The sequence below is a fragment of the Hymenobacter glacieicola genome (assembly GCF_014640315.1).
Taxonomy (GTDB): Bacteria; Bacteroidota; Bacteroidia; order Cytophagales; family Hymenobacteraceae; genus Hymenobacter; species Hymenobacter glacieicola.
This window is the reverse complement of record NZ_BMGS01000001.1, coordinates 631226-688726: the sequence shown is the minus strand read 5'-3', so window position 1 is coordinate 688726 and position 57501 is coordinate 631226. Positions and strand designations below refer to the sequence as shown.

The window sequence follows — 57501 nt, the reverse complement described above, 5'->3', positions numbered from 1 at the left end:
TTGACTTTCCAGAAGGGCTTGTACTTGTTGTAGCTGAAGTTGACGTACTGGCTGATGTTGTTGTTGCCGAACAGGATGCCCAAATCGTTCGGGTTGTACTTATCGGACTCAATGCCCTGCCCTACCTGCCAGGTAAAGTTGCCGCTGATTTTGCTGATGCCAATCTGGTACTTGTAGCCGTCCTGGTCGTCAATAGCTTGCTCGGAATTAAACACGTTGCCGCGCCGCCGCGAGTACACCAGCCGCCCGTCAATGGCGTAGGCGTTTTTCTTGTTGGCAAAGCGAAACAGCCCGCCCGTCACGTTGGCATCGTAGGTGCTACCCCAGCGCGTGACGTTGGTGTTGATGAGCGAAACGTAGGAGTTGTTTTTCAGGCTCTGGTCCAGCACCATGATGTTGTAGTTGCTGAATGGCTGCGTGAGCACCTCCCGCTGCTGCCCGTTCGCGGAGTCGCGCACGGTGGCGTATACGTCGTTGCTCAGGGCATTGAATACCCCAATACCCAACCCCTGCTTGGTGCGGCCCGAGACTTTGGTGGCGTTGAGCAGGCGCGTGACGCCAGGGTTGCTGACAATGGCCTCGCCCGGCCGGCGCTGCCCATCCGGGCCCATTTCGCCCGGGCGCAACTGCCCGCCCACGCTGCCAAACCCAATGGGCGTAGCCCCCACGCGGCGGGAATAGAACAGGTTGCCCTTGTTGAACAGCTCCGTGCCTTCGGTGAAAAACTGCCGGTTTTCCTGAAACTGCACCTCAAAAGGCGACAAGTTGAGCACCTGGTTGTCGCTCTGCACTTGCCCGAAGTCGGGCACCAAGGTAGCGTCCAGCGTGAAGCTTTCGTTGATGCCCCACTTCACGTCGGCTCCGCCGTTGAAGCTGGTACTGGTGTTGCGGGTTCCCTGCTCGTTGTAGGGGTAGTGGTTGACGTAAGCTGAGACGTAGGGCGTAAGCGAGAGGCGCAGCGGGGGCTTGATGTCGCGCAGGCCCCGCAGCTCGCCCCACTGGTTCACGAAGCCATCCACGGCGGGCTTCACCTCGTTCCAGAAGAAATCCTGGTTGTCGCGCTTGCGGCGGCGCATAAAATTCAGGCCCCAGAGCTGCTCCTGGGCGTTGCTGAAGCGAATGGCCGAGTAGGGAATGCGCATTTCGGTCACCCAATCGGTGCCGCGCATGCTGGTGCGCGCGTCCCACACGGCGTTCCAGTTGAAATCCTCGCCCCCGGCCGGGGAGTAGCGCGAGTCCATCTGCACGCCGCCCGTCGTCACGATAAAGCCGTAGCCGTTGATTTTATCGTGGTAGGTATCCAGAAATACGCCGAAGAAGTCCGTGTTGCCGGCGTCGTCGCGCGGGGAAAGCTCCCGCATGATAGAGTCCTGGGCCACATCGTGCATCACGGCCCCGATGTAGAGGTTGGCGTCATCGTAGAGTATGCGTACTTCCGTTTTCTGCTTTTCCGGCACGCCCGGGTTGGGCCGGTTCTGTATGAAATCCGTGGCAATAGGCGCCTGCTGCCAAATGGCTTCGTCGAGCACGCCGTCGAGCTTAATGGCCTCCGTAATGCGCACGGCCTGCAGCTGGCGCTTGGGGGCCGGCGTGGCCGCAGCCGTGGCTACGGTAGCGGCCGTGGGAGGAGTTGGGGTTTGGGCTTGCGCAACGCCACAGACCAATAGCAGGCAAGCCAGCAGGAACACACGGCAGCAATTCACGGCGCGAAGGCGGGAGTAAAAATAAGACAAGCGGGTAGGGTGACGGGGTGGGCAAAACACCCGACGACCGGCTGGGGGTAAGCGGCGTCAGGACGAAGTAACGGGGCCGGGCAGGCCGGCGGAATGCTGCAATAGATGCGGAGCAGCCCGGAACCGTTGCCTCGTTGTATTCAGAATCGGCTATAAAAAAACCGGCCGCCGTTGCAGCGGCGGCCGGAGGCATTGTTGGTTTACTTATTCACTCACCGAAATTTGAATATTGCTGCGCGTTTTACCCCCGTTGCTGGCGGGCACGTCCAGCAGGCGACGGTACTTTTCGGCCAGCTCAGCCGACTGTTTTTGCCCGTTTACCGTTAGGCCTGATTCGTTGAGCTGCAACTGATAAGCCTTCTCCGTAGCGCCCAGCAGCCCGTCTTTGCGCAGCTCGGCGCGCACCTCATCGGAGTTGGCGCTGGGAGCTTTGGGCGGAGCGGGCGGCAGGGGCGCGTTCGGGGCGGGCGGCGCCGGAACCGACGGAGCCGATGGAGCCAGCGGGGCCCGGGGAGCCCGAGGGGGGCGCGGCGGCGCTACCTGACCCTGAACGGTGGTATTGCTGGAAATCTGGCGGTTGATGCCGAACGTGCTTTTCGGGCCCAGCTTGCGGCCGGTTTGCTTTTCTACCAGCGCCAGGTACTTGTCGCGCAGAGCGGCTGACTGTTTTTTGCCGTTCACTGTGAGGCTCGTGGTATTGAGGCTGAACTGGAAGTTGTTTTCGTCCTTGATCAGGCCGTCTTTGCGCAGCTCGCGACGCAGGGCTTCTTCCGTCTCGTTGCTTTCCCGGCGGCGGCCCTCCGATTCAATCCGGCGCATTTCCGACTCGTGCCGGCGCATGTCGGATTCATGGCGGCGCATCTCCCCGTCCAGGCGGCGCATTTCGGCCTCGTGGCGGCGCATTTCTGCTTCCCGGGCCCGGTCAGCGGCTTCCTCCGCCCGCTGCTCAGCGCCACCGGATAAGGAGCGGCCTTCGGCCAGCTCCTGGCGCAAGTCTTCGCGGGCGTCCTGGCGCTGCTTCTGAATTAGTACCAGCTGCTCGCTCACCTGCCGGCGCTGCTCGGCGCTGAGGTCAGCATCCCGCAGCGTGTGTTGCAAGGAACGCTCGGCGCCCTGTAGCGCCCGCACCCGCGCCTGGGCGTGGTCGTCGGACCAGAAGTCGCGGCTGCGGTCTATTTCCACGCGCCACTGGGGGTTTTCGCGCAACATCCGGCGGGCGTCGGCCGAAATCCGCTCGGCATCACGCCGCAGCCGGATTACCTCCCCCGCGTCGGGTCCGCGGAAGGTGAAGTGTTGCCCCGATTCGCCGTTGGAGCGCAGCTTAAAGGACCGGGTAAAGTTGTCGTCGAAGCGAAAGTTGTTGCTCCAGTTGCCGCCGTGGGCGGGTACCCGAATCACTTCTACCTGGCGGGCAGTGCCTTTGCTTTTTTTCTTGCTGGTAGAGCCGGTATCCACCTGCTCGCCATCGACGGTTAGGTTGGTGATGCGGCCTTTCTTGTCTTTCTCAATAACGACCGTGCCCGGGCGGCCCCGGCGCGGCTCCTGCACCACTACCACCTGCTGGGTGCGCTTACGACGCTTCTTGCCTTTATCGTCGTCATCGTCGTCTTGAGCACTGGCGAAGGCTAGCGGCGCGGCCGGCACCTCCGGAATTTCAACGGCTACGTCCATTTCTTGCGCCACGGCCACCGACGCTTCGGCGGCAACCTCCTCACGCAACGGCATGGGCTTGAGCAACTCCGCCTCCGGAATCACAAACTCACTGGGTACTTCTCTCTTCTTGCGGGTAGTATCGGCGGCGGCATCCAGAAACGGTAGGCGCGCGAGGCTGCCCCCATCCGAGTCAGCGCCGGCAGCCGGGCGCGGATCAGCCAGGGCCACGGCCGAAGTCAGCAGCACCAGACCGCCCAGCACCACGCAAGCCGCCAAGAATCCCTCGGAAAAAGTAGGGGCCGTGCGGCCTTGCACCAGCCGCCGAATCCGGCTCAGCACCGAGCCATCGGGCCCCAGGGCCGACAGGGCTAACTGATTACCTGGCTCGGGTGCTACGCTCAGCTCGGCCAAAGCGGCTAAGGCGCGGGCCACCGTCAGCGGGTTGCCACCTACCAGGGCCGTAGCGGCATCGTCGCAGCAGTTTTCGCGCTCGGTGCGCAGGCAGGCCGTGATAAACCACACCGCTGGGTGGTAAAAGAACAAGATTTCGGCCACGGATTGCAGCAGGTTCATCAGGTAGTCGCGGCGCTGCACGTGGGCCAGCTCGTGGGCCAGAATAGCTTCCAGATACGCCGTGCTCAGGCCCGTAACAGTGCCCAGGGGCAGCAGCACCACGGGCCGCAGGTGGCCCACTACCACCGGCACCCGCACTAAAGCCGACTCCAGCAGCTCCACCGGTTGCTGCAAGCCAGCACGGCTAGCTAGCGCGGCCAGGCGCTCCTGCCACTCCTGGCCCAGGGGCTGCACCCGGTAGCGGCGCAGGCGCTGCACGTAGGCCAGCCCACCCAGCAGGCGGAGCGTCATGGCCAGCAAACCCAGCAGCCACAGCGCCACCAGGGCCGGAATATTCTGGTCGAAATACGTAAGCCAGACCTGCAACCCACGCGGAACCCCGGTGGTCAGAACCACTGCCGACGCCGCGCCCGTGCCACCGACTTCAGCCGCCTGCGGTGCAGTCGTTGCTGCTGATACTAGTCCGTCGGCGCTCAGCGCGGCTTCATCTCCGGCCATGTCGCCCGCAACTGCTGCGTCCGGAGCGGGGGTAGCGGCAGTGTAGTAGCGGCCGAAGGTGACGCCGGCCAGCAGCAGGAGCACCAGCAAGCCCAGGGTGGCCGTGCGGTAGCGCACCTCGGCGCTGTGCTGGCGCAACAGCAGCAGCAGGCCGGCCAGGGCCAGGGCCACCACGGCACCCTGCCACAAGGAGTGTACTAAGGTCCAGCCCAGGGCGCGTACCAGCGCGGGCGGCAGCAGTTGTTCAAGCCAGTTCATCGGGCGTCGTCGGTTGAAGGTGGGGTAGTGTCGTTCTGAATTTCGATGTCGTTGAGCAGGCGCCGGATTTGGGCCAGCTCCTCGCGGGAAGTGCGGCGGTTGCCCAGGGCCTGCATCACCAGCTTCATGGCCGAGCCGCCGAAGGCCGATTCCACGAACTTATCGAGTAGCAAGCCTTGGGTTTCTTCCTCGCGCACGGCGGCGCGGTACACGTGGGTTTTGCTGTCGTCGTCGCGCAGCACCAGGCCCTTGTCGAGCATGAGCTGGAGCAGCTTAAGCGTGGTGGTATAGCCCACGTCGCGCTTCTGGCTCAGCTCATCGTTCACGAACCGGACGGTGCTCGGCCCGTGCTGCCAGAGCACTTGCAGGATTTCCAGCTCCGATTCAGTAGGTTTGGGAAGGGGTGATTTACTCATGGCAATAATGAAAAGCGGTACTAGGAAAAATACCGGGCCCAGGGCCCGCCGGAGCCCGGCAGCGGCTCCTACGCGCAGGAACGTGGCCGGACTGATATTACGAACTAATTCGTAGGCCAAACATATACGAAGCACGTCGTAGATACAAGTTTAATCTACGATTTTTTTCGTATAATATTTCAGCAAAAAGAAAACCAGCCGTTTAGGGCTGGTTTCTTGGCTAAGTGAGCGGCCGGCTAACGGCGGCGCTCCAGCGTGATGCGGGCCCGGTGGCAGATGCCTCCCAAGGGCGGATTAAACTTCGAGACGCTGACCCGCACCCCATCAACGTAGGGAAACTCTTCCAGCACCCGGTCGAGTACCCGGTGGCCCAGGTGCTCCAAGAGCCGAGCCGGGGCGCTCATTTCCTCGGCCACTACCCGGTAGAGCACTTCGTAATTCACGGTTTCCCGCAGCTGGTCCGAAGCGCCGGCCGCGTGCAGGTCCGTGTCGATGTAGAGGTCAACGCCGTACTTGTTGCCAATCTTCTGCTCTTCGTCGTAGTATCCGTGAAAGGCAAAAAACTCCATGCCTTCCAGTGCAATCTGGCCCATGTGGTGAGGTGGTGAGTAGTGAAATGATGTTGAGGGCTACCGGCCTCGGCTCTGCTTGCGCTTCCGGCTCCAAAACACCGAAGCCCGCCCCGAAAGGCAGGCTTCGTGCTAGGCTAACAGGTGGTGCGGTCAGCTTACAGCTCGTCAAAAAACGACTTTTCGCCCAGGGAAGCCGCCGTAGCAAAGCTTGGCTGCCCAGGATGCGTGACGGGAGCGGGCTGGTTGATTTCGGGGTGGCTGGGGCCAATGGGCTGAATGTCGGGCGCGGGCGGCTCCACACGCGGGGCGTCGGGCTCCGGTACGTGGGTAGGGCCGGGCGGGTCGACGTGGGGCGCGGGCGAGATGCCGGGGTTTTCGCCGGGGCTGCCGGGACGCTCAATTTCGGGGCCGGGCTGCTGGGCCGGGGCACCGGGGTCGGGCTGCTGGCCGGGTTTGGGGTTGTAGCCAGTGGTAGCCGGACGCTCAGCCGGCGCTACCGCGCCCCCCAGAGAGGCAGCCGACCCGCCGGTAACGGCAGCAGCGGAAGAAGTAGAAGCAGTGGAAACGTGCATGCGAGAGTCAGGTTGAGGTGAATCGTCCGCGGAGCGGGTACGGTTCACTTTTACGCTCGCAGCGCGCGAAAGGATGGCCGCCGTGCTGGCTTTCGGCCGATTGCGGGCTTTTTCTACCTTATCCAGGGCATCGGAAGCCAGCGTGTGCAGGTCGCGGGTCAGCCCATCGAGCAGGCTTTCCAGCCGCTGGCACTCCTGGCCCAGGCCGCTTACCTCCTTCTGCATTTCGGCCACCGTGCGCTCAGCCTGCTGATAAGCGTCTTCTACCACCGCGCGCGACTTCTGGCGGGCATCGGCCAGCAGCTGCTCGGCCTGGAGCTGGGCTTCGCGGATGCGCAGCTGGGCGTCGCGCTGGGCCTGCTCCGTGATGCTGTTGCCGGTATCCTCGGCCGTTTTCAGGGTGCGGTACAGGCTGGTTTCTACCTCGCGCATTTTCTGCACTTCCTGGGTGGCGTGGTCGAGCTTGAGGCGCAGCTCCCGGTTTTCGTCGCCCATCCGCTCCCACTGCTGGGAAAGCGTCAGCAAAAAGGCCTGTACTTCATCCTTGTCTAATCCCCGAAAGGCTTTTTCAAAGGTTTTCTGCCGAATATCGAGGGCGGTAATTTTCATTTTCAGAAGCTAGGAGTGAGAAGCTGGGAGCTAGAAGAAAGAACGGTAGTAATCAGGCTGGCGCGGAAGAAACCGTTCTAAGTATTCTCTTCCTTCTGCTCTTAGCTCCTAACTTCTAGCTTCTTTCTCCCGACAGCTCCCACACCGCAAGGCTGCGGTCGTCGCTACACGAAACTAGCCTATTCTGCCTTCCCGGCCAAAACAACTTGTTTACGGAGGTGCCGTGGCCCGCGTGCCGGGCCCGGTCGACTACGCGCAGCAGCTCCCAGGAGCGGGCGTCCCAGAGCTTGATGCTCTTGTCCATGCTGCAGGTAGCCAGCACGGCCGCGTCAGGCGAAAAAGCCAGGTGGTTGATGGTAAACAGGTGGGCCACAATGCTGCGGTGCTCCTGGTAGCCGGCCGCTACGTCCCAGATGCGCAGGTGCGCGTCGCGGCCAGCCGTAAGCAGGTAGCACCCGTCGGGCGAGTACGCGGCCGTGAATACGGAGTTAGTGGCCCCCTGAATAACGTGCTTTACGTGCAAGGAATCCACATCCAGCACCCGTACCAGCCAATCGGAGCCGCCCACGGCCAGCTCGCCCCGCTCCTCGTGCAGGACCAGGCACCGCAGGCTTTTCTCGGACAGCCGCACCAGGGCCTCGACTTTAAAGTCGGCGGCGCTTAACACCGCCAGCGTGCCGTCGCCGAGGGCTACGTACAGGCGCTGTCGCCGCGCGGAATAGATCAGGTCGAAGATGGCCGCCGCGGGTAGGGCCGTGGCAAACACCAGCTTTTTCTCGCCTAGGTCAATAACCTGCACACCCTGGAAGTTATGGCCGAGCACCAGCAGATTGCGCGCCGGCAGGTGCAGCAGGGCATACACTGAATTTTCCACCTTCGCCACCAGCTCGCCGTCGCGCGCCGGCGCCGCGCTGCTCCAGGCCGCTACCATTCCATCCGCTCCCGCCGAGTAAAACGTTTCCTGCCCGGTGGTGCCGGCTAGGGCGTACACACAGTCGCGGTGACCGGTAAGGGTAGCGAGTTTCTGAACCTGGGGGCGGGAAGACAAGGGATGACGTGACTAAGTGAAGGAGTGCGCAAAGATACCGCCCGAACCCTACCCAGACGCAGTTTAGCTTAAGCGAGTAGTTCTACCCCGAAGGTGTACCTTCACTTCTTCACTTCTTGATCTTTTTACCGCTTGCCCCTGCATTCCCTCTCCCCCGTTTCCCAGACCTGCGTGCTGGGCCTCTGGCACCTCACCGAAACTGTCCCGGAGCTGTGGCCCCTGCTGCCGGCCCAGGCCCACTACCTGGCCCGCTTTCCTGATGGGCGCGACGAGCTGCGGGCCCGGCAGTGGCTGGCCGGGCGGGTGTTGGCTCACCAGCTGCTACGTGAGCTGAACGACACGCCCGCTACCCTGCACAACAACCCAAACGGCCGCCCTTACTTTCCCGAGCTGCCCGCGGCGGGGGTGTCCCTCTCTCACTCGGGCGAGTGGGTAGCGGCGCTTCTTTCTACCCGCGAGGCAGTTGGCATAGATATTGAGCTGGTACGGCCCAAAGCGCAACAGTTGGCCCGCCGGTTTCTAGCGGAAACGGAGCAGGCCGACGCTGGCGACGATGCCGCAAAATATTGTCTCTACTGGAGTGCCAAGGAGACGCTCTACAAGCTGCATAGCCGCCGGGGCCTGGTGTTTAAAGAGCAATTATTGCTCACCCCGTTTGAGCTGCGGGAGGCAGGTGTGTTGACGGGACACCTGCTCTTCGAAAACTCCCGCAGCCAACACCAGATTCACTACCTGCGCTCAATTCCCGGCTACGTTTTAACTTACGCCATCGGTGAAAATGAGAGTTTGTGAAGGTGTGAAATAGCCAACCGGCTTTTCATGAATTTCACGCTCCCCATTGCACCATCTCACTACTTCACCATTGCCATGTCCCTTCGCCGCCTTTCCATTCTCACCGCCGCCACCCTGCTGTTTTGTACCGTGGCCGTGGGGGTAGCCCGCGCGCAGGGTAGCCGCTCGGTAGCCGATTTCAGCCTCAAGAACAGCACTAACGCCGAGGTAGCCCTGAAAAGCTACGCCGGCAGCAAGGCCGTGGTAGTGGTGTTCGTGAACCCTACCTGCGCTTTCTCTAAGCTGTACCAGAGCCGGCTTAGCTCTCTGAATGCAGAATACAGCGCCAAGGGCGTGCAGTTTCTCTTCGTGAATGCGCCCATCAACCTGGAGGCCAGCGCCGATGCCGGCGACGTTGAAAAGCTTAAAATCAAAACCACCGGTGGCACCGACCTGCCCCTGCTCACCGACGAAGGCCAGAAAGTGAGTACCCTGCTCGGGGCCACCAAAACGCCCGAAGTCGTGCTGCTCCAACCCATCGGCGACGGATTTGCCGTGCGTTACAAGGGGGCCATTGATGACAATCCGCAGGTGGAAGGCTACGTGCGGGAACACTACCTAGCCCAGGCCCTCGATAACGTGCTGGCCGGCCGCGCGGCCGGCGTAGCCGACAAACGCGCCGCCGGCTGCCTAATCAAGAAATTCTAAGCTGTGGCGGCTGTTCAGGCATTCCTCAGCAAGTAAGTTACTTGGCTCAACCCGGTTTTCACTACCAACAACAAGGCCGCTGACATGAACGTCAGCGGCCTTGTTGTTGGTCTGCACTTGCCTTTTTACTCGTCCCCGGATTCGGTGCTGCCATCCGTGTCTGCCGCCTCCGATTCGTTGGCGAGGATGGCTAGCAGCTGAGCTACCTCGGCGGCTTTTGCGGGCTCTTGCAGCTTCTCGAAGCTGAGCTGCAGGTTACGCAGGGCCCGGCGCACAATGTCAATGTGGGAGCAGGGCTCGAAGAACATTTCGTTGGGCGTAAGGTTCAGCTGCCCGATGTAGTGCTCAATATCGGTGCGGGACAACACGAGGCCCCGGTTGTAGCAGTTGATATAGAATGGCTCCAGGGGGCTTTCGGGCCGGTAGGTGAGCACGAACAGGTTGGGCAGGTTCACGCCGAACACGGGCAGCTTCAGCCGCTGGGCTACCAACAAGTAAATTACGCAGAGCGTGAGCGGGTTACCCCGCCGCGTTTCCAGCACCCGGTGCAGCATGGAGTTGGCCGGGGAGTGGAAGTTCTGGGTGTTGGCAGCAAACTTGTGGGCCCGAAACAAGACGTGGTTGAGCGTTTGTACTTGGTCGGCGGGGTGCATTTCGGGCTGCAACAGGGTCCAGACCTCAAAGCGCAACTGCTCAATGGCCCGGTTCAATACCTGAAAATCCGCGTCGGGGTACTGGTAGGAGTTCAGCAGCCACATGCCCTCAAGTAGGTTTTCGCCGCCGGAGTCGCGCCACACGCGTAGGCGCTGCTGCAGGCCTTCGAACTGCAAGTGGTGAATCAGGTCTTCGAGGCGCTGCTGCTGCTGGGTGTCCAGGGTTTCCTCCCACGATTCTTCCAGAAACGGAATGATGCTTTCCCCCAGCGTCTGGATTTTCTCCTGAATCTGCGGGGCGATTTCCGGATCGTCGAGCAGGGAGATGAGGGCTTTGATTTCTTTGTTGGTCATGTAACGAGCAAGTAGGCTAGCTCCGGGTAGCCTGAGAAAGGGGAAAGAGCAAAGAAAAGCAACCGGGGTGGTTTCTGTGTCGTCGGTTACCGGTAACTAACATAGCTAAAGGCCTAGATTGTTCAACGTACTACCCACTGCCTACTAACCAGAATAAGGGCAGTACTTCTTGAAACTTACCATTAGCAAGAACTTTCGGGCTGTCATTCTGAGCGTAGTGAGGAGTAGGAGTTGGCGTTGAACAAGTATCCCAGGTTCCTCACTACGCTCAGAATGACTGCTACCCATTTTCAGCTCTTTAGACGCTGTCCTACGTCGTTATTCACTGATGAACTTCCCAGACAGTCTTTTTGCTTTGGGTTGCAGCCTGATTTGAGGTACAATTATCATGTCGCGCTACCCCTGACTTACCTGGCCTACTTACCGCAACAGGTTTGCTTTGGCTAGTTCCAACACTTCATCGCCCCGGCCGCTCATAATGGCTTTTAGCGTGTAAAGGCTAAAGCCCAACATCTGTTCCTTTTGAATAGTAGGAGGCATGGATAGCTCGGCGCGCTTTACTACCGCATCCAGCACCACCGGACCGGGGTGGGCCAGCATTTCCGCAATGGCGTTGTGTAGGTCGGCGGGGTCGGCCACGCGGATGCCGCGTACGCCGGCCGCTTCCGCCAGGGCCGCGAAGTTGGGGTTTTCCAGCTCGGTGCCGTACTCCAGAATACCGGCCGCCTTCATTTCCAGCTCCACAAAACCCAGGCTGTTGTTGTTGAAGATGACAATCTTGACCGGCGTCTTCAGCTGTCGAAGTGTAAGCAACTCACCCATCAGCATGGCAAAGCCCCCGTCGCCGGCCAAGGCAATTACCTGGCGGCCCGGAAACGCCAGCTGAGCGCCCAGGGCCTGAGGCATGGCGTTGGCCATGCTGCCGTGGTTAAAAGAGCCCACCAACCGGCGCCGTCCGTTCATGTGGAGGTAGCGGGCGGCCCAGATGGTGGGCGTGCCCACGTCGCAGGTGAAAATGGCGTCTTCGGCGGCCTGCTCATTCAGCAGACGCGTTACGTACTGGGGGTGCATGCTGGTGTCGCCGGGCTCCCCGGTGGCCAGCTCATCCAGGTTGTCGCGCGTGCTGCGGTAGTTGACCCGGGCCTTTTCCAGGTGGCGGCGGTCCTGCTTGTGGTTCAGCAAGGGTAGCAACACCCGGAGCGTAGCCGCTACGTCGCCGACCAGCCCGACCTCGACCCGGGCCCGACGGCCAATATGCTCACCGCGTACGTCCACCTGCACGGTGCGGGCTTCCTGGGGCAAAAACTGGGCGTAGGGAAAATCAGTGCCCAGCATAAGCATAGCATCGGCATCCATCAGCGCCTCGTAGCCGGAGGTAAAGCCCAGCAGGCCCGTGAGGCCCACGTCGTAGGGGTTGTTGGGCTCCACGAACTCCTTGCCGCGCAGGGCGTGTACCACCGGGGCGCCCAGGGCCTCGGCCACCTGCAGCAGCTCGGCGTGAGCTTCGGCGCAGCCCGCCCCGGCCATAATGGTCACCTTGTCGCTGAGGTTAAGCAAGTCGGCGGCGGCCCGGATGTCTTCCATGGCCGGTACCAGGGTAGCTTTGCTGCGCAGCACCGGCAGGCGCGGCTCCGAAGCCTCCGTTTTCTGATGGCTGATGTCGCCGGGCACGACGATGACGGCTACCCCGCGCTTGGTAAGCGCCGTTTGCACGGCTATTTCCGTGGTGCGCACCGTTTGGTCGGGGTGGCTGATCAGCTCGCAGTAGTGGCTGCACTCCTTGAAGGTGTTTTCGGGGTGCGTTTCCTGAAAATACTGGGTCCCGATTTCCACGCTCGGAATCTGGGCGGCAATGGCCAGCACGGGCACGCGGCTGCGGTGGCAGTCGTAGAGGCCGTTGAGCAGGTGGGTATTGCCGGGGCCGCAGGAGCCCGCGCACACGGCCAGCGCGCCCGTTACGTGGGCTTCGGCCCCGGCCGCAAAGGCGCCGGCTTCCTCGTTGCGCACATGAATCCACTCAATGCCGTCACGCTTGCGGATTTCTTCGGTGATACCGTTGAGCGAGTCGCCAACTACGCCGTACACCCGCGTTACGCCGGCGGCTTGCAGCGTATCTACTATTATTTCCGAGACGGTTTTCTTCGCCATAATCTTCGGGGTTAAATCCGAAGGCTATACGCAAGGGTGCCGGCAACGGCCGCTGTTTTTCTTGCGGTTCTGGTGCTTTCCATGGTAATACCTGCGCGGTGTTTGGCCCCTCTCCCCTACCTGCTCCCGAAGGACACTACCCTACGAACCCTGCCGCCTACCGGCTGCCGCGGCCGAGGGCGCCTGCCATGGCCAGTTCCCGCAGGGCTTCGGCGGCTTCGTATTCCAGGGCTTTGATGCGCACGGCCAGCAGGGCCTGGGCGGCCGGACCGCTGCGTTGCAGCTCCCGCCGGGCTTCTTCCAGGCGCTGCTCAACCCAGGCCTGCACCCGCTGGCGGTCAGCTGAAGCGGGCAGGTTGGCCGACAAATCAGGTAACATGTGCAGGCGCTGATAGTGCTGCGCGGCTTTTTCCTGCATCCGGACCAGCTCGCGGCGTAACCGGGCGGCTTGCTGCTGGCACTTCTTCTGATGCGCCGCCAGCGGTTCCCAGTCGGCAAGCGGGGAAGGGTAGCTTGCTGCTGCCGGCGCGCCCGGCGCCGTGCCTTTAACCAGCGCCAACGGAGGTAGCAGCTCCCGAGCGGCCAGCGGCAGGCTGCGTTGCCCCGTTTCTGCTAAGGCCACTAGCGCCCGGGAAACGCCCAACAACTCCGACATTTCCAGCTGCGACAGGTCGTAGTGGGCGCGTAACTGCGGCAACGAAGATTCAGGGGTAGGGCTGGCGGACATGCGGATCGGCGTACGTAAACGTTAGCGGGATACGTAGCCGAGCCACGAGCAGATATACCCGAAGCCCAACTTCACTACCTGGATAGAACCTGAGGTAGTTATCAACCTATTATTTCGACACTTCTTTGTCAATCCGAGCGGGAGCGAAGAAGCTGGATTATCTTCTTGTGCGTAATCCAGCTTCTTCGCTCCCGCTCGGAATGACAACATGTAAAGCTCAGCTACTATCGGATTCGTTGCGGGCAGTTCATTTCGTCTTAAACCGCACGGTACAGCCCTGCTGCAACGGGTAGCCGGTCTCTACGACTTGAAGCCGCGCCGGGTGATGACAGACTCGCTTACAGGTAGGCGGTTGCGCGTGGGGTAGCAACCACCGCGGCCAGCTTAGCCGGCTGCGCAAGCAGGTAGAGCAAGCCAAGCAGCTTGGTCGGCCGGGCAGCTTATTTCACGTAGGCGCTTACGGGAACGAGCTTATAGGCCGGATCATTGACAAATAGCTTGGGCAGCGTAGCCGCGTGGCGCTGGCCCATAATTACCAGAATGCGCTGGCCTTTTTCGCGCAGTTGGGTCGTGACGATGTTGGAATATATTTTCAGATCCCGCTCGTGGAAGATGGAAATGTACTCGGCCCCGATGTACTGCTTATTCACGTAGGCCGTGTCTACGTACCGGGCGGGCGGGTTGGTGAACGTGCCGTTTTTCACGCGGGCCGGATTCACAAACATGACCCGGTAGGTGAAATCCAGCACCGTTGGGTCGTTGATAAACAGCAGGAATTCCTTCAGGGTGGCGTTGCCTTCTTTAAACCGGGCCTCAGCCGCTTTGCCTACGCCGGAAAACTTGGCAGCGTCCGTCTGGTAGAGCTCAAAATTCTCCCCGCTCGTCAGGATGCGGTTAGAAACCGACTCGTAGTAATCGGCGGAAAAAATTCGGTTGTGGTGGAGCGTTTTACCCAGCCGATAGCCAAACTGAAACCGCTCGGCCCGGCCGTAGGGAATGTCCTCTAGCTTCACCTTATCGGTTTTGTAGAGGGTATAGAGACTATCGACGCGGGGCTGCTCCTCGGGGGTGGTTTCAATCATGATAATATCCGGCTTGAACTTCGCCAGCTGCCTGGTTAGCTGGGCCACCTCCTGCTGGCGCTGCTCACTGAGCAGATCGGCCTTGGGAAAACCCTTGTAGAAGCCCTCCTGCCCAAAGTGCGAGGAGCCCAGAATCATAAGCTGAGTTTGAGCCTTGGGCTTGTCCTGAGCAATGGCTTTCACCACGGTTTTATAGTCTTGCGCGTAGCTACTGGCAGTTGCCGCTAGAGCAACAAGCATGGTCAACAGGCTTTTTCTCATGGGTAATGGCGTGGGTGGAAATAAGTACAGAAAGGATAAGCAAGAAAGGGGTAGCCCAGGAATAAGTAGGCGCGAGGGTAATACCAGGGTAGCTTCAACGCCCGAAAAAAATGCACGACGGCCAGCCGCTACGCCTGGGGCGCGGGGTTTAAATACTCGTCGGTGAAGTGGGCCTGATGCGGAGGTTGGGCAAACTTGGTGGCGTTGTAAGCCGCCGAACTACCCCGCGGAATTGAGAGAGACTCCCAGGCTTCAGCCCGCACCATTTTGCCGATAAACACAATTTGCCCAATGTGGTAAGGGTAGTGGGCCAGCTGCCGGTTGATAGCCTCCGTAAGGCTGTGGGCCTGGTTGCGGATATACACGGGCTGGTCCCACGTAGCGGGAGTTAGCGAATCCAGGGCGGCGTACAGGCACTGCCAGCCTTCCTGCCACTTGGCCAGCACCTCGGCCCGGCTGCGCAGGTCGTTGTCGAACTCAGCCTCGCGCTGCCGCCACTCCTTTTCGCCGTCGGTGGTGAGAAAATCCGTCCAGCGCGACAACATGTTGCCCCACAAGTGCTTAACAATGGTGGCAATGCTATTGCTTTCCGGATTTACCTGCCAGAATAGCGCCTCATCGGGCAGCTGGGCCAAGGTCTGCTCCCCGAGCAGCTGGTAGTAAGCAAACTGTTTCCGGACGCTGGTCAGGTAGTCGGCAGTCATGGCGCGGGTGGTAGGCAAGCTAAAGCGCCGGAATATAGCAGCTTCCGGTTACTTGCGAGGCTCTGCCCCTACCCCAACAGTCCAGCCAGGCCCTTCACGTTCAGACGGGCAAATTTGCGCACCCGCTCAAACCGGGCGGTAGTGGCTGTCAGCTCCTCATCCTCGGGCTGCCGGGAAGGAACGTGGGTGTGGAGTAGCTCGAAAGCCGCGGCGGCAATATCCATGTAGCCCAGCAGGAGCAGGTAGAGCTGCTTTTTCTCGTCCTCGGCGTAGGCTTTGGTCCGGATGGCCTTTACCAGCGTGTCGAGCTGGGCGGTTTCGTCGGTGTACAGGTCGCGCAGGGTTAGGCGGGCGGCGTGGTAGGTAGCCAACTGCTCCTCACTGGTGGCCGCCGGGGAAAACGGAAACGCATCAACGAAAGCCGTAGCGGCCAAGAAGCCTTTCTCCGCGGCGTACACGGCGTTCAGGTGCTTTTGCAGGCTACCCCACAGGCCCGTGCGGGCTTTATCGAAAGCAGAGGCAGTTGGGTCAGTCACGCGGGGCGGGAGGTTTAAGTGGGCGGCAAAGGTACGGCACTACAGTATCTGAAACGAAATTGGCCCGCCGCACCGGGTAGTGCTGGCGGGCCGCGGCAAAAATTAAAGTTTCGTCACCTTTAAGGAAGCCATAATCTCTCTGGCTGTTGGCTGCCAAGCTACTTGGTCTTTAACCATGCAATTGAAAGTGCATAGCAGAAGTTTACCATCTACATCCGTAAGGAATATCAGATTATAAATCTCGCTGTCAATTGCCGGTGTCACCAACTCAATAAATGCCACCTTCCTGCCATTCACTTCCTCTACCCCGCTTCTTACTCCTTTCGCTGAGGGATAAAGCTTCGCGAAAGTTTGACGTAAGTTTTCCTGGTAAGCAGGTATCAACTCCTGACTAGCTTGATTTATAGTAAGGTTTAACGCGACGTTAATTCCTCCTGTGGAGTTGGTATATACTATAGTCGGACGACGCTCTGATGGATATTTCACCTTCAGCATTTGCTCTTGCATCACCTCAAATCCTTTAGGGATTTTTAACGATACCTTTTTGTCAATTAACATCTTCTCTTCCAATTCTATACCGGTAATTGCAGCCGAAAAGAAGAAGAGAGCAAGTAAATAAACTGTGATGGTGGACAGTTTTTTCATTTATGCAGACACTTAAGGAATCATATAATAATTACACCTGAATCACGCCCACATTGTACGCCTTTTCAATGGGCGCGTGATTGGCCATGCTGATGCCTTGGGAAATGACTTTACGGGTTTCCAGCGGGTCAATGATGGCATCAATCCAGAGGCGGGCGGCGGCGTAGTAGGGCGAGAGCTGCTCGTCGTAGCGGGCCTTGATGCGGTCCAGCAGCTCTTTCTCCGCCTCGGGCGTAATGACTTCGCCTTTGGCTTTCAGGGACGCTACCTGAATCTGGAGCAGGGTGTTGGCGGCGGCAGCCCCGCTCATTACGGCCAGCTGGGCCGTGGGCCAGGCCACGATGAGGCGCGGGTCGTAGGCCTTGCCGCACATGGCGTAGTTGCCGGCCCCGTAGGAGTTGCCAATGACCACCGAGAACTTCGGCACCACGGAGTTAGCCATGGCATTTACCATCTTGGCCCCGTCCTTGATGATGCCGCCGTGCTCCGACTGGGAGCCAACCATGAAGCCCGACACGTCGTGCAGGAACACCAGCGGGATGCGCTTCTGGTTGCAGTTCATGATGAAGCGCGCGGCCTTGTCGGCGGAGTCACTGTAGATAACGCCGCCCATCTGCATGGCGCCCTTCTTGGTTTTCACAATTTTGCGCTGGTTGGCCACAATGCCCACGGCCCAGCCATCAATGCGGGCCAACCCGCAAAGCAGGGTCTGGCCGTAGAGGTCCTTATAGGGCTCAAACTCCGAGTCATCTACCAGGCGACGGATAATGTCCATCATGTCGTAGGGCTTGGCGCGGTCGGCGGGCAAGAGGCCCAGGATTTCGCGGGGGTCTTCCTTAGGTAGCGCGGGCGCTTTGCGCGAGAAGCCAGCGGTAGCGTGGCCCCCCAGCTTGTCGAAGATGTTGCGGATGTGGTCCAGGCACTCTTCATCGGTCTGGAACTTGTAATCCGTAACGCCCGAAATTTCGGAGTGGGTGGTGGCCCCGCCCAGGGTTTCGTTGTCGATGGTTTCGCCAATGGCCGATTTCACGAGGTAGGAGCCCGCCAGGAACACCGAGCCGGTGCCGTCCACAATCATGGCCTCATCACTCATAATGGGCAGGTAGGCGCCGCCGGCCACGCAGGGGCCCATGATGGCGGCCAGCTGCACGATGCCCATGGAGCTCATCACGGCGTTGTTGCGGAAGATGCGGCCGAAGTGCTCCTTATCGGGGAAGATTTCGTCCTGCATGGGCAGGTATACCCCCGCCGAGTCGACGAGGTAGATGATGGGCAGCTTGTTTTCGATGCTGATTTCCTGGGCCCGCAGGTTTTTCTTGGCCGTAATCGGAAACCAGGCCCCGGCCTTTACGGTGGCGTCGTTGGCCACTACCACGCACTGACGGCCCTGTAACCAGCCAATAACTACCACTACCCCGCCGCTGGGGCAGCCGCCTTCTTCCTGGTACATGCCCTCCCCGGCAAAGGCCCCGATTTCGACGGTTTCCGAGTCTTTGTCCAGGAGGTAATCAATTCTTTCCCGGGCCGTGAGCTTGCCCTTGGATTTGTGGGCGGCAATGCGCTTTTCGCCGCCCCCGAGGGCCACGCGCTGCAAGCGTTGCTGCAATTGAAAAGTAAGCTGCTTAATGCTGTCTTCGTTTTTATTGTATTCGAGGTTCATGGGGTGGGAATGGGTGGGGTGGCGGTTCGTTCTGTCAGCTCAAGCCCAGCCCGTGACCTCATAACTGAGTGCACAGGCTATGTTCCAGCGTATTCTCGGCGCTTTGCGAGGTTCAGGCTGACAGACAAGTATTAGTAGGTGGGGCAACAAAAAAATCCGCCCCTCGCGGGGCGGATTCAAAGGTAAGAGGATTGCCGTTTGCGGCAGATACCTACTTGACAGTCGTTTTCGTTTCGGTTTCAGTTACGGCTCCGTTGGGCTTTACCGTCGTGGTTTCCACCTCCTTTTTGGTTTTGTCTTTGCCGCCCCCGAACACTGAGAAGTGCACGTAGCGCTTGGGGTTGGCTTGCAGGTCCTTAATCAGGGTATTGGAGCTCGCGGCCGTAGCGTTGAGGTTGTTGTAGAGCAGCGTGTCGCTGATGAGCTTGCCCAGGGAACCCTTCTGGTCGGTGAGGGAGCGGTTCAGGGTCGTCATGGTGCTTTGGGCTTCCGACATGGTGGCGTTGAGCTTGCGCATGGCCGGCCCCACGGGCGCGTTCTTGAGCGAGTCGCTGAGGGTAGAGAAGTTGGCCGCAATCCGGTCAAACTTAGCGCTGGTTTTGTTCAGCTCTCCGGTCAGGCGGGCCATGTTGGTAGTAATCTGGTTGATGTTGCGCTGGTTCATCAAGAGCAGATTTTTCAGGGCTTCGGTGCTACCCTGGGCGTTCTGCAGGGTAGCCTGCAGGCTTACTTTGGCGTCCTTGTTCAGGAAGCCATTCACCTTAATCAGGGTCGAGTCGACGGTGCCCAGCACGGGTAGGGCCTTGGCCTGGAAGGCGTCGGTGATGCTGGCCACGGTGTACGACTTCAGCTCCTCCCCGCCGTCGTAGACCTTGGTATTCTTGCCTAGGAACAGGGTAATGGTTTTCGAGCCCAGCAGCGAGCCGCTCAGGCTAGCCACCGTGGAGTCGCCGACGGTGACACCCTTCTGCAGCTCCACGGCCACTTTCACCCGGTTGCCTTCCTCTGGTACCAGAGTCATTTCCTTGACCTGGCCCACTTTGATGCCGTTCAGAATGACGGGGTTGCCCACGTTCAGGCCGTCCACGTTGTCATACTTCGCGTAAAATGTACGGTCCGTCGACAGGATGTTGCTGCCCTTCAAAAAGTTGAAGCCCACGACAAGCAAGGCGACAGCAACGATGCCCAACAGGGCTACTTTTATTTCTTTCGACACGGGGTCAGCAGTTGGTTGGAGAGGGAGTCGGAATCGGAAGTAGATTATCCGGTTGCATATGCCCCGGACGGGTTATTCTCCGCTGTTAGCTTCCAGCTCGTTTTTGTAGTCGCGGAAGGCGCGGTAAATACCCGAGGCCATATACGACTGATTAGCCTTATCGTTCAAGTACAATTCCTCCTGGCGGTTGGTCAGGAAGCCGGACTCAATCAGCACGGAGGGCATCGTGGATTTCCACAGCACCAGAAAGCCCGCCTGCTTTACGCCACGCGAGGGCCGGTTTACTGTGGTGCGGAACTGCCGGTCAACTTTCTGGGCAAACCGGATGCTGTTCACAATATGAGCGCTCTGGTAGAGGGAAAACAAAATGTGGCTCTGGGGCGACGTTGGGTCGAAGCCATTGTAGCGCTCCTGGTAGTTGTCTTCCTGCAGAATGACGGCGTTTTCGCGCTTAGCCACCGACAAGTTAGCGTCGGTTTTGTGCGGGCCCATGGTCCAGACCTCCGTGCCGTTGGCCGCCGGGGAGCTGGCATTGCAGTGGACGGAAATAAAGAGGTCGGCGTTATTTTTATTGGCGATGCCCGCACGGTCGGCCAGCTCCACGAACACGTCCGTTTTGCGGGTGTAGACCACCTTCACTTCAGGCATGTTTTCCTCGATCTGCCGCCCCAGGGCCAGAATTATTTTCAGGGCCACGTCGGCCTCCCGGGCCTTTACGCCGGCGCAGCCCCGGTCTTTGCCGCCGTGGCCAGCATCGAGCACAACGGTGCGCAGCCGGTACCGATACGGGGGCTGCCCGCTCCCGGCCGAAGCCTGCGGGGGGAAAGAAGTAGTAGGGCCGGCGAGAAATAACAGGGCCACCGTGCCCAGAGCGACAATATTCCGCACGGAGTTCGTTAGTTGGGGCAGCGACCAGCTACCTTTGCAAACCGCCACAAAATAAACGATAAAAACTACGTGGCCCCACTCGTGCCTGTGTACAATTCTATGGGGAGTGCGCTTTCGCCGCTAGTGCGGCTGCCGCTGCTGTTTACGCTACTGCTCAGCCTGGGCCTGCTGCGGCCGGGGCTGGCCCAGCAGCGCCCCCGCACGAGCAGCGTACCGAAAGATGTGCGGCCGGGTCCGCAAATTCTGAATGCTCCTAAGCCTGATGCTCCCGTCCGCACCGACACGACCCGGCTGGTGAGCGGCACGCCCGACTCGCTGAACGTGGCCGCGGGCGGCCGCAAGGGCGCCGTGGAAACCACCGTTAAGTACAAGGCCCAGGACTCCATCCGGTTTGAGGTGCAGAATAAGCGCGCCATCCTCTACGACAAGGCCGACGTGGACTACGGCGACATGAACCTGAAGGCGGCCCTGATTACGGTAGACTACAGCCGCAACCTGGTAACGGCCGAGGGCCGGGCCGACTCTACGGGCAAAGTGCGCGACCGTCCCTTGTTTAAGCAGGGCTCCCAGAACTACCAGGCCGGCCGCATCGACTACAACCTAAAGAGCAAGCGCGGGCGCATCACCGACGTAGTGACCCAGCAGGGCGAAGGCTACGTGCACGCCGAAACCATTAAAAAGAACGACCGGAACGAGCTATTCGGGGTGCGCGGACGCTACACTACCTGCAACCTCGAAGATCCGCACTTCTACATCAATGCCTCCAAGATGAAGGTGATTCCCGGCGAGAAAGTCGTGACGGGGCCGTTCAACCTAGTTATCGGCGACATCCCTACTCCGCTGGGCTTTTTGTTTGGCTACTTTCCTACCCCTAAAAGCAACAAGCGCGCCTCGGGCTTCATCATCCCCACATTTGGCCAGGCCGCCGACCGGGGCTTTTTCCTGCGCAACGGCGGCTACTACTGGGCGGCCAACGAACACATTGGCGTGCGCCTGACCGGCGACATCTACTCCGGTAACGCCGACCGATTTGGGGGCTGGCGCGGTACGGCGGAGGTGCAGTACATCACGCGCTACCGCTACAGTGGCTTGTTTAACTTCAATTACAGCTCCCAGCCCACTGAGCGCTTACTGGGTTCTACTGATGCCAATACCAACCCGGCTTATAACATTCCCCGCTCCTCGCGCAACTTCGCCCTGGCCTGGAATCATACGCCGGTAACTCGGCCGGGCGGCGGCCGGTTTTCGGCCAACGTGAACGTTAGCAGCAGCAACTATTTCCGGCAGAACTCCTACAACCAGCGCCTCTACCTCACGCCGGCGTTTCAGTCGAACATCAGCTACTCCAAGCAGCTGCGGAACCTACCCATCAACTACAACCTCAACCTCAGCCAAAGCCAGAACACCCAATCGGGCACCATGGACTTTACCCTGCCCGACGTGACCGTGGGCCTGGCCCGCCAGTACGTGTATGAGCTGCTGGGGCTGGAGTCGAGGGGCAGATTCTACGAGCAGGTGGCTTTTTCCTATGATTTGCGCTACCAGAACCGGCTGTCAAACTCCCTGCCGGCGCGCCAAATCAACAGCGGCGCCATTCCCCTGATTGGCGGCTCCAACCAGATTTCCTTACTCCCAATTCGCTTCAACAACCTCGATAAGCTGCTGCGCAACTCCCAGAATGGCATGCAGCACAATTTCAGCATTACTCTGGGCAGCTACACTCTGCTGAAGCACATCAACCTGAACCCAACCGTTACTTACGGCGAGAACTGGTACTTCAAGAAGCTGGATTACGAGTACATTTCCGAAGCCCGGGCACTGCGGATTGATACAGTACGGCAGTTCAACCGCCTGTACAACTTCACGGCCGGGGCCAACCTCAGCACCTCCTTTTATGGCACCGTGGTGCGCAAAGGCACCCACAAAATTCAGGCGCTTCGACACAAAGTGACGCCGAACCTTAGTTTTAACTACTCCCCAGCCCCTCGCCGGGATGACCCCGCTTTCCAAGGCGTGCAGCTGGAAGGCCTGCGGGACCCGTTAACTGGCCTACTATATTCTGAAGGGCAGGTTTACCGAGACAATCGGGGCTTTTTGCTTCCACGCTACAGTAACTCCCTGTATGCCCCGCCCACAACCACGGAGGCTCGGCGGTTAAACTTCTTCCTACAGAACTCGGTGGAAATGAAGGTGCGCAACTCCGAGGACACAACCGGCACTACCCCATTCAAGAAAGTCAGTCTCATTGACGGGCTTGACTTCAGCACGGGGTATGATTTCGTGAAGGACTCGTTCCAGCTGGACCCGTTGCAGGTGAACTTCCACACCCAGGTGGCGCGCAAGCTGGGCGTAACCATCAATGGCAACTTCGACTTCTACCAGCGGGATTCCCTGAGTCGCCCCATCAATAGCTTCTTGTGGCAGCAGAAGAACTTTCGGCTGGCGCGCCTGGCCACGGCCAACGCCTCCTTGAGCTACCAGTTTAACCCCAGCCAGGGCAACCGCAAGTCCACGATTCGCCGCGACGTAGCCCCCGTCAACGACCCATCCTTGGGCTCGCCTACCCGCATCGACCCATACGAAGATTACGTGGACTTCTCGATTCCGTGGGATTTGAGCAGCACCTTTACCTTGTCGTACGCCGACCAGGGCCCGCTGCCCGCACGGGGAAACCGCATCCGGCGCAGTGCCTATACCGCGGCCTCGCTTAACTTAAACGGCTCGGTAAAGCTTACCGAAACTCTACGCTTCGGGTTCAGTACCAACTACGACTTCGTGAATAAAACCCCGGCCTTCACGAACCTGGACATTACCAAAGACTTGCACTGCTGGCAGATTACCGGCAACTGGCGGCCGTTTGGGCCTACCCGCGGCTATTTCGTAACCATTGCCGCCAAGTCGTCGCTACTCCAAGACTTGAAGCTGAGCCGTAACAAAACCTTCCTCAATTATTAATTGAGGTTATGGGGCCTGGGGTCTTAGGGTCTTGGCTGTATGGTCCGGGCGGTGCGGGGCCGGTCTTTTTTCTAAAAAAATACGCAGCTTTGGCTTCCGGTAGGGCCAGTAACCGCCTGCCCGGCACTCAAGTCTCTACGTTCCTAGCCTCCCAAGACCCTACCTCCATGTCTCAGCACAAAGAAGTCAAACTCGTGACCACGCACCAGCTGCTGGCCATGAAGCAGCGCGGTGAGAAAATATCCATGCTCACGGCCTACGACTTCTCCATGGCGCAGATTCTGGACGGGGCAGGCGTGGATGTACTCCTCGTGGGCGACTCAGCCTCCAACGTAATGGCTGGCCACGAAACGACCCTACCCATTACCCTGGACCAGATGATTTACCACGCCCAAAGTGTGGTACGCGCCGTAAAGCGCGCGTTTGTGGTGGTGGATATGCCCTTTGGCTCCTACCAGGGCAATTCCTCGGAGGCGTTGCGCTCGGCCATCCGCATCATGAAAGAATCGGGGGGGCACGGCATCAAGCTGGAAGGCGGGGCCGAAATCAAGGACAGCATCACCCGGATTCTGACGGCGGGCATTCCCGTGATGGGCCACCTGGGCCTAACTCCCCAAAGTATTTATAAATTTGGCACCTACACCGTGCGGGCCAAAGAAGAAGCCGAGGCGCAAAAGCTTATTGAAGATGCCCTGCTGCTAGAAGAAATCGGCTGTTTTGCTCTCGTGCTAGAAAAAATACCGTCCAGCTTGGCCAAGCAGGTAGCCGCTAAGCTCACCATTCCGGTTATTGGCATTGGTGCGGGCCCCGACGTAGACGGGCAGGTGTTGGTCGTGCACGACATGCTGGGCATTACCAAGGAGTTCAAGCCCCGCTTCCTGCGCCGCTACGCCGACCTGGGCAACCTCATGCACGATGCCGTGCAGCGCTACATCCAGGACGTAAAGTCCCGCGACTTCCCAAGCCAGGATGAAGCGTATTGATCTTAATTAATAATGAGTAATTAATAATTACTAATTCGGATTGCTTTTGCCCACTTTGCCGCGTTTTTACGCCTTCAAAGCGCTTTCTCAATTCTTGATTACTAATTATTAATTAGTAATTCCTTACAAGTGAATCGTCCGAATTTGTGGTCGGAGCGGAAGGAAATTCTGTTCGAAGACAACCACCTACTCATCATTAACAAACCGGCCGGCCTGCTCGTGCAAGGCGATGCTACCGGCGACGAGCCGCTTTCGGCCAAGGCCGAAGAATACCTGCGCTTCAAGTATAAGAAGCCCGGCGCCGCCTTCGTGGGCGTGGCCCACCGCCTCGACCGGCCCGTGAGTGGGGTAGTGGCCTTGGCCAAAACCAGCAAGGCCCTGAGTCGGCTGAACGAAATGTTCCGCGACAACAAGGTGCACAAAACCTACTGGGCCCTGACCGGCAAATGTCCGGAGCCAACCACCGGCCACCTCACCCACTGGCTGGTCAAGGATCCTATTCGCAACACCACCAAGGCCTACACCGAGCGCCACGGCCAGGGCCTAAAATCGGAGCTGGACTATCAGGTGCTGGGCCAGGCCGGTTCGCGCTGGCTGGTGCAGGTGAACCCCATTACCGGCCGGCCCCACCAGATTCGGGTGCAGCTGAGTTCCGGTCTGGGCACGCCCATCGTCGGCGACGTGAAGTACGGGTTTCTGGCTCCCCTGCCCGATGTCAGCATTGCCTTGCACGCCCGCCAGCTGGAGTTTCAGCACCCCGTAACCAAGGAGGAAATGTGCTTTAGGGCTCCCCTCCCCGACGTAGCGCACTGGGAAGCTGCCGAAGCGTACTACTAAGCTCTCTGGCGACGCCATCTGAGGACGGGACTTTTGGCTGGGCAAGCCTGAATAACATTATGGCCTTTTAGCCGGCGCAATTGCACCTGGGACAGGTGTGGCCGTAGTTTTGCAAAACGGTGGCTGAACTAAAGCCCGGCTTTTGCGCTTAGCGCGTTGAGGCTTCGGCCGCTTCTGGTTTCGACCTCTAACTTTTTGCCCCTATGGCGATACTCTTCTTTTTCGTAGCGCACTACTACCTGTCGCTCTTCACGCAGACGTTCTACCTGCACCGGTACGCAGCCCACAAGATGTTCACGATGAACAAGTTTTGGGAGAAGTTCTTCTTCCTGTTCACCTACATCTGCCAGGGCTCGTCTTTCCTCTCGCCCCGGGCCTACGCGCTGCTCCACCGCATGCACCACGCGTATTCTGATACGGAACTGGACCCGCACTCCCCGTTGTATTCGTCCAACGCTTTCACCATGATGTGGAAGACCAAGAACATTTACAATGCCGTGCTCAACCGCAACTATGCGGCCGCTGAGCGCTTCGAGGGCGACTACCCCGAGTGGGACGCCATTGAGAAGCTGGGCGACAAGTGGTATTCCCGCATTGGCTGGGGCGCCCTCTACGTGCTGTTCTACGTGCAATTTGCTACGGCGTGGTGGCAGTTTCTGCTGCTACCCCTGCACTTTCTGATGGGCCCAATCCACGGCGCTATTGTGAACTGGGGCGGCCACAAGTACGGCTACCAGAACTTCGACAACCACGACCACTCCAAGAATACGCTGCCCTTCGACTTCCTGGCGTTTGGCGAGCTGTTCCAGAACAACCACCACAAGCTGCCCATGCGCGTCAATTTCGGCGTGAAGAAGTGGGAGCTGGACCCTACCTACATGTTTATCTGGGGACTAGATAAGATTGGGGTAGTAAAAGTAAAGCGCAAGTGGCAGGAGCCAGTGAACATGGCGGCGTAGCCGATCAGTGAAGTAGTAGAAGGTGAAATATTGAGCTGTAACTCACCTTGGATACAGGAGTAAGCCCTTTGTGCGTAGGCCCGAAGGGCTTATTCTTTTTCAGGGTTTTCGGGCTGTGCTAGCTATTGAGCGCCTTTTCCCGCGCACGCCTACCGGTGTTCATAACTTCACCTTTCACAACTCCGCCTTTTGCCTTACCTTTGCACCTCATTTTCAACCAGACGCACGGGATGCGTCGCTTAACCAAACCGGTTTATGGCAGTTAAAATCCGCCTCGCCCGTCGTGGCCGCAAAAAGGCCGCTCAGTTCGACATCGTTGTTGCCGACTCCCGCTCGCCCCGCGACGGCCGCTTCATCGAGAAAATCGGTACCTACAACCCCCAGACCAACCCCGCTACCATCAACTTCGATGGTGACAAGGCGTTCGACTGGATTATGAAGGGTGCCCAGCCCACGGATACCGTGCGTGCTATGCTTTCTTACCGGGGCGTGCTCTACCGCAAGCACCTGCAACTCGGCGTAATCAAAGGCGCCATCTCGCAGGACGTTGCTGACCAGCGCTTCACCGACTGGAAAGAGCAGAAAGATGCTAAAATCGAAGGCAAGCGCACTAGCCTGGGCACTGCCAAGGAGGAAGCTCGTCAGCAGCGTCTGGCCGCCGAAACCAAGGTAAACGAAGCTCGTGCTGAAGCTCAGCGCGCCAAGCAGGCTGCTCTGGAGGCCGCTAACGCTCCGGCTGCTCCGGCCGCCGAAGGCGAAACGACCGACGCAGAAGCTTCGGCCGAAACCACTGAGGAAGCTGGCGCCTAATTTCAGGCTCACGTAAGAAGGTGATGAGGTACTAAAGGCGTGCTGCTGGTTTTACCTGGCTACCCTTTCCTACCTCATCACCTTTGCGCGTTTCCCCTCCTCATCCTTCCCCGCCATGACTCTCGACGACTGCTACGAGCTGGGTTCGGTGGTAAAGCCCCATGGCCTGAAAGGCTTTGTGGTGGCCGCCTTCGACGTAGACAACCTCGACGATTACCGCAAGCTGAAATCCGTGCTGGTGGAGTTGCCCACTGCCCCGGGTAAGCTCACGGACTACGCCGTGGAAAAGCTCCAGCCGCAAAGCGACGCGCGGGCCCTGCTTAAATTCAAAGGCATCGACCGAATTGAAGATGCCGAGCCGCTGCGCAACGCCAAGCTCTGGCGCCCATTGACGGAGTTGCCGAATTTAGCAGAAGACCAGTTCTACTTCCATGATGTTGTCGGCTACCTGGTAGTCGATGAGCAGTTGGGAGAGCTGGGCACGGTAGAAACCTTCTACGAGCTGCCCCAGCAGGACGTGTTGTCGATGCGCTACCAGGGAGTTGAAGTACTTATTCCGGTGGTAGATGAACTGGTGAAGCAGGCCGATCAGGCCGCGCGGAAGCTGTTCGTGAACCTGCCGGAGGGTTTGCTCGACGTGTACCTGACGCCCGCCTCCCGGGAGCGGGATGAGCCCGACGAATTCGTAGAGCCGTAGTTCGTTCTGTTTCCATGCGTATTGACATTGTCACGTGCCAGCCGGATTTGCTGGTCAGCCCCTTTGCTCATTCCATCGTGAAGCGGGCACAGGATAAAGGCTTGGCCGAAATTCATCTGCACGACCTGCGCCGCTACGCCATTAACAAACACGGTCAGATTGATGACTACGTGTTTGGGGGCGGGGCTGGCATGGTACTGCGCGTGGAACCCATTGCCGCCTGTTTCGATGAGCTGCTGGCGCAACGTTCCCCGTCGGGCGTCATTTACATGACGCCCGACGGGGAAACGCTCCGTCAGCCGCTCGTGAATCGGTTGTCATTGGCCGGTAATCTGCTCATTCTCTGCGGCCACTACAAGGGCGTTGACGAGCGAATCCGCCAGGCCTACATCACCCACGAAATCAGCGTTGGCGACTACGTTCTGAGCGGGGGCGAGCTTGGCGCTGCCATTCTGGTGGATGCGGTAGTGCGGCTGTTGCCTGGCGTGCTGGGCAACGAAGAATCCGCCCTCAGCGACTCCTTTCAGGACAACCTGCTGGCGCCGCCGGTGTACACCCGCCCGGCCGAATGGCGGGGCTTACCGGTACCAGAAATTCTGCTCTCGGGCAACACCCCGAAAATAGACGTCTGGCGCCATGAGCAAGCCCTGGTCCGCACCCAACAGCGCCGGCCGGATTTATTGCAAGAGTGAGCTTGCGCAATTGTGAAGAGCGAATCTGCTGCGCTGCACCCGTAAGTGACGCAAGCAGAACGACAAACTCACAATTTCACCAACTCACAATTTCACAATTTCAAAATAGAGGGCTATATTTGCGCCTCTTTACCCGAAACCCTTCGGACGGCGCGGCCGTCCTTCACAGTTTTTCCAGCCATGAGCGTACTACTCGATTTTATCCAGCAGGAATCCCAGGAGCGCCGCGCCAGCTTCCCCCAATTTGCCGCCGGTGACACCATCAATGTCCACGTGAAAATTCGCGAGGGCAACAAGGAGCGCATTCAGCAGTTCCAGGGCGTCGTTATCCAGCGCAAGAACACCAACTCGAACGGCGAAACCTTCACGGTTCGTAAGATTTCAAACCAAATCGGCACTGAGCGTATTTTCCCCCTCCTGTCACCTAACATCGACAAGATCGAGGTGGTGCGCCGCGGTAAAGTACGTCGTGCTCGTCTGTTCTACCTGCGTGGCCTGTCGGGCAAAGCTGCTCGTATCAAAGAAAAGCGTGCTACCGTAGCCAAGGCTACTGCTTAAGCTGTACCGCTTTCCTGCTTATAAAAAACAGCCGGCTCTCCTTGCGGAGGGCCGGCTGTTTTGTTTCTGGCTTTGAGCTATAAGGGGCGCCGCAGCCCAATCAACGACTTAGGATTTTTGCGACGAGTTCTGCTGCAGGTCCTGCTCGGGGCTCGACTGGCCACCGCGCATTTGCTTGGCGGCAGCGCTGAGCGCTTCACCCAGGTTGGCTACCCGCTGGGCGGTATTCGGGTTTTCGGCAAATACGGCTGCCTTGGCAGTATTAGTGCCCAAGCGGCTCAGAAGCTGGCCCACCAGGTCTTTGTCAATAGTGCCGCCGCCGAAGTGCGCTTTCAGCGCCTGCATGTCCACCACAATCTGGTGCAGCTCGGGGTTGTTCACGTCTTTGAGGTCCTCAATCCAGCGCTGGAAATGGTTGTCGAGGCCCGACTTGGTGGCTTCTTCCTGCAAGTTGCCGGTCAGAATGCCTACGGCGCCGTCGAGGTGGTTTTGGTGTTGGGTATCGTCCTTGGGAATCTTGTGGAAAGACATAGTGTGAATGGTTAAGCTGCCGCCAGCAGCGGCACAGTTGGGAATATTCGTGCAAACGCGGCTGTGTGGCAAAGGTTGTGGCCCATGTTCCGGTCTGAAGGGCTACTTTCGCCTTCCCATGCCACCACCCAATCCCCTTTCCTCGTACCGCATGAAAAGATGTATAAGCCTGTGGGGCCTAGCCATTCTACCCATAGTAAGCTACGCCCAGCGTGCTACCCCCACCTGGCAGCAGCAAGCCAACTACTCCATCGACGTCACCCTGGACGACCGGCAGCACACGCTCAGCGGCCGGGAGGAGCTGGTGTACACGAATAACTCGCCGGATGCGCTGCCCTACATCTGGTTTCACCTCTGGCCTAATGCTTACCGCGACAACAGCACGGCCTTTGCCCGCCAGCAGCTGCGGAACGGCAGCCGCAAGTTTCAGTTTGCCACGCCCGAGCAGCGCGGCTTCATCGATGGCCTGGCTTTTCAGGTAAACGGCCAGCCGGCTACCCTGCAGTACGATGCCGGCAGCCCCGACATGGCCAAGCTGATTTTGCCCCAGCCCCTGGCTCCCGGCGCCAGCATTACCATTACCACGCCGTTCCGGGTCAAGATTCCGGATTCCTTTTCCCGTTTCGGTCACGTTGAGCAGAGCTACCAGATAACCCAGTGGTACCCCAAGCCCGCCGTGTACGACCGCAAAGGCTGGCACCAGATGCCCTACCTCGACCAGGGCGAATTCTACTCGGAGTTTGGCTCGTTTGATGTGCGCATTACCTTGCCGGCCAACTACGTGGTAGGCGCCACCGGCGTACTGCAAAACCCCGATGAGCAACAGCGCCTCGACCAGCTGGCCGCTGCCACGGCCGGTAAGAAAACCCAGAAGGATTTCGGCGACGACCTGAAGTTCCCGGCGTCCTCCTCCGATACCAAAACCCTGCGCTACGTGCAGGACCGGGTGCACGATTTCGCCTGGTTTGCCGACAAGCGCTTTAACGTGCTTAAAAGCGGCGTCACGCTACCCTCGGGCCGGCAGGTGACTTCCTGGGTTTTGTTTACCAACAAGGACGCCGAAAAGTGGATTAAAGGTCTTACCGATGTAAACAAGGCTCTTACCTCCTACTCTGAGTGGGTAGGCGAATACCCCTACGCCTCCGCTACGGCTGTGGATGGGGCCCTGAGTGCGGGCTCCGGCATGGAATACCCCATGGTAACCGTGACCCAACCTTCGGCCATTGTGCACGAGGTAGGCCACAATTGGCTTCACGGCATCCTGGGTTCCAATGAGCGGGACTTTCCCTGGCTTGATGAGGGCGTAAACTCCTACGTGGAAAACCGCGTGGCAGAGCGCGAAAATCCGACGGCCGGGCAGCTGGAATTTCTGGTGAAGTCGCCGCGCCTGGCCCGCACACTGGGCGTTGATGGCCTGCCGGCTGCGGCCCTGAACCAGGTGCCCTTCCAGGCACTAGCCTCGCGGGGCCTCGACCAGCCGGTTAGCGGAATTTCTTCCGCCCAGTATGGCAAGCTGAACTACGGGCTGATTGTGTACGGCAAAACCGCCGCCCTGCTACGCTACCTGGCCGGGTACTTAGGCCAGGAGAAGTTCGACGCGGCCATGCACGCCTACTACCAGCGCTGGCAGTTCCGCCACCCCTACCCCGAGGACATGCAGGCCGTGTTCGAGGAAACCAGCGGCCAGAAGCTGGATTGGTTTTTCCGCGACATGCTCACGACCCAAAACCGCTACGAAGCCGCCGTATCCGACCTGCTGGTGCAGAATGAGACGGTGAAAGTACTGGTGCGCAACGATTCGCCCGCGCCGTTTGCCGTGCCCGTTGCTACTCTCGATGCCCAGGGCAACGTGTTGGAAACGCAGTGGACGCCCGTGTTTGGCGGCACCGAAGACGATGAGCAGGATGAAACCCAACTTAACTTCCGCCGGGCCGGCGTGGCCAGCGTAGTCGTGGACCCCGGCTACCTCACGCCCCAGCTCAACCGCCGCGACGACCGGATGAACCTTAGCGGCTCATTCAAGACCTGGGAGCCCCTGCGCCTGAAGCCCCTGGCCAGCCTGGAACGCTGGGACCGGAACACCATCAACTGGCTGCCGGTACTAGGGGCCAACACCTCCGACAAGTTCATGCTGGGGGCCGCCTTTTACAACAACGCGCTGGCGCCTAAACGGCTCAACTACCTGGCCATGCCCATGTACAGTTTTAACCGCAACGAGCTGAACGGTATTGGCACCCTGAGTTTGAACGTGCTGCCGCGTACGGTAGCGCGCCAGCTGCTCACAGGCATTCAGGTGCAGCGTTTTGAGCGCTACCGCAAGATAGAGCCCAGCATTACGCTGCTGCTGCCCCACTCGGCCTTCAACCAGCCCCAGCATTTACTGCGCTTTGCCAACACCACCGTGCGCAACCAAGACCTGGGCCAAACCAGCAGCTTCCAGACCCTGGAGTACCAGGTGCAACACAAAAACGCCTTGCAAAGCTGGGGCGCGCACGTCGAGTTCAACTACATGACGCCCAATGTCGATGTGGACAACACTGACCGGGAGGCTGCCCTGCTCCGGGCCACGGCTACCTACAGCCGTTACTACAGCGCCAAGAAGCAGATCCGGGCCCGCTTGTTTGGAGGTAGATTCCTGAAATCCGGGGCCGAAAACGACTTCATCATTGGCCTGAGCGGTAGCCCCGACTACCGCCGCCAAACGGCCTTCCTGGACCGGCAGCAGATTTCCGATACCTACACGGCCCAGCGTCACCAAACCGACGACCGGGACGGCGCATTCAAAGCCTACCTACCCGTCGGCAGCCGGCGGTGGCTCAGCACCCTGGGCGTAGAAGCCGACCTGCCCGTAACTTCCCTGGCCGTTTTTGCCGATTTAGGGGCCACCAAGGAGTTTCAGACCGTAGGCCCCGGCTTGGGGGCCCAGCGCCTGTACTACGACGCGGGCCTGGTAGTGCCCATTGCCAAGAACATCCTGCGGCTTTACCTGCCTGTCGCTGGCTCGCAATATGCTGACGGCCTGCCCAGCAGCCGCAAGGACTTTACCGACCGAATCCGCTTCGTGCTGCACTTGGAGGAACTGAACCCCTTCCGGATTTTAAACGAACAGTTAGCGCAGTAGCAGTTGTAGCCCTGGAATTCATGCGTGTGCGTTGGTTTCTACTCCTGACCGTAATAAGCGCCGCTTCGCTGGCAGGCTGCCAAACGGATTATGCCGACCTGCCTACGTTTTCAGCCGAGCACAAGCTGTTGCAGGTGGTGGTGGAAATGCCCGCTGGCACCAACCACGAGCAGCGCTACCACGCCCAAACGCATGAATTCCAGCCGCTGCAGCGGGCCGGCTCCGACCAGCTCATTGAGTTCCTGCCCGTGCCGGGCAACCTCGGCTTTGTTCCGGGCACCAAAGTCAGCGCGGCCGGCCGGCCCCAGGAAGCTGACGAGCCCGTGCCGGCGCTGGTGCTGGCCGAAAGTCAGCCTGCGGGCAGCGTGCTGGAGGTAGTCCCCGTGGCCCTGCTGCTGCTCGACGTGAACGGGACCCTGCAGCAGCTGGTCGTGGCAGTTCCGGCGCGACCGGCCCAGCGCATCCTGCCAGATGTCACGGACTGGGCCACCCTGAACCGCCGCTACCCGGGCGTGCGCCAGTCGCTGAGCTTGTGGTTCCAGCACCGGGGCCGACCCGGAGAGACCCGCATTGCCGGCTGGAAAGACGAGAAGGCCGCGGATCAGTACATTCGTCGCTGGCTGCAATAGCAGCACTGTATAGCAACAAAAAGCCCCGCCTGATAGCAGGCGGGGCTTTTTGCTTACAAGTAAAAATCGGCGGACCGACTACTCAATCTTGTTCATGCGCTCCTTCACGGCCTCCAGGGCTACGCGCATGTTCACAATGTCGGCGCGGGCAGCTTCCTGCTCCTTCAGGTTCATATCCACCTGGTTGTTGTACTGCTGCAGTTCAGCGGCGTTCTGGGCCAGCTGCTGCTGAATTTCGATTTTACGCGCTTTGTTTTTCTCGATGTCTTTCTTAATGGCATCCGCCTTCGAGATAACCGCCATGTGGTTGTTCTGCGACGACACGAGGGCTTTCTCAGCTTCAGCAACCTGTACGGCCAAGTCTTCGCGGTAGAGCTTGCGGGCGAAGTCTTTCAGGTAGCCTTCGGCAGCTTTCCACTGCACCGGCGTCGACTCTTTTCCCAGGTATGCGTTACCCAAGTCAATCGACCACCAGATGGTAGTACCGGTAGGAACGGCGTCTACTTTGCTGATTACGCGTACTGGCGTCTTGGAAACGGCGTCAATCACGACTCCGTCCATGGTGTATACGCCTTTGTCCGCTTTTACTTTGCTACCGAACTGCTCGTCCAGCTGCTTTTTCCAGGAGTCTTCCACGCGCTTGCTATCCAGCTGCACAGAAACCCGCTGCCCCTTACGCGGAATGCCTTTTACGGCCATGTCCGTTTCATCAACCGGCGACTTTTGCGCGAAGCTAGTCACCGATGTTGCCAACATCAGCAGCAAAGAAAAGAGTACGCCTCGTTTCATAGGAAATGAAATAAGTTGAGAAGAAAATGATTTGCAGGTATGACCGTCGGGTAAACGAACTCCGACTCATCAAATTTAACTAGCCTGCCAGCATCTCACCAGACCGCGGATTGTTTTTTTTGAAGAAAACTGACTTTTGTTAGAAAATTAATATTCATAATCGTTTATATACCAGATAATGGCATCTATTCCTGTTGAGCTAGGCTATCTTGGCTGAGCCAACTACTTGATATTCTCTATACTTTCTGAAACAAAAGCAGCTCCCGCCAGTTTAATCCCGACTATGCCTATCACTGTTTGCCGCAAGGAACACTTCAACGCTGCCCACCGCCTGCACAACCCTGCCTGGAATGATGAGCAGAACCAAATTACGTTTGGCAAGTGCAATAACCCTCATTATCACGGCCATAACTACGAGCTCATTGTACGTTTGACCGGCGACATTGACCCCGCTACGGGCTACGTGTATGATATGAAGCGGTTGAGCGACCTGATCAAGCGCGAGATTCTGGATACCTTTGACCACCGAAATCTGAATCTGGACACGGAGGAATTCCGCCACCTGAACCCCACGGCTGAAAATATTGCCATCGTGATTTGGAACCGGCTACGCCCGCACGTGGAAGAGCACCTGACCATGTCGGTTACGCTGTACGAGACCGAACGCAATTTTGTAGAATACCATGGATAACCCCGCTGCTGCAGCCTCCCCCGCGGATGGCACCGCAGCCCGCCCCGCCATCGACGTAGAGTTGCCAGCCGATTTGCGCACCCCCCTTCGGGCTGACGCCTTCCAGCTCAGCGACGACGAAAAGATTGCCGCTATTGCCGAGCACTTCCGCGACATCATGCAGATTCTGGGGCTGGACCTCACGGATGACAGCCTGAGCGGCACGCCCAAGCGCGTGGCCAAAATGTACGTGCAGGAATGGTTTAAAGGCCTCGACCCCAAGCATCGGCCCGATGTGAAGCTGTTCGAGAACCGCTACCAGTACCGGAATATGCTGGTGGAGCGCGACATTACGCTGTTTTCCTGCTGTGAGCACCACTTCGTTCCCATTATTGGCAAGGCCCACGTGGCCTACCTGCCGGGTGAACACGTGGTGGGCCTAAGCAAGCTCAACCGAGTAGTGCAGTATTTTGCCCGCCGCCCCCAGGTGCAGGAGCGCCTCACCCGCCAGATTGCGGAGGAGCTAAAGACTACCCTTCGCAGCGACGACGTAGCCGTACTCATTGAGGCCGACCACTTGTGCGTGATGAGCCGGGGCGTGAATGACACGAGCAGCAGCACCCTAACGGCGGAATACAGCGGCGCCTTCGCCCGCGACGAAGCCTTGCGCGCAGAGTTCCTGCGGCTGATTGGCAAATAAAAAGCTGTTAGCTTTCCCTTCGCTTTCCAACTCTCCGTTTAAAGTCCTGGCGCCCCCTTGGTGCCGGGCTACCTGTTCTCTTCCATGTCGCGCAAAGTTTTGATTACCGGGGGCACCGGCATGATTGGCACCCGCCTCGCCGAAATGCTGATTGATGCCGGGTACGAAGTAGCCCTGCTGAGCCGCACTCCCGGCAGCGGCCGTTACCGCAGCTTCCGCTGGGACCCCTTGGCTGAAACCATTGATGAAGCGGCCGTACCCTACGCCGATTACATCATCAACCTGGCCGGCAGCAGCGTTTCGGATGGGAAATGGACCCAGGAACGCAAGCGCGAAATCCTCTCGAGCCGACTAGCCGGCACGCAGCTAATGGCCCGGGAGCTGGCCAAAGGCTCGCACCACGTCCAGACCTTTATTTCAGCGTCGGCCATCGGCATTTACGGCGACCGGGACGACCAGATTGTAACGGAAGAAACTGCCCCGGCCCCCGATGATTTCCTGGCCGAAGTGTGCCAGCAGTGGGAAGCAGCGGCCCATAACGTAGCCGCCGACGGAATTCGCACCGCCATCTTTCGGATAGGCATTGTACTCAGCCCGGAAGGCGGCGCGCTGGTGCCCCTGGCTCGTACCGTAAAGCTGATGGCGGGTGCCCCGCTGGGCTCCGGCAAGCAGTACATGTCCTGGATTCACCTCGACGATTTGTGCCGCCTGTTTATTCAGGCCATGGAGGAGTCCCAGTGGCAGGGCACGTACAATGCCGTGTCGCCTAACCCCGTTACCAACAAGGAGTTCACCGAAACCCTGGCCGCCGTGCTGCACCGCCCCCTGGTGCTACCCAAAGTGCCGGAGTTTGGGCTGAAGCTGATGATGGGCGAGATGAGCGAAATTGTGTTGGCCAGCCAACGGGTAAGCGCCGAAAAGACCCTGAAGCAAGGATTCAAATTTGAGTTTCCTACCCTGCGAGCCGCCCTGGAATCGTTTTATGGGGAAGAGTAGAGGCTTATTCCGCTAGTCATGCAAAAGGCCCCGGTTATCATAACCGGGGCCTTTTGCATGACTAGCAGGCTTGCCAGGTGATAGGTGATACGAGCTACAGACTATCTGGTATCGGGACGGTGCCGTTGTTCAGGTTTTCCAGCAGGTTGTCGACGACGATGGTGTCCACGGTTTCGGCCTCGCGGCGGCGGCGCGGCTCAGCAGTTACGCAGACGTATTTCTTGCTGATTTTGACGGTGGGCTGCGGGAAGGGTCCCATGCGGATGTCCAACTCGGGGTCCTGGTAGAGCTTTTCCATGTAGGTGCCGAAGATGGGCAAGGCCGTGCGGCCGCCCTCGCCCTGCTGGGAGTTCAGGAAGTGAATGCTCCGGTCCTCGCCCCCTACCCACACGCCCGTTACCAAATCCTTAGTGACGCCCATGTACCAGCCGTCGGAGTAGTTGCTGGTAGTGCCGGTTTTGCCCCCGATCTGGTTGTTTTTGCGCCACAGCTCGTAGTCCCAGAGAGCCTGGGAAGTGCCGCCGGGCTCCTCCATGCCCCCGCGCAGCATATAGGTCATCAGCCAGGCCGTTTCGGCCGGAATCACGCGCTTCTGCTGGGGGTCGAACTGTACGATGACGTTGCCGTTGCGGTCCTCAATGCGCGTAACCAGCATGGGCTCGGGCCGGAAGCCCTGGTTAACGAAGGTGCTGTAGGCATTCACCATTTCGTATACGCTCACGTCGCCGCCCGAGCCCAGGCCGATGCTGGGTACCGGCAGCAGCTTGCTCCGGATACCGACTTTGTTGGCGTACTTGGCCACGTTCTCCCAGCCTACTTTCTCGGTGAGCTGAGCCGTGACGGAGTTCACGGAGCGGGCCATGGCGTAGCGCAGGGTCATGTTCATGCCGGTGTACTCGCGGGTCACGTTGTCGGGCTTCCACTCCATGGGCTGGCCGTTTTCCACGTAGTTAATGGTCACCCGCTCATCCCGGATTCGGTCGCAGGGCGAGTAGCCGTTGTCGAGGGCCGTGAGGTAGACGAAGGGCTTGAAGGTAGAGCCGGCCTGGCGCTTGCCTTGGCGCACGTGGTCGTATTGGAAAAAGCGGTAGTTGAGGCCGCCCACCCAGGCCTTGATCTGGCCGGTGAAGGGGTCCATGGTCATCATGCCCGCGTGCAGGAAGTGCTTGTAGTAAGCCAGCGAATCCAGCGGCGACATCACCAGGGTAGTATCCCCGTCGCCCTTCCAGGTGAAGACCTTCATGGGGCGCTTGCGGTGCAGGGCTGAGTCGAGCAAGTCGGGGCGGCCCTGGTAACGGGCGGCCAGCTCCTTGTACTGCTCGGTGCGCTTCATCTGGGTTTCGATGAAGTTGGGAATCTCGTTGCCGTCCTCGTCTACCCAGGGGTCTTTGCCCCGGTTGCGCCAGAAGTTGTCGAAGGTGCGCTGCAAGGTCTTCATCTTCTTCTGCACCGCCTCCTCGGCGTAGCCCTGCATCCGGGAGTCAATGGTGGTGTAGATGCGCAGTCCGTCGCGGTACATATCGTAGCCGTTCTTTTTGCACCACTCGTTTACAAACTGGCTCACGGCCCCGCGGAAGTAGGTTTCGGGCCCATCGACGTGCTTTTCTACCTGGTACTGCAGCACGATGGGCGTGGCTTGCTCCGTTTTCACCTGTTCCGGCGTCAGTACGCCGGCCTGGCCCATGCGCGTGAGCACCAGGTCGCGGCGCTTGCGGGAAGCGGCGGGGTGAAACTTGGGGTTATACGCGGTCGGATTGTTGAGCATGCCCACCAGGGTAGCAGCCTGCTCGATAGTCAGGCTGTCGGGCGAGGTGCTGTAGAAGGTTTTGGCGGCCACCTTAATACCGTAGGCCTGGGAGCCGTACTCCACGGTGTTGAAGTAAAGGGCCAGGATTTCATCTTTGGTGTAGCGGCGCTCCAGCTCCACGGCCGTCAGCCACTCCTTGGTTTTGCTAATGATGGTGCCCACCAGCGGCAGGTGGCCCAGCAGACCAGTATTTTCCTTGCGGCGGGTTTTGTAGAGGTTTTTGGCCAGCTGTTGGGTGATGGTGGAGCCCCCGCCCCCGCTGCCGCCGGTAGCGGCGCCCAGCACGGCCCGGGCAATGGCCTTGGGGTCGATGCCGGAGTGGTCTTGGTAGCGCACGTCCTCGGTAGCCACCAGGGCCTTGATCAGCCAGGGCGACATCTTGCTGAGCGGCACCGGGGAACGGTTTTCGCGGAAGTAGCGGCCTATGTGTACGCCATCGGCGGTATACACCTCGGAGGGCTGCTCCACGCGAGGGTTTTCCAGCTCCTCCAGGCTCGGCGACTTACCAAACAGGAACAGAAAGTTCATACTCACCAGAATGGGGTAGAGCAGAAAAGTACCGGCTCCCAGCACAAAAATCCCCCACAGGGTACGGGAAAGGATGTTAGGCCAACGGCGGGGCGGTGGGGCCGGGGAAGTTGTTTTCGACGACTGAGGAGCAGACATGCAGAGCGCAGTGAGGCAGGCGAAGCCAGGCGAGCCGGCAACGGAGTCGCAAATATACCAGTTAGCCCCAGGCCACGAGCGAAAATCCGTTTCGGCCGAGGGTTGGCACCGACCTGGACCTTGGGTCAGACCCAGACTCGTAACGGCGGCAGCACCCGCACCTGCTTCACTCGACTACAACCACAACCAAGCCGATAAAAGCCGATACCAACAGCAAACCAGCCGCCGCATAGCAACCCACCGTAGCCAGGTGCCACAGTAACCGCCAGAACCAGCCCGACACGCCCGCCGTCACCCGCTGCACCATACGCGCCACCAGCCAGGGCACCACCAGCAGACCGCCGCATAAGCAAGCCATGAACAGCTCTGCCGCTTGTGGAGTGTGCGGCCATATTTCCTCACACAAGAGCAAATTGAGGGCACTGAATACCAACACGGCTAGCCCTACCCACAATCGCCCCGAGACGGCCGGCAACACGGTGTACCAGATAAAAACCAGCAGTTGCTCAAGCCAAGAAGCTGAGGAGGATGAGGAAGGCATATGAACAGGAAAAAAGAAAACGACTAGGACTGCCCTTTCGCACTTAGCGCGGTTTAACGCCCCGGTCTGACAGGCACCGTCGGAACGATCCAGCCGAGCAGGACGTCAGCAACCTCAGCTTACCGCCCTGGCCCGACGGCTGGCAGCCGCCGGACTGGAGCGTTAAATCGTGCTAAGCCAGCCTAGCGGGCCGCTACCACGCCCGCGGCACCGGGTGCCCACAGCAGCATCACGTGCAGCAGGGTCCAGAGCACGAGGCCCAGCAGCAGGGCCGAGCCAGGCAGCACAACGGTCAGCAAACGGCGCCGGCGCTCCGGGCCGGAGGCAGCCCGCTCGCGCCAGGTCAGAAGCACGGCCAGGGCCCCGATGCAGGCGGCGCATAACAGCACGCCGGCCAGCGTTAGGCTTACTTGGGCAAGACTCATAAGGCAGAAGAAAAGAGTAGTAGAAAAAAGGAAGGCGGACTCGCGCAACCGGGCTACCGGCCCCGGCCCCACCGGCGGCCGGATAGTCAGCAAATCAAGAGGTAGCGGATCAGCACTAGGGGTAGCAATAGCGGGGTAGTAATTCCGACGGGTAGCAATAGCTATTCTGACTACCGGGCAAGCCAGCGGGGGCGCAAGCCCGCCTTCACGGTTGGGAGCTTATTGTCGTAGATGCTCGTAGGCCTGGGCCTCGGCGTAGGTCCAGCTTTGCCACGTGTGGTACTCGGGGTAGTTGCGGACCCAGCCCGCGACGCGGGCCTTGATGGCTTCCTGCGCTTGGGCGGGGGTAGCGTTGACTTCGTTGTAGCTGCCGGGCGGGCTGATAACAATGCGGGTCATGCCGCTGAGCACGCTCTGGCGGGCCTGCAGTTCCGGCAGCACCCGCTCGGGCATTTCCAGCAGAAAGCCTACGTCTACGGCTTTAAAGCGCGGGCTTAGGTTGTAGCGCACCATCCAGATTTCCCAGTTGCCCAGGGCCAGCAGCAGGAGCAGCCCGTAAGCCGCCACCGCGTTCAGCCGCACCAAAGAGTAGGCCGAGCGGCGCTGCCAGATTTTGAGCAGCACCGTGCCCAGCCCGAACAGCGTCAGCAGCAGAAACCCGTACACGCCAATGCGCTTGTAGGCCAGGCCCGTGTAGGTGATGTAGTAGTAGTTGCGCAGCCCCACCGACACCACCAGCACCGCATTCTGTACCACCCACACCGTGGCACCCCAGCGTAGGGCCCGCAGGCCAGGGGCGTAGAAGTTGAGGTTGCGCCGGAAAAACCACAGCACAATGCCCATGGCCACCAGAATGCTCAAGATCAGCACGTAGGTACCCTCGTGTACAAACTGCGTCAGGTCGAAGCCGGGGGAAGGCGTGAAGCCCAGCCAGATCCAGTTGATATCAATGATGTTGACAACCAGCAGCAGGACATTTACTAAACCGAACACGGCCAGGGCGGCCAGGTATTCCTTGCGCAAATCAAGGGAGCGGAAGGTTTGGGCCCGGAAGTTGGGGTTACGCACGCTAAAGGACGCCACCCGGTCGCGCTGCCGCCGCACAAACTCCCCGAAGCGCGATTCCCGATCCAGGAAAAAGTGCACCGGCACCAGCACCAACGCGCCCGCCGTGAGCACTAATCCTACCAGGAAAAACAGCAGGTGGGGCACCGATATAGCTGGCAGCAGGGCCGCCAGCCACTCCCCTACCGTAGCCAGTGCTACCGCAGCCAGCGCAGCGTAGCGTGGGTTGGCCATGCTAAACAGTAAGTGAAACACACCCAGCACCACCAGCGGCATGAGCAGCAGCCGCCCGTAGAAACGGGTGCGGCTCCAGCGCCCCATCCCGCCGCTAGGCAGGCGCAAGTAGGGTAGCAGGCCGGGTACCACCCGCGCCGCGCTGACCAAACTCGTGAGCAGGGCAAAAGCCAGCAGCTTCAGGTGGGGCTGATTTACGTAGCCTAGCACCAAGACCAGAGAAGCCACGCAGGCCAGCTTAGCAGCACCCGAACCGAGCAGCAACACGCAACCCACGCTCAGCAAGGTGCCGCCCAGCATCAGCCAAAAGTAGCCGGAGCGCCACACGGCGGCGTGCCGCGGCAGCCCGGCCAAAGTAGCGGCAACCACGAACAACGTGTATAAGCTCAGATTCAGCCCCACTTCCTGGTTCCAGAACAGAACGTCAAAGAGCACAGCCCCGAGCGGGAGTAGCGCTTTCTGGAGGCTGGTGAGCGGTAAGGCCGCCCGGCGCACACCCGGGGCTGCCGCCGCGGGTGCAGAAACGGAAAAGGACGTCATAGCTTTTATCTTAAAGTACTTTGTATTTCAAAGTTTAGGAACAAAAAAAAAGACTACGCCCCGCGCAGCAGTTTTTCCAAGGCCACCAAATGCTCCTGAAAGGCGCTTTTGCCTTCCGTGGAGGCCGAGTAGGTAGTGTTCGGCTTCTTACCAACAAACTGCTTGCTAACCTGCACATAGCCTGCCTTTTCCAGGGCTGCTACGTGGCTGGCCAGGTTGCCGTCGGTTAAGTCCAGGGCCTCTTTCAACTCGTTGAAGCTCACCGACTCATTGGCCATTAGCACGGCCATCACGCCCAACCGGACCCGGTTGTCGAATGCTTTATTGAGGGTATGGATCAGGTGTTTCACAGAAGCAGAAGAAGCGAAATGCTAGGGCAGCCAGGCCCCGGTAACTGCGGATGCGGACTAGTCTCGCTCGTAGCGGTTGTACATCAGCAGGCCGTAGCCGATGTGACCCAGGCCGAAACCGAGCGCAAAGAACGCCAACCCCAGGCCGGGGACCAACACCGCCACCAAACCTAGCCCAATTTCGGTGAGGCCGAGCCACCGGATTTCGTCGAGGGTGTATTTGCTGGCGTTGAGCAGGGCCAGGCCGTAGAACAGCAGCAACCCGGGTACCACCAACCCAACGGCGCCCTCCAGAAACAGCGCCAGGCAAAACAAGCCGCCCGCTACCAGCGGAATCAGCAGGCTCAGGGCCAAGCGCCGACCCAGGGCGCTCCAGAGCGGCTGCCCGGCCCGGTGGGCGCGACGGGCCGTGAAAAACGTAGCCACGCCCAGCGCCACCCCAATAATGCTCACGGCCAGCAGCAGCAGGTAGGGCAGCACCAATTGCCGCTCTTCGGGGGTGCTCTGCAGCAGCCGCAGGTAGCCCGCGTTGGGGTAGCGCTGCTGCAAATACCAATGCCCCACGGCCGCCCCGATCAGTGCCACTACCCCGGCCCCTACCCCGGAAAGGCCACTAAGCGAGATGAAGCGCGAGGAACGCTCCATGATGGCGCGAATCTCGGTGAGTTGAACCAGCGGGTCTGTAGCAGGCTTCGACATATTCTAAAGAACTTTGCGCTACAAAGCAAGGTAGGTTTATCGTAACTTCCTACAGCTACGGCTAACTATTTTCCGGCTTAATCTCCCAGGTACCATTTGAAAACCGAAAACCGGTACGTATCCCTTCGAGCAGTGCCCGGAATCTGGGGTAGCTTCTTATGCGTAACTCAGATTCCGGGCACTGCTCGGAATATATAGTTCGAGAAACGCTTTCTAGGGGCTGGCTGCTTTTGACCTCCCGGATCTGGCAGAGCTGGCTGCCAGGCAAGCCCCAGAAAACCAGAGTCTGAACGGCAATGTTCATAGTCCGACTGTACTTAGCTACCCCTAGGCCTTGCGGATGATACCGCGGCCGGCGAAAGGACAGGAATAAAGTCTGAGCTAAGTAGAGACGGAGACAGTAAAGTGGCCGCTGAACGGCGGATTAACTGCGGTGTGGAAGGGTAAGCGAATTACCCGACTGCCCTATTATGAGACGGGACGAATACATAAGGGCCAATGGGAGGCGTAAAGCTGACCCAATTTGAGAATAATCTATTCCCAACAAAAAACTGGATTTCTACAATCCAGCGAGCTTCAGGTGGCGTATTCTCAACTGTACTCGCTTTTCGGGTTGCCAGCCTGTTGCCTCTATTTCTGCTGGACGTTACTTTTCTTTTAGCCGCACTTCCTATGGTCTTACTTTCTACTGCCGGCCACTCCACTATCACGCGCACCTTTATTCTCTGGGCCCTAGCTAACACGGGCGGTACGCTGTGGCTGCTGCTGGACTTTTCCCTCGACCGCATCGACGACTACCCCATTGCCCTGATGAGCGGGCTGGTAGCGGCCCTGGTTTCGCTGGCCATTGTTCCGCTGGTAATTCCCTTCTTCAGCGCCATGTGCCGGCTACGGGTGGGCCTGTCGCGCCGCTCCTTGGCCTTGGTGGGCGTTACCTTGTTCTTTCTGCTAGCCAACCAGCTGCTGGAAGTACTGCTGCCCATCGATTCCATGACCCATTTGCTGAACATGTCATTGCCGTACTGGGCCGCCGCCATGCTTACCGTGCTGTGGCTCTACAGCCCCGGTCAGCAAAGCAACACCGGCCGCACCTCTGCCTGCGACTAAGCTCCCGGCTGAGGGGCGCCCAGCCAAAACCGGCGGCTTCGCGTAGGCTATGCCCATGAAGCTGCGCCTCCAGTTGTTTGAGTTCGAAGATTTACCCTGGTTTCCGCAGGTTATCCGGGCCGGGATGATGGATTACCTGCGCTTTATGATAACGGCCCTGGGTACTTACCAGCCCATTGTGCCCCTACTACACCAGGCCCTGCGCCAGACTGGGCAAACCCGGCTGTTGGAGCTGGGGGCCGGGGCGGGCGGTGGCACGGCCCCGCTGCTGCGCCGGTTGCAGGCCACGGGCTTGCCCGCCGCCACCGTCACGCTCACTGATCTGTACCCCCAGCCCCTGGCCTGGCAGACGCTACAAGCCCAAACGCCCGGCCTGCGCTACGAGCTAGCCCCAGTGGACGCCACGGCCGTAGCGGCGGGCCTGACGGGGTTTCGCACGATCTTCTCGGCGTTTCATCACTTTTCCCCTCCCGCCGCCGAGGCCATTCTGGCCGATGCCGTGCGGCAGCGGGCCGGCATTGGGGTGTTTGAGGGCGCGGGCAAGCACTGGGCTGAAATTCTGCTGGCCTGCACGGTGCTGCCAGTTGCACAGCTGCTTATTACGCCCTTTATTCGGCCTTTCCGCTTCAGCCGCCTCTTTTTTACGTACGCCGTACCCCTGATTCCACTGTTTACCATCTGGGACGGCTGCGTGTCGATTCTGCGTATGTACCCGCCGGCCCAGTTGCTGGCCCTGGCTCACCGCGCCGATGCGGCGGGTACGTTTCGTTGGCAGGCGGGGGTAGTACGGCACTGGTGGGGCCCGAAGGTTACCTACCTGATAGGGGTACCCACCGAAACTGAGGGCTAACCCGTAGCTTGCGGCCCGCCCGGTCGGTGCGCCGTCGCGCCGGGCTTTCCTCCCCTCCCGAAGCGGCCCTGCCCGCCTGCCCTATGCCTTTTGCCGCTTACCGCCGCGCGCTGCCCTTGCTGCGCATCCCGTTTTCGGTGTACCTGATGCCCGTTTACTGGTTTGGCCTCAGTGCCCTTCCCTCCGGCTTCAGCGTAGCACGGGCAGTAGGCGTATTTGTGGTGCTGCACTTGCTGGCTTACCCTGCTTCCAACGGCTACAACAGTTACTACGACCGGGACGAGGGTAGCATTGGGGGGCTGCGGCAGCCACCAAAAGTTTCGCGCGAACTGCTCCACCTGGTGTGGCTGTTCGATGGGCTGGCCGTAGCGGGGGGGCTGCTGCTGAGCCCGGCGTTTGCGGGGCTTGTGGCCGTGTACTTGCTGGTCTCGAAAGCATACAGCTACGAGGGAATCCGGCTGAAAAAGTACCCGCTGCTGAGCACGGCAGTGGTCGTAGTGTTCCAGGGAGCCTATACTTTCCTGATGACGCAGGTAGGTGTGGAGGCCCCAGCCACCCAACTGCTGGCCCCCGAGAACCTGGTGTTGGCCCTGGTAAGTAGCTTGTTTCTGTGCGGCTCCTACCCGCTCACGCAGGTGTACCAGCACGCCGAAGATGCTCGCCGGGGCGACCGGACCCTGAGTTTGCGGCTGGGCCTGCGGGGCACGTTTGTATTTGCCGGCGCGGCCCTGGCCACGGGCGCCGCCGTGCTGGTGGCGGCCTACCTCTGGCGCGACGAAGCACGCCACATCATTATTTTTCTGGTAGCTACCGGCCCGGTGGTGGTGCTGTTTTTGCAGTGGGCCCGCGCCGTCTGGCGGCAGGAGTCGGCGGCTGATTTCGACCATACCATGCGCATGAACCAGGTGTCGTCGTTGTGTTTGAGCGCGGCCTTTCTGCTGATGCTGTTCTGGTAGCTGCTGCTGCACGCGGCGGCAAACACCAACTGCTCAGCTTGCGTACAGTATCTTGCTTCTCCTATATTTTTCCGTTCCTGCTATGCGCGCCCTTCTGTGGTTTTTCCCGCTCCTTTTCGTAGTAGGCTGCTCTTCTCCTTCTTCTGAGTCGGCTAGCTCAGCTACTCCCCCCGCGTCGCCGGACTCCGAGGCAGCTGTCCCCGAGCCCCTGGATACGGCCCGTCCGGCCCCCGTTGATGCCCAGGCCGATACGCTGCTCACGGCTAAGGCCCGCCACCGGTTCTCGGACCCCGGCACTTCCGACACATTTTCGCTGGTGTTGCGCGGCGCTTCGGTGCTTACTGGGGAGGCCACGCTCACTATTACCACGGCCGGCGGGCAGGTAATTTTCCGGGAAGTGCTTTCGGCTCCCGATCTGGAAGCCATGATGGTATACGAAATGAAAGGGCCCACTGCCACCCAGGCCGAGCGGGAAGCCTACGTCCGCCGCCGGGTGCAGGCGTTTTTCGCCGCCAAAAACTTCCGCCGGCCGGCCGTGACTTCCTCCGCTACCTACCCCACCGATACGGCCGCCGTCCCCGGCCTCGACCAAGCCGCCTGGGCCGACCTGCGCCGCCGCCCCGAGGCCGTTGCCTTCGAATACACGGTAGGCAAAGAAGACCGCCACGTCATTGCCTGGTCGCCGCTCCGCAAGCAGGTAGTGCGCCTGCCCTAACCCCGGAAAAGCCGAAACAGTAGCGTTTCGGCTTTTTTTATGCTGTAGGTTGTACGGCTGCTTAGTTTCTGCCGGCTTGGCGCAGGGCCTCTTCTAAGTCGGTGCGGAAGCTTTCATACGGCTGGAACCCGCGGGCCAGCACGTAACCCTGGCTACCTACCCGCAAAATGGTCGTTGGGAAGCCTTGCACGCCGATTTTGCTTACTGCGGCAAACTCCAGTTGCGTACCCCGGATGATTTCGGGCCGGGTGAGCTGCTGCCGGAACTCGCTGGGGTCAAGGCCGTAGGCTGCGGCCAGGGGCTCGTAAGTTGCCAGATCGTTTAAGTCGGCGCCCTCCTGAAAGTAGGCGCGCTGCACGGCGTGGGCAAACTCGGCGGCCTGCTCCTGCCGCAGCTGCCGAAATGCGTGAATGGCCCGGCACGGCGGCTCTGAGTCCTGCACGTGACTACCCTCCTGCCCCAGGGCCCGAAACGCGGCCCCAAACTGCACGCCCGTCACCTGTTCTACCTGCTCCAGCGCCCCGGTTATGTAAGGCCAGTCTTCCCGGATGGGGCCAACCTGCGCGCCCGTCACCATGCCTCCGCACAGCACCGACACCTCCACACGCCCGGCAAACTCCTGCTGCACCCGTTGAACCACGGGGCTCATGCCGTAGCACCAGCCGCACAAAGGGTCAGAGATATAAAGTAATTCGGGTAGGTCGTTGGTGTGTTGCTGTTCCATAGCCTACAAAGAACCGATGTTATTAACCATAACACAACTTGCCAGCAACTACAGCCCCGTCAGGTGGAGAGGTGGTTTCAGCTCATTTAATTATATTTTTTAACAATAAATCTATATTTTAACTTATCAATATGGGACTTATAATGGGAATTTAATAAGATAAGCCACTGATAACCAATACAGTAAAAAGTATGTTGCTTTAGCATAGCATCGATTTGCAAGGCATAAAGCCCTATATTTCAGCTAGAATCTACTGTTCCTCACCTTTCTACTACCTGCTTCGATGAACTTGGCTACCTGCTTATCCCAGACAAAGATTCCCGTCTTGAAACGCGTGGCGTTCGGGCTCTTACTCATGGGCATCAGCCCTACCGTGAGTTGGGCTCAGTACACAACAAACCAGAGTTTTGAAGCTACTAATACAGAATTGGGCTATAGTTACACTACTAGTGGCACTGGCGGACAATTTTTTACAGGTAATTCAGCCACTGCCTTTCAAGGCCCCAACCCAAGCCCAGCAAACAGTGCAGTAAGTTCGAGCGGTATTTCCTCTTATGGGTCACAGAATAACACGGGTAGTGGAGTAGTATCTACTGTGTTAGACTTTAGAAACATAAACTTCAATAACTTCTCTAACAATTACTTCACTATTAGACTAGCAGCTTTTGCCACTAACCAGAATGGAGGGCTTGCCTCAAATGGCAATGTCACAATAGCAATCAGTACCGATAATGGTGTAAGCTATAGACAAGCAATGGTAATTCAGGGTAGTGGTAGCGGTAGAGACATAATTTGGGATTTTTCCTCAACAGCTACCGCAACTACTACATTAGGCCAAACTGCTTCAACAATATTTACTGCTACTACGGCAGCAGCCAACAAGTACTCAGTTCTGAGAATAAATCTTCCTATTACTGTCACACAAGCTAAGCTTCGAATTACCATTAATGCTAATGACAAAACAGCACTAGCTGTTGATGATGTATTTCTTAGCAGCCTAGAGCCCCTTCCCGTCACTCTCACGGGCTTCTTTGCAAACCGCCAGGGGCAGAATGTGCTACTGAACTGGGCTACCTCTCTGGAGAAGAACAACGCGTACTTTGAAGTGCAGCGCAGCCAGGACAGCAAAACCTTTACCACCATTGGACGGGTAGCGGGCAACGGTACTACGGCCACCGGTGCTACGTACAAATTCACTGATCTTGCTCCCCTGTCCACCCAGGCATATTACCGCCTGCGCCAGGTAGATGTGGAAGGCACTGATTCCTACTCCTCAGTGGCTACTGTAGGCGGGCTGGAGCTAGCCGAAAACGTGGCTTCTCTCTACCCAAACCCCAGCCTGGGGACTATCACGCTGCCCGAGGCCACCAGCCTGGTAAAGTACCGCGTGTACTCGGCCGCGGGCAAAACGGTCGCTACCGGCGAGGCGCAGGGCGGCACCAGCATTAACATTCAGCAGGTACCTGCGGGCCTCTATTTCCTGGAAACCACAATTGGCACGAAGCGCAACGTGCAGCGTTTCGTGCGAAAGTAACGCCCGGCACGGTTTCGTATCAACAAAAAGGCCCGTTCCGCAGCTGCGGAACGGGCCTTTTTGTGACTCAACGCTTACGCTTAGCCGTTCATGGCCATCAGGAATTCGTCGTTGTCGCGGGTGCCTTTCATGCGGTCCTTCAGGAACTCCATAGCTTCGGAGGCCGTCATGTCTGACATGAACTTGCGCAGCACCCAGATACGGTTCAGCTCGTCCTTGCTCATAAGCAGGTCCTCGCGGCGGGTACCGGAAGCGGGCACGTCGATGGCTGGGAAGATGCGCTTGTTGGCCAGTTTGCGGTCCAGTTGCAGTTCCATGTTGCCAGTGCCTTTGAACTCCTCAAAGATTACCTCGTCCATCTTGGAGCCAGTCTCAATCAGGGCCGTGGCAATGATGGTCAACGAACCGCCGTCCTCCACGTTGCGGGCCGCGCCGAAGAAGCGCTTGGGCTTGTGCAGGGCGTTGGCATCCACACCACCCGACAGGATTTTGCCGGAAGCGGGCTGCACCGTGTTGTAAGCGCGGGCCAGGCGGGTAATGGAGTCAAGCAGAATCACCACGTCGTGGCCGCACTCCACGAGGCGCTTGGCCTTTTCCATGGCAATGGTGGCAATTTTGACGTGGCGGTCGGCCGTTTCGTCGAAGGTGGAGCTGAGCACCTCGGCCTTCACCGAGCGGGCCATGTCCGTTACTTCCTCCGGGCGCTCATCAATGAGCAGAATCATCAGGTACACCTCGGGGTGGTTTTCGCTGATGGAGTTGGCAATTTCCTGGAGCAGTACCGTTTTGCCGGTTTTGGGCTGGGCTACAATCAGGCCCCGCTGGCCCTTACCAATGGGAGCAAACAAGTCCAGAATCCGGGTGCTGTACTGGCCCGATTTGGTAGTTAGCTTTAGGCGCTCCTCGGCAAACAATGGGGTCAGGTTGTTGAACGGGATACGGTCGCGGGCTTCCTCTACGGAGCGGCCGTTGATGCCTTCTACCCCCACCAGGGCAAAGTACTTCTCACCTTCGCGGGGCGGCCGAATGGTGCATTTCACCGTGTCGCCCGCTTTCAGGCCGAACTGCTTTACCTGCTGCGGGGCCACGTAAATATCATCGGGCGAAGCGAGGTAGTTGTAGAACGGGCTGCGCAGGAAGCCGTAGCCGCCGTCGGGCATCATTTCCAACGTTCCTTCGCCGGGAATTACAATGTCGAACTCCTGGCGGGCCGGGCGCTGCTGCTCCGGGCGCTCGGGGCGTGGCTGCTCGGCCACTCCCACCGGCTGACCCTGGCGCTCCGACTGGCGCTGCTCCTGGCGCTGTTGGCGCTGCAGCTCCCGGGCGGCGTAGCGTTCCTCGCGGCGCTGTTCGCGCTGCTCACGGGCATCGGGGCGGCCACCTTCCCGAGCAATGCGGGGCTGGTCCAGGCGACCGTCGCGCGGCGCCAGGCCGTCGGGGCGGAAATCGGCCCGGGGCGCGTCGTTACGCTGCTCCCGGGGCTGGTCGCCGCGGCCGTTGCTCTCGGGCCGGCCCACTCCGTCGGAGCGGAAATCAGCCCGGGGCGCGTCGTTGCGGCCTTCCCGGGGAACATCATTGCGGTACTCGCGGCCTTCCCGGAACACGCGGGGCTGCTCAGGACGACCTTCACGGCCGTTAACGGCAGTTTCGGCGGGGCGTGCTTCGCGGGCGGGAGCCGGGGCGGCTACGTCCTGGGGAACGGGGATAGTTTCCGCTACCTGGTCAGTGGGAGCCTCAGCCGTAGTAGTTTCGGCGGTTACTTCCCCAGCTGCCACAATGGGCCGGCCGGCGCGGTCGGTGCGGGTGCGCCGCTCCGGGCGCTGGTACAGCTTCACGGGCCGGTCGGAAGCCGGGGCAGCTTCGGCCGCTACTTCTGGGGCGGGCGCTTCAACGGCAGCTGCGGCCAGGGCGGGCTCAGGCGCGCTAACCGGGGCACTAACGGGGGTAGCAACTTCTTCGGGCGCGGGGGCAGCGGCTGCCGCGTCGGGGGCAACTTCCGGGGCGGGCGCGTCAGTGGGCGTAGCGGCAGCTTTGCTACGGGTGGCGGACTCACGACGCGGGGTGGCCGCGGGGCGGGGGGCGCGCGGGGCCCGGGCAGGGGCAGCTTTGGCGGCCGGAGCCGGCGCGGCCTCGGCGGTGGGCTCTTCCACCGGAGCGGCCGGAGCCGCGGCCGTTTTCACTTTTTGGGGAAGCTTATCGGGAGGAGTAATAGCTTGCTGATCTAGAATCTTGTAAATCAGATCTTGCTTGCTGAGTTTTTTGAAATTGCCAACGTTTAGTTTTTCAGCAATTTCCTTTAGTTCGGACAGCAATCGGTCCTTCAACTCGTCAATAGTGTACATATAAAAAGCTGAGCGAAAAATTCAGGCGGGGCGGCGGGAAACCAAAAAGGACAGCACAGGGCATTCCGGGCACAAATAGCAGCCGCGACGCAGCGCCAAACGCAAGAAAGAAGCGAGGAGTGAGAACCGTGGGTGGGCCGGAAAGCACAGAAGAGAATTGCCGACCGGGCGCGGGAAGAATACCCAACGTGCCCGGCAGCCAGCACCGGCTACTACTTGCAATGTTAGCGGAATGTGCCGGAACTGCCAAATCAAAGGGAAGATTTTGCAGTTTGGATTGATAACGCGGAATCTGACTAAAAGGATACACCCAGCCAGCCAATTACCGCTTAACTGCTGCGGGGCAATTATCATTCCCTTTTCCCGGATCCGGTAGCCTTGAGCGGGCCGCGGCCGGGCCGGGCTACCGGATTTTTTGCCCGCCCCCTGCATCTATTAAATAAGCCGTTTACTTTTGTCTTATTCCATTCTGCGTTTTCTGCTGTTATGCTGCAAGTTTCTGTCCTGAAAGAGCACACCGATGCGGTGCTGGCCGGCCTGGCCAAAAAACATTATAAAACCGCCGAAGCCGATGTGCAGGCCATTCTGGCCCTGGACCAGCGCCGCAAAGACCTGCAAACGGCCCACGACTCGGCCCAGGCCGAAGCCAACGAGCTGGCCCGCCAGATTGGGGGCCTGATGAAAAGGGGCGACAAAGCCGGCGCCGAAACCCTGAAAGCCCGCACCGCCGAGCTCAAGCAGCAAACCAAAGCCCACGCCGACGAGCTGAGCCAGGTGGAGCTAGCCCTTCAGCAAACACTCTATAAGCTACCCAACCTGCCCCACAGCAGCGTGCCGGAAGGCCGCACGGCCCAGGACAACGAGGTGGTGCGCGAGGTAGGCCAGCAGCCGACCCTGCACGCCGGCGCTCAGCCCCACTGGGAGCTGATCAAGAAGTACGACATCATTGATTTTGACCTGGGCGTCAAGATTACGGGCGCGGGTTTTCCGGTGTACAAAAACCAGGGCGCCCGGCTGCAGCGGGCCCTCATCAATTTTTTCCTGGACGAGGCGCGCGACGCCGGCTACGTGGAAATTCAGCCTCCGGTGATGGTCAACGAGGCCTCCGGCTACGGCACCGGCCAGCTCCCCGACAAGGAAGGCCAGATGTACCACGATGCCCAGGACAACCTGTTTCTGATTCCGACGGCTGAAGTGCCCATCACCAACCTCTACCGCGACGAAATTGTACCGCCGGAAAAGCTCCCGATCCGCAACGCCGGCTACACGCCGTGCTTCCGCCGCGAAGCTGGCTCCTGGGGCGCCGACGTGCGCGGTCTTAACCGCCTTCACCAGTTCGATAAGGTAGAAATTGTGCAGGTAGCCCTGCCCGAGCAGAGCTATACCCAGCTGGAAGAAATGCTGGCCCACATTGAAGGCTTGCTCCAGAAGCTACAGCTGCCCTACCGCGTGCTGCGCCTCTGCGGCGGCGACATGGGCTTCACCTCGGCCCTCACCTACGACCTGGAAGTGTGGTCGGCGGCCCAGGGCCGCTGGCTGGAGGTATCGTCGTGCTCGAACTTTGAAACCTACCAGGCCAACCGCCTAAAGCTGCGCTACCGTACCGAAAACGGCAAAACCCAGCTACTGCACACGCTTAACGGCTCGGCCCTGGCTTTGCCCCGCATTGTGGCCGCCTTGCTGGAGAACAACCAGCAGGAAGATGGCATCCATCTGCCCGAAGCGCTGCACTCCTACTGCGGGTTCAGCAAAATCGGGTAGAATTGCTTCGGCGAAGACTTTTGCTCCCTACTACTTAAAAGGCCGGGAGTAGCACGAACTCTTTCTCATGGAAAGAAGCCGTGCTACCCCCCGCCTTTTTCTTTGCCTTTTACGAACTCAGCGTAACGTGAAAAGTGGTACCCTCGCCTACCGTGCTTTCTACCCGCAATTCACCCCCGTTGCTTTCCACAATGCGGTTGACCAGGAACAGCCCAACCCCGGTTCCTTCAGCGGCTTCGGGATGGAAGCGGCGAAACAGCTGAAACAAATCGGCTTGGTGCCGGGGCAAGTCAATTCCCAGGCCGTTGTCGGTGACGGACAGCATGGCCTGGCCGGCGGGGCCGCGCCAGCCGCGCACCTGCACCCGCGGGGCACGGTCGGGGTGGCGGTAGCGCAGGGCGTTGCTGAGCAGGTTCAGCAGAATGGTGCGCAGGTGCCCGCGGTTGTAGAGCACCGTGGGCAGGGCTTGAAAGTCATAGTCGATGACGGCCTCGGTGCTGCGCAACTGCGGGGCCAGGGCCTGCTGCATGTCGTCGGTCAGTTCGGCCAGGGCTACCTCTTCCTGGATGGCCGACAACGGCTGCCGGGTGTCCTGCACAATCACCGACAAGTCATTGATGGTCGCCAGCAGCTCCTGTAAGGAGGCTTTGGTCATCGTGGCCAGCAGCTGACTTTCGCCTCCATCGTTGAAATCGACTACCCGGCCGAGCTCCTCGAACAGGCCTTGCAGGTTTTGCACGGGCTGTTTCAGGTCGTGGGAGGCCGCGTACACGAAATTGTCCAGGTCCTGGTTGGTGCGGGCCAGCTGGCGGTTGGCGGCATCCAGGGCGCGGTTGCGGGTTTGGGCTTCGGCGTGAGCTGCGCGCAGGTTTTCGTTGGTGGTAGCCAGTTCCTGCCGGGTTTCCGTCAGCTGGGCCAACGACTGCCGCAATTCCCGGTTGACACGTTCCAGGTTAGAGTGGTACTGAGCCTGGTACTGCCGCCACTCATTGCGCTCAATGGCATGCCGCACCACTTTCAGCAGCATGTCCTGATCGAATCGGTGCTTGATGAGGTAGTCCAGGGCGCCGTTGTTGAGGGCCTGCACAGCCAGCTCCCCACTGTCAATGCCGGTTATCATCACCACGCACAGCAGCTCAACGGGTACCAGCTGCTTAAAGTGCTCCAGCACATCCAGTCCAGTACCGTCGGGCAGGTTGTAATCGATCAGGACACAGTCGGGCTGGTACTGCTGAAACGCGGCTACGGCCTCAGCTACCGTGGTAGCTTCGTGCATGTGCAGGGTTTCACCCGGATTTCGGCTCAAGTAGCGGCGCAGTACGGCCCGGTCGGTGTCACTGTCCTCAACCAGTAAGATTCTTTTCACGCGGGAATAAGCAACGGGTCAGCGGGCTAAGCGGGCAGCTCAGAAGCCTCCAGCCAATAATGCACAATCAGACGGACTTTCTCCTCCAGGTCGGCGTAGGCAAGGGGCTTGGTCAGGTAGCTGTTGGCCCCCAGCTGGTAACAGGCGGCCACATCCTTGGCGTTGGCGGAGGTAGTAAACATGACCACCGGAATAGACTGTAGGCTGGGGTCGCCTTTGATGGCGCCCAGCACGTCGCGCCCGTCTAAGCCGGGCATGTTTAAATCCAGCAGAATGATGGCGGGCAAGGCTTGCGGCCAGCCGACCATGCGCCCTTTGCCCTGGCCTTGCAGGTAATCAAGGGCCTGTTCGCCGTCCTCGCAGCGGAGTACGGGGTTCTGGAGCGCGTGCTTGCGAAACGCCCTGCCCAGCGCCGTAAAATCCTCGGTACTGTCTTCTACAATCAGAATAGGCTTAATAGCAGTTGTATTCAACTTATTCGGGGGTTGGAACAGAAAAGTAAAAGGTGGAACCCTGGCCGGCCACGGAATCGACCCAGATTTGCCCGCCCATTTTCTCAATCATTTTTTTCACGATGGCCAGGCCCGCCCCCGTGCCGCCGCCGTACTTGTTGGGTCCGTGCAGGCGCTTAAAAATGCGGAAGATGTTTTCGTGGTGCTTGGGGTCGATGCCAATGCCATTGTCGCGCACGTACAGGGTTCGGAAGGTGGCCGGTACGGGCCCGCGCGGGCTCAGCAGGCCGTCGGGCGCCACGCCTACCCATACGTAACGGTCGGGCTTATCGTTGTAGCGCATAGCATTGGTAAGCAGATTGTTGAACACTTCCCGCAGGCGTACTTCATCGGCCAGCACCACGGGCAGCTCCCCTTCCACCACTAAGGTAGTATTGGTTTCCTGCAGGCGCACCTGCAGAATATCCGTTACCTCGGCCAACACGGCCTGCACACTTACGGGGCGCAGCTCGGCTTCCAGGCGGCCCACCCGGGAAAGCTGCAACAGGGATTCAATCAGGTTTTCCATGCGCTGGCTCAGGCGAATCAGGGTGCGGAGCTTTTCTACGCCCTCTTCGTCCAGCTTGTCGGCGTAATCTTCCAGCAGAAACAGGGAGTAGTTATGAATGCCCCGCAATGGCTCCTTCAGGTCGTGGGAGGCCACGTAGGCAAACGAGTCCAGCTCCTCGTTGCTGCGCTCCAACTCCGTGTTGAGGCGGCTGAGCACGGCGGCACGGGCTTCCATTTCGCTGAACATTTTCAGGCGCATATCGGCCACGCGCAGGCGCAGCTCCTGGGCGGCTTCAATTTCAATGGGGCGCCACGCTTCCGACGTGTTTTCCACTGACTGGCTCCAGGCCGCAAATGACTGCCGGGGCGACAGCACGATTTCGCCGTTGCGGCTTTCCTCCTGCTTTTGCTGCTTGCCGGCCCAGGTTACTTGCTGCAATACCTCGGGCCGAAACCAGATGATATAGTCACGGTGCTGCCGGTCGAGGCTGATGGCCAGAATACCGCTGGCCACGGCCCGAATCTGGACGCCGGCCGTGTTGTGGCGCGCGTAGGAGCTGGTATAGAAAACCTCCTCCGGCACGTTGGTGTGCAGCCAGTTGATCAGCTCATTGAGTTGAGCGGGGTTGGGAGTAGCGCCCAGCAGGGCCCGCTCCCCATCAAAGCACACGGCCACGCCCCCGCACTCAAAGGCATCGAGCACGGTAGGCGTGTGCTCATAGAGGGCCCGGCGGAAATCGGGCAGCTCGGCCATCAGGGCAAACAGGCGGGCCTGGGTTTCGCGCAGGTGCAACTGGTAGGCGAATATCTCAGCCTGCTCCTTACTTTTGAGCAAGGAGGAAAACGTTTTGCCGATGAACTGGCACAGGTCGCGCAACTCGTAGCTAACCAGGCGCGGCGACTCATGGTGGCACATCAGCAGGCCCCACAGTTTCCCGTCTTGGATCAGAGAAATGCTCATGGAAGCCTGTACGCCCATGTTTTTCAGGTACTCCACGTGAATCGGCGACACGCTGCGCAGGGTAGCGTAGGTCATGTCGGGCGGGCGGCCGGTGGAGGGCGTGCGCACGGGCACCAGGGGCACGGCCGCGTAATTCACATCGGCAATAAAACGCAGCCAGTTGCGCAGGTACATGGCCCGGGCCTGCTGCGGAATGTCGGTGGCCGGGTAGTGCAGCCCCAGGAAGGGCTCCATGTCGGGGCGGCAGGCTTCGGCCACCACTTCGCCGCTCTCATCCTCAGCAAAGCGGTAGAGCATTACCCTATCGAAGCCGGTAATGCTGCTAACCTGCCGCACGGCGTGCTGGCAAAACTCCTTGACCGATGTAGCCCCCAGCATCTGGCCCAGGGCCTCGTTCAGGGAAGGCATGTCCAGGGGCCCAACGGTCAGGTCCTGCACGGGCTCAAACTCCAGCCACAGCAAGTCATCGAAGCGGTGCTGAATAAGCTTGAAGTAGGGCTGAGTAGCCAGCTGATCGAGGCGCACGCCCTGCAGACGCTGGTTTTCATCGAGGGTAAACCACTGGGTAGACAGCTCCTGCAACCGCTCTTCGGTAAAGAGGAACGTCAGGTCCTGACCGATGAGGGTTTCGGCGGCCAGGCCCAGCAACTGGTCGGTGTTGGCGCTGGCCTGCACTACCCGGTGGGTGCGCGGGTCCAAGCACAACAGAAACCCATACGGCTGGATTAAACCCGGAATATGAATGGGCTCCCGGTCGCAATTGGTGAGCGTAATGGGTTGCCCTACCAGGCTTTCATCGGTCAGGGTTGCGCCTGTTCTAACCATGCGTGTAAGCGTTGAAAAGTAAGCGAGGCCGACGCTACGATGTCATCGGCGTTATCGGGGGTAGCGGCCTGCGTGAGCAGCCCCACGAAGGTTTTCCAGAGCGGACCGGTCTGCTCGGCGTGGCCGCTGAAGTAGGCGCGGGCCGGAATACCAGCTTTGGCCAGCTGACGGGCAATTACCTGCCCGCCCAGGGTAGAGCCTTCCAGCACGTACATAGCTCCCAGAAGCTGGGCGCGGGTTGCCAAGGGTGGCAACTCGGGCACAAGCGGCAGGGTACCAGTGTCGGGTAAGTCTTGGCGCAGCAGCTGAGCCCGGTAGCGACGGGGCAGCTCCCAGGCCGGACCCAGCAACTCTTCTTTGGACTGTAATTGGGCTTCGAAAGGCGCTACGAAGCCGTAGAGCCGGGCCAGAAACTGCCGGGTAAGCGCCTCCGTGATGGTTCCGTTGCCTAGGGCCTGGTTGAAGGGCAACTGCTCCAGCGCCTCGTGCACGGCCCGCGTTTCGTGGCGCAGGCGGGCAAGGATGTCAACGGAAATGCTTAAAGACGACATAGGAGAGCAGTCAACACCAGATCCGGCGGATGGGTGTACCCCGTACGCCGCGGTAAAGAGCAAAGATATGCGAATCCGTGTGGCGGCACCTCAGTATTCGGCCAGCTGACTGTCCACGTAGCACCAGGCCCACTGCTCGCCGGGCTCGGCCGAAATAACCACCGGGTGCTGGGTGGCGTGAAAGTGCCGGGTGGCATGCTTGTTTTTCGAGGAGTCGCAGCAGCCCACGTGGCCGCAGGTCTGGCATACCCGCAGGTGCACCCAGGTGT

Annotated in this window: 52 protein-coding genes (2 of these 52 only partly in view); 21 read left to right on the top strand and 31 right to left on the bottom strand. The window is 59.6% G+C overall.

What is annotated here, in order from left to right; translation table 11 throughout:
• From IEW18_RS02930 to IEW18_RS02905, 6 genes are all read right to left on the bottom strand, one after another.
• Positions 1-1733, bottom strand: partial view of a DUF5916 domain-containing protein gene (locus IEW18_RS02930; RefSeq protein ID WP_188556303.1) — the 5' portion only. It extends 916 nt beyond the left edge of the window; the window shows 1733 of its 2649 coding nt (coding positions 1-1733); its start codon is at positions 1731-1733; the stop codon falls past the left edge of the window.
• A 204-nt stretch (positions 1734-1937) separates the two neighbouring features.
• Positions 1938-4715, bottom strand: coding sequence for a M56 family metallopeptidase (locus IEW18_RS02925; RefSeq protein WP_188556302.1), 2778 nt, complete (start codon positions 4713-4715; stop codon positions 1938-1940).
• A complete protein-coding gene (locus tag IEW18_RS02920) occupies positions 4712-5251 on the bottom strand; it encodes a BlaI/MecI/CopY family transcriptional regulator (RefSeq protein ID WP_308428037.1) in 540 nt (179 codons plus the stop codon). Before IEW18_RS02920 ends, IEW18_RS02925 begins: the two co-directional genes overlap by 4 nt.
• Before the next feature lie 116 nt (positions 5252-5367).
• Positions 5368-5724, bottom strand: a complete 357-nt coding sequence (gene folB, locus IEW18_RS02915) for a dihydroneopterin aldolase (protein WP_188556300.1) — start codon at positions 5722-5724, stop codon at positions 5368-5370.
• 134 nt (positions 5725-5858) lie between these two features.
• Positions 5859-6884, bottom strand: coding sequence for a DivIVA domain-containing protein (locus IEW18_RS02910; protein ID WP_188556299.1), 1026 nt, complete (start codon positions 6882-6884; stop codon positions 5859-5861).
• Positions 6885-6999: 115 nt separating this feature from the next.
• Complete coding sequence (locus IEW18_RS02905) at positions 7000-7932, bottom strand: WD40 repeat domain-containing protein (RefSeq protein WP_188556298.1); 933 nt, start codon at positions 7930-7932, stop codon at positions 7000-7002.
• Between the two features lie 132 nt (positions 7933-8064).
• Here IEW18_RS02905 and IEW18_RS02900 point away from each other — a divergent pair, with 132 nt between their 5' ends.
• Together IEW18_RS02900 and IEW18_RS02895 are read left to right on the top strand one after the other, a co-directional pair.
• Positions 8065-8724 carry a 4'-phosphopantetheinyl transferase family protein gene (locus IEW18_RS02900; protein WP_188556297.1) on the top strand — a complete coding sequence of 220 codons (660 nt, stop codon included), beginning with the start codon at positions 8065-8067 and terminating at the stop codon, positions 8722-8724.
• Between the two features lie 27 nt (positions 8725-8751).
• The gene (locus IEW18_RS02895; RefSeq protein WP_188556296.1) at positions 8752-9411 is read left to right on the top strand and encodes a redoxin domain-containing protein; all 660 of its coding nucleotides are present in this window, start codon (positions 8752-8754) and stop codon (positions 9409-9411) included.
• Between the two features lie 125 nt (positions 9412-9536).
• Here the strand turns inward: IEW18_RS02895 and IEW18_RS02890 are convergent, their stop codons facing one another.
• From IEW18_RS02890 to IEW18_RS02845, 10 genes are all read right to left on the bottom strand, one after another.
• Positions 9537-10418, bottom strand: coding sequence for a transglutaminase-like domain-containing protein (locus tag IEW18_RS02890; protein ID WP_188556295.1), 882 nt, complete (start codon positions 10416-10418; stop codon positions 9537-9539).
• A 420-nt stretch (positions 10419-10838) separates the two neighbouring features.
• A complete protein-coding gene (gene poxB / locus IEW18_RS02885; RefSeq protein WP_188556294.1) occupies positions 10839-12566 on the bottom strand; it encodes a ubiquinone-dependent pyruvate dehydrogenase in 1728 nt (575 codons plus the stop codon).
• A 157-nt stretch (positions 12567-12723) separates the two neighbouring features.
• Positions 12724-13293, bottom strand: coding sequence for a hypothetical protein (locus tag IEW18_RS02880; RefSeq protein ID WP_188556293.1), 570 nt, complete (start codon positions 13291-13293; stop codon positions 12724-12726).
• A gap of 440 nt (positions 13294-13733) precedes the next feature.
• Positions 13734-14615 (bottom strand): DUF5694 domain-containing protein, encoded by an 882-nt coding sequence (locus IEW18_RS02875; protein ID WP_188556292.1) that lies wholly within the window; start codon positions 14613-14615, stop codon positions 13734-13736.
• A gap of 149 nt (positions 14616-14764) precedes the next feature.
• Positions 14765-15340, bottom strand: coding sequence for a DUF1572 family protein (locus IEW18_RS02870; RefSeq protein WP_188556291.1), 576 nt, complete (start codon positions 15338-15340; stop codon positions 14765-14767).
• A gap of 68 nt (positions 15341-15408) precedes the next feature.
• On the bottom strand, positions 15409-15876 hold the full coding sequence (locus IEW18_RS02865; RefSeq protein WP_188556290.1) for a hypothetical protein: 468 nt from the start codon (positions 15874-15876) through the stop codon (positions 15409-15411).
• A 102-nt stretch (positions 15877-15978) separates the two neighbouring features.
• Positions 15979-16521 carry a hypothetical protein gene (locus IEW18_RS02860; protein ID WP_188556289.1) on the bottom strand — a complete coding sequence of 181 codons (543 nt, stop codon included), beginning with the start codon at positions 16519-16521 and terminating at the stop codon, positions 15979-15981.
• 31 nt (positions 16522-16552) lie between these two features.
• Positions 16553-18181 carry an acyl-CoA carboxylase subunit beta gene (locus tag IEW18_RS02855; protein ID WP_188556288.1) on the bottom strand — a complete coding sequence of 543 codons (1629 nt, stop codon included), beginning with the start codon at positions 18179-18181 and terminating at the stop codon, positions 16553-16555.
• A gap of 211 nt (positions 18182-18392) precedes the next feature.
• Complete coding sequence (locus IEW18_RS02850; protein WP_188556287.1) at positions 18393-19397, bottom strand: MlaD family protein; 1005 nt, start codon at positions 19395-19397, stop codon at positions 18393-18395.
• 72 nt (positions 19398-19469) lie between these two features.
• Positions 19470-20285: an N-acetylmuramoyl-L-alanine amidase family protein gene (locus IEW18_RS02845; RefSeq protein WP_373285692.1), complete on the bottom strand. Its 816-nt coding sequence runs from the start codon at positions 20283-20285 to the stop codon at positions 19470-19472.
• Between the two features lie 99 nt (positions 20286-20384).
• Here IEW18_RS02845 and IEW18_RS02840 point away from each other — a divergent pair, with 99 nt between their 5' ends.
• The 8 genes from IEW18_RS02840 to rplS all read left to right on the top strand — a co-directional run bounded on the left by IEW18_RS02840 (position 20385) and on the right by rplS (position 28776).
• Positions 20385-23240 carry a putative LPS assembly protein LptD gene (locus IEW18_RS02840; protein WP_188556286.1) on the top strand — a complete coding sequence of 952 codons (2856 nt, stop codon included), beginning with the start codon at positions 20385-20387 and terminating at the stop codon, positions 23238-23240.
• Positions 23241-23407: 167 nt separating this feature from the next.
• The gene (gene panB, locus IEW18_RS02835) at positions 23408-24223 is read left to right on the top strand and encodes a 3-methyl-2-oxobutanoate hydroxymethyltransferase (RefSeq protein WP_188556285.1); all 816 of its coding nucleotides are present in this window, start codon (positions 23408-23410) and stop codon (positions 24221-24223) included.
• A gap of 129 nt (positions 24224-24352) precedes the next feature.
• A complete protein-coding gene (locus IEW18_RS02830) occupies positions 24353-25060 on the top strand; it encodes an RluA family pseudouridine synthase (protein ID WP_188556284.1) in 708 nt (235 codons plus the stop codon).
• Between the two features lie 203 nt (positions 25061-25263).
• On the top strand, positions 25264-26019 hold the full coding sequence (locus IEW18_RS02825) for an acyl-CoA desaturase (RefSeq protein ID WP_188556283.1): 756 nt from the start codon (positions 25264-25266) through the stop codon (positions 26017-26019).
• A 255-nt stretch (positions 26020-26274) separates the two neighbouring features.
• Entirely contained in the window at positions 26275-26829 is a 555-nt protein-coding gene (locus IEW18_RS02820) for a 30S ribosomal protein S16 (protein ID WP_188556282.1), read from the top strand.
• Between the two features lie 115 nt (positions 26830-26944).
• Complete coding sequence (rimM, locus tag IEW18_RS02815) at positions 26945-27526, top strand: ribosome maturation factor RimM (protein WP_188556281.1); 582 nt, start codon at positions 26945-26947, stop codon at positions 27524-27526.
• A 14-nt stretch (positions 27527-27540) separates the two neighbouring features.
• On the top strand, positions 27541-28218 hold the full coding sequence (gene trmD, locus IEW18_RS02810; RefSeq protein WP_188556280.1) for a tRNA (guanosine(37)-N1)-methyltransferase TrmD: 678 nt from the start codon (positions 27541-27543) through the stop codon (positions 28216-28218).
• Between the two features lie 180 nt (positions 28219-28398).
• Positions 28399-28776 carry a 50S ribosomal protein L19 gene (rplS, locus tag IEW18_RS02805; protein ID WP_188556279.1) on the top strand — a complete coding sequence of 126 codons (378 nt, stop codon included), beginning with the start codon at positions 28399-28401 and terminating at the stop codon, positions 28774-28776.
• Positions 28777-28884: 108 nt separating this feature from the next.
• Here rplS and IEW18_RS02800 read toward each other — a convergent pair whose 3' ends face one another.
• Positions 28885-29307, bottom strand: coding sequence for a hypothetical protein (locus tag IEW18_RS02800; RefSeq protein ID WP_188556278.1), 423 nt, complete (start codon positions 29305-29307; stop codon positions 28885-28887).
• A 151-nt stretch (positions 29308-29458) separates the two neighbouring features.
• On the opposite strand from IEW18_RS02800, the gene IEW18_RS02795 reads away from it, so the two are divergent.
• Both IEW18_RS02795 and IEW18_RS02790 read left to right on the top strand, forming a co-directional pair.
• A complete protein-coding gene (locus IEW18_RS02795; RefSeq protein ID WP_188556277.1) occupies positions 29459-32428 on the top strand; it encodes a M1 family metallopeptidase in 2970 nt (989 codons plus the stop codon).
• A gap of 20 nt (positions 32429-32448) precedes the next feature.
• Positions 32449-33057 carry an inorganic diphosphatase gene (locus tag IEW18_RS02790; RefSeq protein ID WP_188556276.1) on the top strand — a complete coding sequence of 203 codons (609 nt, stop codon included), beginning with the start codon at positions 32449-32451 and terminating at the stop codon, positions 33055-33057.
• Positions 33058-33135: 78 nt separating this feature from the next.
• On the opposite strand, the gene IEW18_RS02785 is transcribed toward IEW18_RS02790, so the two are convergent.
• A complete protein-coding gene (locus IEW18_RS02785; RefSeq protein WP_188556275.1) occupies positions 33136-33846 on the bottom strand; it encodes a DNA repair ATPase in 711 nt (236 codons plus the stop codon).
• Positions 33847-34129: 283 nt separating this feature from the next.
• On the opposite strand from IEW18_RS02785, the gene IEW18_RS02780 reads away from it, so the two are divergent.
• The 3 genes from IEW18_RS02780 (at position 34130) to IEW18_RS02770 (ending at position 36212) form a co-directional block, all read left to right on the top strand.
• Positions 34130-34537 (top strand): 6-pyruvoyl trahydropterin synthase family protein, encoded by a 408-nt coding sequence (locus IEW18_RS02780; RefSeq protein ID WP_188556274.1) that lies wholly within the window; start codon positions 34130-34132, stop codon positions 34535-34537.
• Positions 34530-35216, top strand: a complete 687-nt coding sequence (gene folE / locus IEW18_RS02775; RefSeq protein ID WP_188556273.1) for a GTP cyclohydrolase I FolE — start codon at positions 34530-34532, stop codon at positions 35214-35216. The genes IEW18_RS02780 and folE overlap by 8 nt, the downstream gene beginning before the upstream one ends.
• A gap of 84 nt (positions 35217-35300) precedes the next feature.
• Positions 35301-36212 carry a TIGR01777 family oxidoreductase gene (locus tag IEW18_RS02770; protein ID WP_188556272.1) on the top strand — a complete coding sequence of 304 codons (912 nt, stop codon included), beginning with the start codon at positions 35301-35303 and terminating at the stop codon, positions 36210-36212.
• 94 nt (positions 36213-36306) lie between these two features.
• On the opposite strand, the gene IEW18_RS02765 is transcribed toward IEW18_RS02770, so the two are convergent.
• The 6 genes from IEW18_RS02765 to IEW18_RS02740 all read right to left on the bottom strand — a co-directional run bounded on the left by IEW18_RS02765 (position 36307) and on the right by IEW18_RS02740 (position 42539).
• Positions 36307-38685: a transglycosylase domain-containing protein gene (locus IEW18_RS02765; RefSeq protein WP_229728569.1), complete on the bottom strand. Its 2379-nt coding sequence runs from the start codon at positions 38683-38685 to the stop codon at positions 36307-36309.
• Positions 38686-38851: 166 nt separating this feature from the next.
• A complete protein-coding gene (locus IEW18_RS02760; RefSeq protein WP_188556271.1) occupies positions 38852-39226 on the bottom strand; it encodes a hypothetical protein in 375 nt (124 codons plus the stop codon).
• A 182-nt stretch (positions 39227-39408) separates the two neighbouring features.
• Positions 39409-39651 carry a hypothetical protein gene (locus IEW18_RS02755; protein WP_188556270.1) on the bottom strand — a complete coding sequence of 81 codons (243 nt, stop codon included), beginning with the start codon at positions 39649-39651 and terminating at the stop codon, positions 39409-39411.
• Between the two features lie 219 nt (positions 39652-39870).
• Positions 39871-41490: a DUF4153 domain-containing protein gene (locus IEW18_RS02750; protein WP_188556269.1), complete on the bottom strand. Its 1620-nt coding sequence runs from the start codon at positions 41488-41490 to the stop codon at positions 39871-39873.
• A gap of 53 nt (positions 41491-41543) precedes the next feature.
• Positions 41544-41840 carry a winged helix-turn-helix domain-containing protein gene (locus IEW18_RS02745; protein ID WP_188556268.1) on the bottom strand — a complete coding sequence of 99 codons (297 nt, stop codon included), beginning with the start codon at positions 41838-41840 and terminating at the stop codon, positions 41544-41546.
• A 57-nt stretch (positions 41841-41897) separates the two neighbouring features.
• Positions 41898-42539: a hypothetical protein gene (locus IEW18_RS02740; protein WP_188556267.1), complete on the bottom strand. Its 642-nt coding sequence runs from the start codon at positions 42537-42539 to the stop codon at positions 41898-41900.
• Between the two features lie 672 nt (positions 42540-43211).
• Between IEW18_RS02740 and IEW18_RS02735 the strand changes: the two genes are divergently transcribed.
• The 4 genes from IEW18_RS02735 (at position 43212) to IEW18_RS02720 (ending at position 46167) form a co-directional block, all read left to right on the top strand.
• On the top strand, positions 43212-43646 hold the full coding sequence (locus tag IEW18_RS02735) for a hypothetical protein (protein WP_188556266.1): 435 nt from the start codon (positions 43212-43214) through the stop codon (positions 43644-43646).
• A 55-nt stretch (positions 43647-43701) separates the two neighbouring features.
• Positions 43702-44496, top strand: coding sequence for a methyltransferase domain-containing protein (locus tag IEW18_RS02730; RefSeq protein ID WP_188556265.1), 795 nt, complete (start codon positions 43702-43704; stop codon positions 44494-44496).
• A gap of 83 nt (positions 44497-44579) precedes the next feature.
• Positions 44580-45452 carry a UbiA family prenyltransferase gene (locus IEW18_RS02725; RefSeq protein WP_188556264.1) on the top strand — a complete coding sequence of 291 codons (873 nt, stop codon included), beginning with the start codon at positions 44580-44582 and terminating at the stop codon, positions 45450-45452.
• A gap of 82 nt (positions 45453-45534) precedes the next feature.
• Positions 45535-46167 (top strand): hypothetical protein, encoded by a 633-nt coding sequence (locus IEW18_RS02720; RefSeq protein ID WP_188556263.1) that lies wholly within the window; start codon positions 45535-45537, stop codon positions 46165-46167.
• A 61-nt stretch (positions 46168-46228) separates the two neighbouring features.
• On the opposite strand, the gene IEW18_RS02715 is transcribed toward IEW18_RS02720, so the two are convergent.
• On the bottom strand, positions 46229-46891 hold the full coding sequence (locus tag IEW18_RS02715; protein ID WP_188556262.1) for a DsbA family protein: 663 nt from the start codon (positions 46889-46891) through the stop codon (positions 46229-46231).
• Positions 46892-47945: 1054 nt separating this feature from the next.
• On the opposite strand from IEW18_RS02715, the gene IEW18_RS02710 reads away from it, so the two are divergent.
• Entirely contained in the window at positions 47946-48425 is a 480-nt protein-coding gene (locus IEW18_RS02710; RefSeq protein ID WP_188556261.1) for a T9SS type A sorting domain-containing protein, read from the top strand.
• A gap of 80 nt (positions 48426-48505) precedes the next feature.
• On the opposite strand, the gene rho is transcribed toward IEW18_RS02710, so the two are convergent.
• Entirely contained in the window at positions 48506-50767 is a 2262-nt protein-coding gene (rho, locus tag IEW18_RS02705) for a transcription termination factor Rho (protein ID WP_188556260.1), read from the bottom strand.
• 486 nt (positions 50768-51253) lie between these two features.
• Between rho and serS the strand changes: the two genes are divergently transcribed.
• Positions 51254-52528: a serine--tRNA ligase gene (gene serS / locus IEW18_RS02700; RefSeq protein ID WP_188556259.1), complete on the top strand. Its 1275-nt coding sequence runs from the start codon at positions 51254-51256 to the stop codon at positions 52526-52528.
• A 109-nt stretch (positions 52529-52637) separates the two neighbouring features.
• Here the strand turns inward: serS and IEW18_RS02695 are convergent, their stop codons facing one another.
• From IEW18_RS02695 to IEW18_RS02675, 5 genes are all read right to left on the bottom strand, one after another.
• Positions 52638-53894, bottom strand: a complete 1257-nt coding sequence (locus tag IEW18_RS02695; protein ID WP_188556258.1) for an ATP-binding protein — start codon at positions 53892-53894, stop codon at positions 52638-52640.
• Between the two features lie 26 nt (positions 53895-53920).
• Complete coding sequence (locus IEW18_RS02690; protein ID WP_188556257.1) at positions 53921-54367, bottom strand: response regulator; 447 nt, start codon at positions 54365-54367, stop codon at positions 53921-53923.
• 1 nt (position 54368) lies between these two features.
• Positions 54369-56681 carry an ATP-binding protein gene (locus IEW18_RS02685; protein WP_188556256.1) on the bottom strand — a complete coding sequence of 771 codons (2313 nt, stop codon included), beginning with the start codon at positions 56679-56681 and terminating at the stop codon, positions 54369-54371.
• Positions 56657-57232, bottom strand: coding sequence for a biliverdin-producing heme oxygenase (locus IEW18_RS02680; protein ID WP_188556255.1), 576 nt, complete (start codon positions 57230-57232; stop codon positions 56657-56659). The genes IEW18_RS02685 and IEW18_RS02680 overlap by 25 nt, the downstream gene beginning before the upstream one ends.
• A 90-nt stretch (positions 57233-57322) precedes the next feature.
• Positions 57323-57501, bottom strand: the 3' portion of a protein-coding gene (locus IEW18_RS02675; RefSeq protein ID WP_188556254.1) for a UBP-type zinc finger domain-containing protein. It continues 88 nt past the right edge of the window; the window shows 179 of its 267 coding nt (coding positions 89-267); its start codon lies off the right edge, out of view; the stop codon is at positions 57323-57325.

Excerpts from the sequence above, each read along its gene's own strand:
- IEW18_RS02925 (WP_188556302.1), bottom strand. The coding sequence starts at position 4,715 with ATGAACTGGCTTGAACAACTGCTGCCGCCCGCGCTGGTACGCGCCCTG.
- folB (WP_188556300.1), bottom strand. The coding sequence starts at position 5,724 with ATGGGCCAGATTGCACTGGAAGGCATGGAGTTTTTTGCCTTTCACGGA.
- IEW18_RS02910 (WP_188556299.1), bottom strand. The coding sequence starts at position 6,884 with ATGAAAATTACCGCCCTCGATATTCGGCAGAAAACCTTTGAAAAAGCC.
- IEW18_RS02895 (WP_188556296.1), top strand. The coding sequence starts at position 8,752 with ATGAATTTCACGCTCCCCATTGCACCATCTCACTACTTCACCATTGCC.
- IEW18_RS02890 (WP_188556295.1), bottom strand. The coding sequence starts at position 10,418 with ATGACCAACAAAGAAATCAAAGCCCTCATCTCCCTGCTCGACGATCCG.
- poxB (WP_188556294.1), bottom strand. The coding sequence starts at position 12,566 with ATGGCGAAGAAAACCGTCTCGGAAATAATAGTAGATACGCTGCAAGCC.
- IEW18_RS02880 (WP_188556293.1), bottom strand. The coding sequence starts at position 13,293 with ATGTCCGCCAGCCCTACCCCTGAATCTTCGTTGCCGCAGTTACGCGCC.
- IEW18_RS02875 (WP_188556292.1), bottom strand. The coding sequence starts at position 14,615 with ATGCTTGTTGCTCTAGCGGCAACTGCCAGTAGCTACGCGCAAGACTAT.
- IEW18_RS02870 (WP_188556291.1), bottom strand. The coding sequence starts at position 15,340 with ATGACTGCCGACTACCTGACCAGCGTCCGGAAACAGTTTGCTTACTAC.
- IEW18_RS02860 (WP_188556289.1), bottom strand. The coding sequence starts at position 16,521 with ATGAAAAAACTGTCCACCATCACAGTTTATTTACTTGCTCTCTTCTTC.
- IEW18_RS02855 (WP_188556288.1), bottom strand. The coding sequence starts at position 18,181 with ATGAACCTCGAATACAATAAAAACGAAGACAGCATTAAGCAGCTTACT.
- IEW18_RS02840 (WP_188556286.1), top strand. The coding sequence starts at position 20,385 with ATGGGGAGTGCGCTTTCGCCGCTAGTGCGGCTGCCGCTGCTGTTTACG.
- panB (WP_188556285.1), top strand. The coding sequence starts at position 23,408 with ATGTCTCAGCACAAAGAAGTCAAACTCGTGACCACGCACCAGCTGCTG.
- IEW18_RS02825 (WP_188556283.1), top strand. The coding sequence starts at position 25,264 with ATGGCGATACTCTTCTTTTTCGTAGCGCACTACTACCTGTCGCTCTTC.
- IEW18_RS02820 (WP_188556282.1), top strand. The coding sequence starts at position 26,275 with ATGGCAGTTAAAATCCGCCTCGCCCGTCGTGGCCGCAAAAAGGCCGCT.
- rimM (WP_188556281.1), top strand. The coding sequence starts at position 26,945 with ATGACTCTCGACGACTGCTACGAGCTGGGTTCGGTGGTAAAGCCCCAT.
- trmD (WP_188556280.1), top strand. The coding sequence starts at position 27,541 with ATGCGTATTGACATTGTCACGTGCCAGCCGGATTTGCTGGTCAGCCCC.
- rplS (WP_188556279.1), top strand. The coding sequence starts at position 28,399 with ATGAGCGTACTACTCGATTTTATCCAGCAGGAATCCCAGGAGCGCCGC.
- IEW18_RS02800 (WP_188556278.1), bottom strand. The coding sequence starts at position 29,307 with ATGTCTTTCCACAAGATTCCCAAGGACGATACCCAACACCAAAACCAC.
- IEW18_RS02795 (WP_188556277.1), top strand. The coding sequence starts at position 29,459 with ATGAAAAGATGTATAAGCCTGTGGGGCCTAGCCATTCTACCCATAGTA.
- IEW18_RS02790 (WP_188556276.1), top strand. The coding sequence starts at position 32,449 with ATGCGTGTGCGTTGGTTTCTACTCCTGACCGTAATAAGCGCCGCTTCG.
- IEW18_RS02785 (WP_188556275.1), bottom strand. The coding sequence starts at position 33,846 with ATGAAACGAGGCGTACTCTTTTCTTTGCTGCTGATGTTGGCAACATCG.
- IEW18_RS02780 (WP_188556274.1), top strand. The coding sequence starts at position 34,130 with ATGCCTATCACTGTTTGCCGCAAGGAACACTTCAACGCTGCCCACCGC.
- folE (WP_188556273.1), top strand. The coding sequence starts at position 34,530 with ATGGATAACCCCGCTGCTGCAGCCTCCCCCGCGGATGGCACCGCAGCC.
- IEW18_RS02770 (WP_188556272.1), top strand. The coding sequence starts at position 35,301 with ATGTCGCGCAAAGTTTTGATTACCGGGGGCACCGGCATGATTGGCACC.
- IEW18_RS02765 (WP_229728569.1), bottom strand. The coding sequence starts at position 38,685 with ATGTCTGCTCCTCAGTCGTCGAAAACAACTTCCCCGGCCCCACCGCCC.
- IEW18_RS02760 (WP_188556271.1), bottom strand. The coding sequence starts at position 39,226 with ATGCCTTCCTCATCCTCCTCAGCTTCTTGGCTTGAGCAACTGCTGGTT.
- IEW18_RS02755 (WP_188556270.1), bottom strand. The coding sequence starts at position 39,651 with ATGAGTCTTGCCCAAGTAAGCCTAACGCTGGCCGGCGTGCTGTTATGC.
- IEW18_RS02750 (WP_188556269.1), bottom strand. The coding sequence starts at position 41,490 with ATGACGTCCTTTTCCGTTTCTGCACCCGCGGCGGCAGCCCCGGGTGTG.
- IEW18_RS02740 (WP_188556267.1), bottom strand. The coding sequence starts at position 42,539 with ATGTCGAAGCCTGCTACAGACCCGCTGGTTCAACTCACCGAGATTCGC.
- IEW18_RS02735 (WP_188556266.1), top strand. The coding sequence starts at position 43,212 with ATGGTCTTACTTTCTACTGCCGGCCACTCCACTATCACGCGCACCTTT.
- IEW18_RS02730 (WP_188556265.1), top strand. The coding sequence starts at position 43,702 with ATGAAGCTGCGCCTCCAGTTGTTTGAGTTCGAAGATTTACCCTGGTTT.
- IEW18_RS02725 (WP_188556264.1), top strand. The coding sequence starts at position 44,580 with ATGCCTTTTGCCGCTTACCGCCGCGCGCTGCCCTTGCTGCGCATCCCG.
- IEW18_RS02720 (WP_188556263.1), top strand. The coding sequence starts at position 45,535 with ATGCGCGCCCTTCTGTGGTTTTTCCCGCTCCTTTTCGTAGTAGGCTGC.
- IEW18_RS02715 (WP_188556262.1), bottom strand. The coding sequence starts at position 46,891 with ATGGAACAGCAACACACCAACGACCTACCCGAATTACTTTATATCTCT.
- rho (WP_188556260.1), bottom strand. The coding sequence starts at position 50,767 with ATGTACACTATTGACGAGTTGAAGGACCGATTGCTGTCCGAACTAAAG.
- serS (WP_188556259.1), top strand. The coding sequence starts at position 51,254 with ATGCTGCAAGTTTCTGTCCTGAAAGAGCACACCGATGCGGTGCTGGCC.
- IEW18_RS02685 (WP_188556256.1), bottom strand. The coding sequence starts at position 56,681 with ATGGTTAGAACAGGCGCAACCCTGACCGATGAAAGCCTGGTAGGGCAA.
- IEW18_RS02680 (WP_188556255.1), bottom strand. The coding sequence starts at position 57,232 with ATGTCGTCTTTAAGCATTTCCGTTGACATCCTTGCCCGCCTGCGCCAC.